Origin of the sequence: Kitasatospora sp. NPDC056138 (assembly GCF_042264695.1) — a bacterium.
Taxonomy (GTDB): Bacteria; Actinomycetota; Actinomycetes; order Streptomycetales; family Streptomycetaceae; genus Kitasatospora.
The window spans coordinates 1-43,446 of sequence record NZ_JBHJVK010000005.1; the positions used below are offsets into that span (position 1 = coordinate 1).

General features: G+C 74.4%; 32 protein-coding genes and 1 riboswitch. Of the genes, 14 read left to right on the plus strand and 18 right to left on the minus strand.

Translation table 11 applies throughout. From position 1 onward, the window contains the following. Nucleotides 1-217: 217 nt before the first annotated feature. Nucleotides 218-754 (plus strand): hypothetical protein, encoded by a 537-nt coding sequence (locus tag ACFC1R_RS05070; protein ID WP_375932884.1) that lies wholly within the window; start codon nucleotides 218-220, stop codon nucleotides 752-754. A 408-nt stretch (nucleotides 755-1,162) separates the two neighbouring features. Continuing rightward, nucleotides 1,163-2,947, plus strand: a complete 1,785-nt coding sequence (locus tag ACFC1R_RS05075; RefSeq protein ID WP_375932887.1) for a glycosyl hydrolase family 18 protein — start codon at nucleotides 1,163-1,165, stop codon at nucleotides 2,945-2,947. Nucleotides 2,948-3,016: 69 nt separating this feature from the next. On the opposite strand, the gene ACFC1R_RS05080 is transcribed toward ACFC1R_RS05075, so the two are convergent. Beyond that, nucleotides 3,017-3,679: an ABC transporter ATP-binding protein gene (locus ACFC1R_RS05080; RefSeq protein WP_375933432.1), complete on the minus strand. Its 663-nt coding sequence runs from the start codon at nucleotides 3,677-3,679 to the stop codon at nucleotides 3,017-3,019. Nucleotides 3,680-3,827: 148 nt separating this feature from the next. On the opposite strand from ACFC1R_RS05080, the gene ACFC1R_RS05085 reads away from it, so the two are divergent. From ACFC1R_RS05085 to ACFC1R_RS05095, 3 genes are read left to right on the plus strand one after another with little or no spacing between them, the layout of a single operon-like run. Beyond that, a complete protein-coding gene (locus ACFC1R_RS05085) occupies nucleotides 3,828-7,088 on the plus strand; it encodes an FtsX-like permease family protein (protein ID WP_375932889.1) in 3,261 nt (1,086 codons plus the stop codon). After that, the gene (locus ACFC1R_RS05090; RefSeq protein WP_375932892.1) at nucleotides 7,085-9,886 is read left to right on the plus strand and encodes a hypothetical protein; all 2,802 of its coding nucleotides are present in this window, start codon (nucleotides 7,085-7,087) and stop codon (nucleotides 9,884-9,886) included. Before ACFC1R_RS05085 ends, ACFC1R_RS05090 begins: the two co-directional genes overlap by 4 nt. Then, entirely contained in the window at nucleotides 9,883-10,854 is a 972-nt protein-coding gene (locus ACFC1R_RS05095) for an ABC transporter ATP-binding protein (protein WP_375932895.1), read from the plus strand. The genes ACFC1R_RS05090 and ACFC1R_RS05095 overlap by 4 nt, the downstream gene beginning before the upstream one ends. A gap of 46 nt (nucleotides 10,855-10,900) precedes the next feature. On the opposite strand, the gene ACFC1R_RS05100 is transcribed toward ACFC1R_RS05095, so the two are convergent. Beyond that, the gene (locus tag ACFC1R_RS05100; protein WP_375932897.1) at nucleotides 10,901-11,461 is read right to left on the minus strand and encodes a MarR family winged helix-turn-helix transcriptional regulator; all 561 of its coding nucleotides are present in this window, start codon (nucleotides 11,459-11,461) and stop codon (nucleotides 10,901-10,903) included. A gap of 152 nt (nucleotides 11,462-11,613) precedes the next feature. Between ACFC1R_RS05100 and ACFC1R_RS05105 the strand changes: the two genes are divergently transcribed. Further along, nucleotides 11,614-12,951 (plus strand): MFS transporter, encoded by a 1,338-nt coding sequence (locus tag ACFC1R_RS05105; protein ID WP_375932900.1) that lies wholly within the window; start codon nucleotides 11,614-11,616, stop codon nucleotides 12,949-12,951. Nucleotides 12,952-13,087: 136 nt separating this feature from the next. Here ACFC1R_RS05105 and ACFC1R_RS05110 read toward each other — a convergent pair whose 3' ends face one another. Next, the gene (locus ACFC1R_RS05110; protein ID WP_375932903.1) at nucleotides 13,088-14,170 is read right to left on the minus strand and encodes a MerR family transcriptional regulator; all 1,083 of its coding nucleotides are present in this window, start codon (nucleotides 14,168-14,170) and stop codon (nucleotides 13,088-13,090) included. A 175-nt stretch (nucleotides 14,171-14,345) separates the two neighbouring features. On the opposite strand from ACFC1R_RS05110, the gene ACFC1R_RS05115 reads away from it, so the two are divergent. From ACFC1R_RS05115 to ACFC1R_RS05125, 3 genes are all read left to right on the plus strand, one after another. Beyond that, the gene (locus ACFC1R_RS05115) at nucleotides 14,346-15,977 is read left to right on the plus strand and encodes a dolichyl-phosphate-mannose--protein mannosyltransferase (RefSeq protein ID WP_375932906.1); all 1,632 of its coding nucleotides are present in this window, start codon (nucleotides 14,346-14,348) and stop codon (nucleotides 15,975-15,977) included. A 3-nt stretch (nucleotides 15,978-15,980) separates the two neighbouring features. Further along, nucleotides 15,981-16,748: an ABC transporter permease gene (locus tag ACFC1R_RS05120; protein ID WP_375932909.1), complete on the plus strand. Its 768-nt coding sequence runs from the start codon at nucleotides 15,981-15,983 to the stop codon at nucleotides 16,746-16,748. Between the two features lie 216 nt (nucleotides 16,749-16,964). Beyond that, on the plus strand, nucleotides 16,965-17,549 hold the full coding sequence (locus ACFC1R_RS05125) for a TMEM165/GDT1 family protein (protein ID WP_375932912.1): 585 nt from the start codon (nucleotides 16,965-16,967) through the stop codon (nucleotides 17,547-17,549). A gap of 72 nt (nucleotides 17,550-17,621) precedes the next feature. On the opposite strand, the gene ACFC1R_RS05130 is transcribed toward ACFC1R_RS05125, so the two are convergent. Then, the gene (locus ACFC1R_RS05130; RefSeq protein WP_375932915.1) at nucleotides 17,622-18,704 is read right to left on the minus strand and encodes a peptidoglycan-binding protein; all 1,083 of its coding nucleotides are present in this window, start codon (nucleotides 18,702-18,704) and stop codon (nucleotides 17,622-17,624) included. Between the two features lie 251 nt (nucleotides 18,705-18,955). Here ACFC1R_RS05130 and ACFC1R_RS05135 point away from each other — a divergent pair, with 251 nt between their 5' ends. Next, nucleotides 18,956-21,025: a DHA2 family efflux MFS transporter permease subunit gene (locus ACFC1R_RS05135; protein ID WP_375932918.1), complete on the plus strand. Its 2,070-nt coding sequence runs from the start codon at nucleotides 18,956-18,958 to the stop codon at nucleotides 21,023-21,025. Between the two features lie 60 nt (nucleotides 21,026-21,085). Here the strand turns inward: ACFC1R_RS05135 and ACFC1R_RS05140 are convergent, their stop codons facing one another. Further along, complete coding sequence (locus ACFC1R_RS05140; RefSeq protein WP_375932921.1) at nucleotides 21,086-22,750, minus strand: carboxylesterase family protein; 1,665 nt, start codon at nucleotides 22,748-22,750, stop codon at nucleotides 21,086-21,088. Nucleotides 22,751-22,959: 209 nt separating this feature from the next. Here ACFC1R_RS05140 and ACFC1R_RS05145 point away from each other — a divergent pair, with 209 nt between their 5' ends. Next, nucleotides 22,960-23,298 carry an antibiotic biosynthesis monooxygenase family protein gene (locus tag ACFC1R_RS05145; RefSeq protein ID WP_375932924.1) on the plus strand — a complete coding sequence of 113 codons (339 nt, stop codon included), beginning with the start codon at nucleotides 22,960-22,962 and terminating at the stop codon, nucleotides 23,296-23,298. A gap of 37 nt (nucleotides 23,299-23,335) precedes the next feature. On the opposite strand, the gene ACFC1R_RS05150 is transcribed toward ACFC1R_RS05145, so the two are convergent. The 6 genes from ACFC1R_RS05150 to ACFC1R_RS05175 all read right to left on the minus strand — a co-directional run bounded on the left by ACFC1R_RS05150 (nucleotide 23,336) and on the right by ACFC1R_RS05175 (nucleotide 30,252). Then, nucleotides 23,336-24,178 (minus strand): ECF transporter S component, encoded by an 843-nt coding sequence (locus tag ACFC1R_RS05150; RefSeq protein ID WP_375932927.1) that lies wholly within the window; start codon nucleotides 24,176-24,178, stop codon nucleotides 23,336-23,338. After that, nucleotides 24,175-25,809 (minus strand): ABC transporter ATP-binding protein, encoded by a 1,635-nt coding sequence (locus tag ACFC1R_RS05155; protein WP_375932930.1) that lies wholly within the window; start codon nucleotides 25,807-25,809, stop codon nucleotides 24,175-24,177. The genes ACFC1R_RS05150 and ACFC1R_RS05155 overlap by 4 nt, the downstream gene beginning before the upstream one ends. Next, a complete protein-coding gene (locus tag ACFC1R_RS05160) occupies nucleotides 25,806-26,909 on the minus strand; it encodes an energy-coupling factor transporter transmembrane component T (RefSeq protein WP_375932933.1) in 1,104 nt (367 codons plus the stop codon). Before ACFC1R_RS05160 ends, ACFC1R_RS05155 begins: the two co-directional genes overlap by 4 nt. A 33-nt stretch (nucleotides 26,910-26,942) precedes the next feature. Further along, nucleotides 26,943-27,599, minus strand: a complete 657-nt coding sequence (locus ACFC1R_RS05165) for an SCO2322 family protein (RefSeq protein ID WP_375932936.1) — start codon at nucleotides 27,597-27,599, stop codon at nucleotides 26,943-26,945. Further along, nucleotides 27,596-29,116 (minus strand): prenyltransferase/squalene oxidase repeat-containing protein, encoded by a 1,521-nt coding sequence (locus tag ACFC1R_RS05170; RefSeq protein WP_375932939.1) that lies wholly within the window; start codon nucleotides 29,114-29,116, stop codon nucleotides 27,596-27,598. The genes ACFC1R_RS05165 and ACFC1R_RS05170 overlap by 4 nt, the downstream gene beginning before the upstream one ends. A gap of 105 nt (nucleotides 29,117-29,221) precedes the next feature. Next, nucleotides 29,222-29,325: riboswitch (cobalamin riboswitch) on the minus strand. Between the two features lie 294 nt (nucleotides 29,326-29,619). After that, nucleotides 29,620-30,252, minus strand: coding sequence for a TetR family transcriptional regulator (locus ACFC1R_RS05175; protein ID WP_375932942.1), 633 nt, complete (start codon nucleotides 30,250-30,252; stop codon nucleotides 29,620-29,622). A gap of 240 nt (nucleotides 30,253-30,492) precedes the next feature. On the opposite strand from ACFC1R_RS05175, the gene ACFC1R_RS05180 reads away from it, so the two are divergent. The 3 genes from ACFC1R_RS05180 (at nucleotide 30,493) to ACFC1R_RS05190 (ending at nucleotide 33,716) form a co-directional block, all read left to right on the plus strand. Continuing rightward, the gene (locus ACFC1R_RS05180) at nucleotides 30,493-31,818 is read left to right on the plus strand and encodes a glycosyltransferase family 4 protein (protein WP_375932945.1); all 1,326 of its coding nucleotides are present in this window, start codon (nucleotides 30,493-30,495) and stop codon (nucleotides 31,816-31,818) included. Between the two features lie 108 nt (nucleotides 31,819-31,926). Then, nucleotides 31,927-32,661 carry a class I SAM-dependent methyltransferase gene (locus ACFC1R_RS05185; protein WP_375932948.1) on the plus strand — a complete coding sequence of 245 codons (735 nt, stop codon included), beginning with the start codon at nucleotides 31,927-31,929 and terminating at the stop codon, nucleotides 32,659-32,661. Continuing rightward, a complete protein-coding gene (locus ACFC1R_RS05190; protein WP_375932951.1) occupies nucleotides 32,658-33,716 on the plus strand; it encodes a prenyltransferase in 1,059 nt (352 codons plus the stop codon). Before ACFC1R_RS05185 ends, ACFC1R_RS05190 begins: the two co-directional genes overlap by 4 nt. Before the next feature lie 145 nt (nucleotides 33,717-33,861). Here the strand turns inward: ACFC1R_RS05190 and ACFC1R_RS05195 are convergent, their stop codons facing one another. From ACFC1R_RS05195 to ACFC1R_RS05225, 7 genes are all read right to left on the minus strand, one after another. Next, nucleotides 33,862-34,974 carry a hypothetical protein gene (locus ACFC1R_RS05195; protein ID WP_375932954.1) on the minus strand — a complete coding sequence of 371 codons (1,113 nt, stop codon included), beginning with the start codon at nucleotides 34,972-34,974 and terminating at the stop codon, nucleotides 33,862-33,864. A gap of 177 nt (nucleotides 34,975-35,151) precedes the next feature. Continuing rightward, the gene (locus ACFC1R_RS05200) at nucleotides 35,152-36,111 is read right to left on the minus strand and encodes an N-acetylmuramoyl-L-alanine amidase (protein WP_375932957.1); all 960 of its coding nucleotides are present in this window, start codon (nucleotides 36,109-36,111) and stop codon (nucleotides 35,152-35,154) included. Nucleotides 36,112-36,118: 7 nt separating this feature from the next. Beyond that, nucleotides 36,119-37,651: a hypothetical protein gene (locus ACFC1R_RS05205; RefSeq protein WP_375932960.1), complete on the minus strand. Its 1,533-nt coding sequence runs from the start codon at nucleotides 37,649-37,651 to the stop codon at nucleotides 36,119-36,121. Between the two features lie 222 nt (nucleotides 37,652-37,873). Beyond that, entirely contained in the window at nucleotides 37,874-38,554 is a 681-nt protein-coding gene (locus ACFC1R_RS05210; RefSeq protein WP_375932963.1) for a class I SAM-dependent methyltransferase, read from the minus strand. Between the two features lie 518 nt (nucleotides 38,555-39,072). After that, nucleotides 39,073-39,228, minus strand: a complete 156-nt coding sequence (locus tag ACFC1R_RS05215; RefSeq protein ID WP_197085124.1) for a hypothetical protein — start codon at nucleotides 39,226-39,228, stop codon at nucleotides 39,073-39,075. A gap of 173 nt (nucleotides 39,229-39,401) precedes the next feature. After that, nucleotides 39,402-41,429 (minus strand): ATP-binding cassette domain-containing protein, encoded by a 2,028-nt coding sequence (locus ACFC1R_RS05220; protein ID WP_375932967.1) that lies wholly within the window; start codon nucleotides 41,427-41,429, stop codon nucleotides 39,402-39,404. A 181-nt stretch (nucleotides 41,430-41,610) separates the two neighbouring features. Further along, nucleotides 41,611-43,362 (minus strand): ATP-binding cassette domain-containing protein, encoded by a 1,752-nt coding sequence (locus ACFC1R_RS05225; protein ID WP_375932970.1) that lies wholly within the window; start codon nucleotides 43,360-43,362, stop codon nucleotides 41,611-41,613. Between the last annotated feature and the right edge of the window lie 84 nt (nucleotides 43,363-43,446).

Sequence of the window (43,446 nt, forward strand, 5' to 3'; positions counted from 1 at the left end):
CACCACCCCCCGGATCATGCGAACTACAGGGGGGAACAGTCATGCCGAGCCGGAGGCCGGGAGCCCCATTGCGGGGCCACGGAAAAGGTAACGGGGGCTGCCGCACCTGCGTGAGCCGGCCGGCGTGTCGAGGGCTCACCCGGACGGCGTCGTCGGTTGGCGGGGGCACAGGGGCGGGCCAAGGGTGGGGGTGAGGGCTGCCGAGCGAGGAGATGTCATGGAGCGTCGTCGTCGAGGGCGCCGGACGGCTGTCGTGGTCGCTGCCGTGCTGTGCGCCGGGGCCGGGGTGGCGGGGTGTTCCTCGTCCAGCAGGCCGGTGGGGTCGCCGGCTTCCTCGGCGGCGGCGGCCGCGCAGTCCGCGCTCGCCTCGGGCGCCTCGCAACTGGCCTCGGCCGCCGGCGGACTGGCGTCGGCCGCCGCCTCGGCGATCGCCTCCGCCCGGGCTGCGGCCTCGTCCGCGCTGGCCGGTGTGAAGGGTGGTCTGGACGCCAGGGAGGACGTGACGATCGGGGAGGTGGTGACGGGTTCCGACGACCGTACGGACGCGCCGCTCACCATCACCAACCACCAGTCCACGCCCGGCCGTTACACCATCGAGGTGGACTTCAAGGACCAGTCGGGCAAGCTGCTCGACGCCGTCGTGGTCAGTGTCCCCGAGCTCGCCCCGGGCGCCACCACCGACGCCGCGGCCCGCAGCCACCGCGAGCTCTCCGGTCCGGTCACCGCCGAAGTGGGCGCGGCCCTGCGCTACTGACGGCCGCCCGGGGCGGACGGTCACCCAGGGGTGGGCCCACCGGAGCCCGACGCCCCGACCTGACGGAGACCGACGCGCTCGGCGGCCCCGGCCCCGCAGCCGTCCCGCCACCGGGCCGGTCCGGCCCGGTGCTGCTCGGCGGGGCGGTGAACCTTAAGGCCGGCTCAAGCGGCAACGTCGGCCCTTGACGGCGGAGTTGGTCTAGTCCATTTTGGTGCACAGGTGCAGGGAGCCCTGGGCCGGCGCCGGTGGTCCAGACCTCCGGCGCCGGTTCCGCGTACCCGCGTGCCGTCCCGCGGGCCCCTGCTCGCCCCCGTCCCGCTGCCATGCCCCTGGCCACGTGGCCCCACCCCGCGTGACCTCCCCCAAGGGGGCGGCAGTTCCCCCACAACGAGGAGTCATGCACCCATGAATCGTGCTCTCCCCATCGGCCAGGAGCCGGTCCGCCGGCGGCGGTCGAAGAGCCTGGCCGCGCTCGCGGTCGGTACCGCCGCGTCCCTGCTGCTCGGTGCGGGTCTCGCGCTGACCTCGGGCGGCACCGCCCAGGCCGCGCCGACCAACTCCACCGGTGCCCCGGCGACCAGCGGGGGCATCAAGGTCGCGTACTTCGACCAGTGGTCGATCTACGCCAACGGGTACTACCCGAAGACGGTCCAGGACACCGGCGTCGCCTCGAAACTGGACTACCTGATCTACGACTTCGCCAACATCGACCCGGCCAACCTCACCTGTTTCGAGGCTACCAAGGCCGCCTCGCAGGACGAGAACAACCCCAACGCCGGTGACGGAGCGGGCGACGCGTACGCCGACTACCAGAAGACGTACGACGCGAGCACCAGCGTGGACGGCATCGCCGACACCTGGAACCAGCCGCTGGTCGGCAACTTCAACCAGCTGAGGAAGCTGAAGGCGAAGAACCCGAACCTCAAGGTCCTGCTCTCCATCGGCGGTTGGACCTACTCCAAGTACTTCTCCGACGTGGCCGCCACCGACGGGTCGCGGAAGAAGTTCGTCTCCTCCTGCATCGACATGTTCATCAAGGGCAACCTGCCCGCGCAGGGCGGCTTCGGCGGTCCCGGGACGGGGGCGGGCATCTTCGACGGCTTCGACGTCGACTGGGAGTACCCGGGCGGCGGCGGGCACACCGGCAACCACGCCTCGCCGGCCGACAAGCAGAACTTCACCGCGCTGATGGCCGAGTTCCGCTCCGAGCTGGACGCCCAGGGCAGCGCCGACAAGAAGACCTACGCGCTCTCCGCGGCGGTCGGCGCCGGCCAGGACAAGATCCAGAACGTCGAGACCGACAAGCTCGGCCGGTACCTCACGTTCCTGGACGTCATGACCTACGACATGCACGGCGCCTGGGACGCGACCGGGCCCACCAACCACCAGGCCCCGATCTACTCCGGCCCCGACGACCCGATGACGCCGGTCAAGCCGGGCAACGGCAAGTACTCGATCGACAACGCGATCAAGGCCTGGACGGTCGGTGACCCGCAGTACGGGATCCCCGGCGGTTTCCCCGCCAACAAGATCAACATGGGTGTCCCGTTCTACTACCGCGGCTGGACCGGTGTGCCCGCGGGCGCCAACCACGGCCTCTTCCAGAGCGCGACCGGGCCGGCCACCGGCTCCTCGATGTCCGGCAACGTCAACGGCATCCGGATGTACAAGGAACTGAACGGCTTCGTCGACAATCCGGCCGACACCTACTGGGACGACGCCGCCAAGACCTCGTACTTCTACGACGGCACCACCTTCTGGAGCGGTGAGAACGCCCGGTCGATCCAGGCCAAGCTGGACTACGCGCACTGCAACGGCCTGGGCGGCTCGTTCGCCTTCTCGCTCTACGACCTGGGCACCCAGACCTCGCTGTTCGACTCGATGGTGAACGCGACCAACGGCTCCGCCGCCAACTGCCCGGCCCCGCCGACCTCTTCGCCGTCCTCGTCGACCAGCAGCTCGCCGACCTCCTCGCCGTCGAGCTCCCCGACCGGCTCGCCGACCTCCTCCCCCTCCTCCTCGCCGTCCTCCTGCGCGGGTGCCCCGAGCTGGAACGCCGCGACGGTCTACGCCGCCCCGACCAAGGTCTCCTGGAAGGGCCACTACTACACCAACAAGTGGTGGACCCAGGGCGAGGACCCGACGCTCAGCGGGCAGTGGGGCGTCTGGACCGACAACGGTCCCTGCTAGCAGGTGATCTGACGCAACGAGCAGTCAGCCGCCCCGGGTGCCGATGCGCCCCGGGGCGGCCGGTCGTGATCAGACGATCCGGCCGTCGGCGAGCTCCACCACGCGGTCCGCGAGTTCCATCAGCGTCGGGTCGTGGGTGGCCACCAGGGCGGTGACGCCCTCGCTGCGGACCACGGCGCGCAGCAGTTCCATGACGGCCCGCCCGGTCTCGGAGTCCAGTTGACCGGTCGGCTCGTCGGCGATGATCAGTGACGGTTCGTTGGCCAGGGCGCGGGCGATGGCGACGCGTTGCTGCTGGCCGCCGGAGAGCTCGCCCGGACGCTGGTCGGCATGGTCCGCCAGTCCGACCAGGGCCAGCAGGGTGCGTGCCCGCTCCTCGCGCTCGCGGACCGGGACGCGCCGCAGGCGCATCGGAACGCCCACGTTCTCGGCGGCGGTGAGGATCGGGATCAGCCCGAACGACTGGAAGACGAAGCCGATCCGGTCCCGCCGCAGGGCCAGCCGGCCCTCCTCGTCCAGCTGCGTCAGGTCGGTGCCGTCGAGGGCTATCTCGCCGCTGGTGGGGCTGTCCAGGCCGCCGACCAGGTTGAGCAGGGTGGTCTTGCCCGATCCCGACCTGCCCTTGAGCGCGACGAGTTCACCCCGTCGGACGTCGAAGGAGACGCCGCGCAGTGCGTACACCTCCCCGGCGCCGGAGTCGAAGCACCTGGTCACGTTCCGAATCGTCACCATCTGTGCGGCTGCGGTGTTCTGCTGGATCGTCATGCCCAAGTGTGCGCGATAGTCACATGATTCGCGCAAGACCCTTCCGTTTCAGGGCTTAATCTGACAATAATCTTCGCTATTCGGTGACATCGGGTCCTATCGGGGGAGACGCGGCATGGTCGGCTTCCTGATGTGCCGACTCCGTGGGCGACTTCCGCTGGCGGCCGCCGCCATGCTCACCGTGCTGATCACCGCTGCGGTTCTCGCCACGCTGACGGCGTTCAACGAGAGCGTCGGCGAGCCCGGACTGCGGCACGCGCTCCAGGGCCCCGCCTTCGCCCGCACGGTCGTGGTGGTCCGCGGACACGGCGACGTCGGCGCGCGGGCCACGGAGGACGCCGCCGTCGCGCGGCTGGGCCGGGGGCTCTTCGCCCCGCTGCCCGACACCGTCCGGAGTGTGGCCGACAGCCGGTCCTTCGCCCTGCCCGGCGCACCCGTGGGCGGTCCCGCGGGGGCCGACCCCGACCTCACTCACCTCTCCTCCCTCGACCGTTCGCAGACCCGCCTGCTCGCCGGACGATGGCCGCAGGCCGCCGCCGGGCCCGCCACACCGATCGAGGCGGCCGTCCCGCGGCCGGCGCTCGACCGACTGGGACTCTCCCCGGCCGGCCTGCCGGCGGTCGTCGACCTCACGGACCGGTACGACGGCACCGCGCGCGCCGTCAGGATCACCGGCGTGTACCAGGCGGCGGACCAGGACGATCCCTACTGGAAGCTCGACGACCTGGCCGGTCGCGGCGTCCGGGTCCAGTCCTTCACCACTTATGGCCCGCTGCTCGTCGACGACGCCGCCTTCACCGTGGCCGGGCTCGCCCAGGACGGCCGCAAGTACCTGGTCACCTCCGACTTCGACACCCTCCGCATGGCCGACTCCCAGGCCCTGGGGGACCGCGCCGGGCGGCTGACCCTCGACGGCCTGCAGGTGGAGACCGAACTCCCGCAGGTGCTCAAGGAGTTGGAATCGGACCGGCTGGTTGCCCGATCCACGCTGCTGATCGGGATGCTGCAGCTGACGGTGCTCGCCGTCGCCGCACTGCTGCTGGTGGTCAATCTGGTGACGAACCGTCAGATTGCGGAGAACGAACTGCTCGCCGCCAGAGGCGCTTCACGGCTGCGGATCGGTGCGTTCACCGCCATCGAGGCAGGTCTGCTCGCGCTGCCGGCCGCACTGCTGGCCCCGCCGCTCACTCCGCTGCTGGTCCGGCTGCTGGCGGGTTGGGGGCCGCTGGCGAAGACCCGGCTGCACACCGGTCTTTCCTGGACCAGCTGGCTGGTGGCGGCCGGCTGCGCGCTCGGCTGCGTCCTGCTGGCGGCCGTGCCCGGGCTGCTCCGCTCGGCGGGGACGGCAACGCTGCGGCGCGCCGGACGGCGCCAGGCGGCGGTCGCCGGAGTGGCCCGCTCCGGCGGGGACCTCGCGCTGCTGGGCCTGGCCGCCGTGGCATACCAGCAACTCGCCCACTACGCCGGGGGAGGCCTGAGCGCGGACCAGGCCGGCCGGCTCGGCATCGATCCGCTGCTCGTGGTGGCCCCCACCCTCGCGCTGGCGGCCGGCACCGTCCTGGTGCTCCGGGTGCTGCCGCTGGTGGCCAGGCTGGGGGAGCGGCTGGCCACCCGGCGGCAGGACCTGGAATCCGCGCTGGTCGGCTGGCAGTTCGCCCGGCGGCCCGGGCACAGCACGGGGCCGGTCCTGCTGATGGTGCTCGCCGTCTCGATGGGCATGCTCGCGCTGGGGCAGCGAGCCACCTGGTCCGGCTCCCAGGGCGACCGGGCGGACTTCACCACCGCCGCGGGTCTGCGGATCTCCGCCTCCGGCACAGCGCCGATGGGCCAGAGCGGCCGGTACGCCTCGCTGCCCGGCGGAGACCGCCTGGTCCCGGTCGCCCGGGAGAGCCTCGTGCTGCCCGGTCTGAGCGACGCCGGGCTGCTGGCGCTGGATTCCGCAGCGGCGGCACAGCACCTGCGGATCCGCCCGGACCTGCTCGGTGGCCGCACCGTCGGCGACCTGTTCAAGACGCTGGTCCAGCCCGCGCCCGACGGCCCCCAGGCGGGAATCCCGCTGCCGGGCCACCCGCGCCGGATCGACCTGGACGTGAGCGTCCGGCTGACCGGTCCGGACGGCGGCGGAGCAGGCAGTCCGCACGGCCCGACGGTCAACCTGTGGCTGCGCGACCGGTTCGGGGTCCCGTACGAGGTCCAGGTCCCCGTACTGCCGGTCGGCGACCGGACCGTCTCCGTCGACCTCGGCCCCGACCTGGGTGCTCCGCTGGGAGCGGCGGCCGCTCCGCTGACCATCGCCGGGATCGTGATCACGTTCGACCGGGCCGAGGAGCCCGGTGTCATCGGCGAGCTGACGGTTCACCGGATCGCCGCCGCCGACAGCGCCGACGGACCGGCCACGGCGGTGACCGTGCCGGCCGGCCTCGGGTGGTCGGTCACGACCAAGACCGTCCGGAAGCAGAGGGAGCCGTCGCCCGGCGGCACCGCCGTCGTGGAGGGGCGGAACCCGTTGGTGTTCCGCTACCCGGCCGCGATCGATCCCCAGGTGAGGACGCTCCTCGCCCCGGCCGACGGGAGCGGACGCACCGCGCCGGTTCCGGAGCTCAACGGGATCGCCACCCGCAGCTTTCTGGCGGCGATCGGCGCCTCGGTCGGCGACCGGATCCTGGTCCCGCTGGGCGGCACCACCGTCGGCGTGCGGCTGGTGGCCGCCGTGGCCGCGCTGCCGACGGTCGAAGGTCCCGCCCTCGCAGTCGACCTGGGGGCGCTGAACCGCGTCCTGGCCGACCGGCAGAGTCTGCCCGTCGTCCCGGACGAGTGGTGGCTGCCCGGTACCGGACCGGGCGACCCGCTGCCGGGAAAGGCCGCGGCGGAGCTCCGGGCCGGGCCCGGAGCCCAGACCCTGCAGCTGCGGGAGGAGGTCGCGGCCGCGCTGCGCGGTGACCCGATAGGAGCGGCTCCGCAGAACGCCCTGGCGGCTCTGGCCGTGGCAGCCGCCGTGGTGGCCGCGATCGGGCTCGCCGCCGCGACCGCGGGCGCCGCGGCCGAACGGGCCGGCGAGTTCGCGGTCCTGCTCGCCCTGGGTGCCTCCCGGCGCCGGCTGGCCCGCGCGGTGGTGGCCGAACAGGGTGTCCTGGTGCTGCTCGCCGTGGCGGTCGGTGTCGGTCTCGGCACGGTGCTGGCGCACCTGGTGCTCCCGCTGATCGTGCTGAGTCCGGCGGCCCGCCGTCCGGTACCCGAGGTGCTGGTGCACCTGCCCCTGGGCCAGGTCGCGCTGCTGGCGCTGGCGATCGCGGCCGGACTGCTGGTGTCGGTGCTCCTCGGCGGACGCCGCAACCGGGACCTGACCGCACGCCTGCGGCATGTGGAGGAGACATGAGCGAGCCGCTGGGCGGTCTGGCCGGAGCACCCTGGGTGCGCACCAGGCTGCGTACGGCACCGACGGCGGCCCTGCTGACGGCCGTCCTGGTGTTCGTCACGGCCTTCCTGGCCGCCGCCCTGCCCCGCGCGCAGGACCGGGGTGCGGACCAGGCGCTGCGCGAACTGATCCGCAGGCACGGCCCGACGGCCGGCTCCCTGACGGTGAAGGTCCGGCCGGACGTCCTTCCGTCGGCCGAGGAACCCGTGGACGACTCCGGGCTGCGCGGGACCGAGCTGGATCTTAAGGCCAAGGCGGTCGCCGGCGCTGTCCCGGCTCCGCTGCGGCTGACGGCCGACGGCCCGATCTACGGCTCGGCGGCGAAGGCCTCGCGCGACCTGATGGACAGCGGACTGGCCCGCCCCGGCGGGCTGCCGCCCAAGCTCGGCCTGTCCTACCTGAACGCCGCCGCCTCGCACGCCCGCCTGGTGGCCGGCCGGTGGCCCACCGCCGCCGTGGCGCATCCGCGCTACGAGGTGGCCCTGTCCGAGGTCACCGCCGCCACCCTCGGCGTCCGGGTGGGCTCGACCCTGAACGCCGGGCCTCCGGTGGGGGGGACCAGTGACGGGGCGAGGGCCGAGGTGGTGGGGCTGTTCAGCCCGGACCAGCCGGAGAGCGCCTTCTGGGCGGGCACCCCGTGCCTGGCCGCCGCCTGCCTGAGCAGCATCGTGAAGGACGGCATGGCCATCCCGTACTGGTCGGCCGGTGGCCTGGTCGGCCGTGGCGCACTCGCCGGGCTGTCCTCCTGGGGCGCCGGTTACCTGGACTTCTACCAGCTCCCGTTCGACCCCGCCGCACTGCACGCCGACCGTCTGCCCGCCATCCGGAGCGCGGTGGCCTCGCTGATGGCGGGACCGGCGAACGTCCGGCTGCCCGACGCACTCGGGTCGCACGACATCCAGGTCGACTCGGTACTGCCGCAGCTGTTCACCGAGGCGGCCCACCGCCAGGCCGCCATCGCACCGCTGACCGCGGGCGGCCCGCTGGGCGCGGCCGGGGTCGCGGGCGCGGTGCTCTGCCTGGCCGCGGCCCTCGCCGCCGAGCGCCGGGCCACCGAGCTGCACCTGCTCCGCGCCCGTGGCGGTTCGCGGACCGGGGTGCTGCGCCGGCTGCTCGGCGAGACGGCGGTGACGGTGCTGCCCGCCGCGCTGGCCGGAACGCTGCTCGCCCTGCTGGTACTGCCGACCGGGCGCTGGGGTGCCTCGGTGCTGGCCGCCCTGGCGATCACCCTGGTCGCGCTGCTGGGCCTGCCGCTGCGGGCCCTGGTGCTGTCGGTCGGTCCCCGGCCGGACGGCGGACGGCGGCGGCTGGTCGTCGAACTGGCGGTGGCGGCCGTCACCGTGGGCGCGCTGGTCGCCGTCCGGCGCCGGGGGGTGGCTCCCGGCGGCGACGGAGTCGACCTGCTGCTGGTCGGCGCCCCGCTGCTGCTCGCACTGACGGCGGCCCTGGTGCTGGCCCGGCTCCATCCGGTGCTGATCGGCTGGGTGGCCCGTCGGGCGGGCCGCCGCCCCGGGCTGGTGGGGTTCCTCGGGCTGGCCCGCGCCGCCCGGGGAGAGGGGCGGCGGAACCGGCCCTCCGTCCTTCCGCTGCTCGCCCTGCTGCTCGCGGCCACCACGGCGGGCTTCGGTGCCACGGTGCTGGACTCGGTCACCGCAGGGCGTGAACGGGCCGCCCTGACCGATGTGGGCGCCGGGGCGAGGGTGGCCGGCCTGGCCGCCGCGGTCCTGCCCGAGGGCTTCGAGGCGGCTGCGGCCCGGTTGCCCGGCGCCGGCACGGCCACCGCAGCCTGGACCGACGACGGGGTGTCGGTGGGCACCTCCGGCAGTGCGCTGATCTCGGGCGTCACCGTGGTCGTGATCGACCCGGTGGCCTACGCCGAGCTGGCCCGCGACCTCGGCCGCGGTGGCTTCGACCCCGCGCTGCTGGCCGACGACGGCCGGGCGGACTCCTCGGTCCCGGCCCTGGTCAGCCGGGACGTGGCCGAGCGCCTCGGCGGCGCGCCGGGCGCGGTCCGGTTCGCGTCCGCAGAGCTCCGGGTCCGGGTGGCGGGAGTGGTCGACGGTACCCCGGTCGTCAACGGCGGTGGCGGAACCAGGACCATGGTCCTCCCGGCCGGCCCGGCGACCCGCCGACTCCCGCGGCTCGGCCGCCCCAACCTGTGGCTGGCCACCGGCCGACTCGAGACGGCCGCGCTGCGCGACCTGCTCCAGCGGCTTTCCCCGGCCCGCCCGGTCGCTGCCGGCGCCGCGTCGAAGCAGTGGTCCGAGGACTCCTACTCGGTCCGGACGAGGGCGGAGGCCGCTCGCGAACTGGCCGTGGACCCGCTCCAGCGGACGGGGGTCGGGCTGTTCTGGGCGTCCGTCGCTGCGGCCGGCGGCTACGCGCTGCTGTCCGTCCTGCTGACCCTGGTCCGGGCCGCGCCGGAGCGGGCCGCGCTGCTGGCCCGGCTTCGCACCATGGGCCTGCGGCCGTGGCAGGGGCTGGCCCTGATCCTGGCCGAGGCGCTGCCGCAGCCGCTGGTGGCCGCAGTCGCGGGTGGCCTGGTGGCCGCCGCCGCGGTGCCGCTGCTCGGCGCGGCGGTGGACCTTTCGGCCATGGTCGGCGCGCCGGTAGCCACCGGGCTGCGGACCGCCTGGCTGCCGGTTCTGCTCCAGGTGCTGGCCCTGGCGACGATCGCGACCGCGACGGTCGTCGCCGAGGCGGCGGTGTCCGGGCGGCGACAGATCACCACCGAGTTGAGAGCGGGGGACGGGCGATGAGCGACACCCAGACGGGACCCGGCTACCAGGAGCTGCAACGGGCGGCGCTGGCCGCCGCCGGGGAGCGTGCGTACGGGGCGGACGCGGCGATCGCCTGCGACCGGCTGGTGCGGATCTTCACCGCGGACCGGGTGGAGGTCCAGGCCCTCCAGGGACTGGACCTGGTGGTGGACCAGGGGGACCTGGTCGCGCTGGTGGGTGCCTCGGGCAGCGGGAAGTCGACGCTGCTGAACATCCTGGCGGGCCTGGACGTGCCGACGGCCGGCGGTGCCCGGGTGGCGGGCCGCGACCTGCTGGGGATGTCGGCCAAGGAGCGGCTGCGCTACCGCCGGGAGGTGGTCGGCTTCGTCTGGCAGCAGACCGCGCGCAACCTGCTGCCCTTCCTGACGGTGGCTCAGAACGTCGCACTGCCGATGCAGTTGCGTGGCCGGGCCGGATCCAAGGGGGCCGCGGCGCGCCGATCGGCCCGGGTTGCGGAGCTGCTGGAGGTGCTGGGCATCGGAGATCTCGCCCACCGCAGGCCGTCCCAGCTCTCGGGTGGTCAGCAGCAGCGAGCCGCCATCGCGGTGGCGATGGTCAACTCCCCGGCGGTGCTGCTGGCGGACGAGCCGACCGGCGAGCTGGACTCGGAGACCGCCGCCGGGATCTTCGAGGCCTTCCGCACGACCAACCGGGAGCTGGGTGCCACGGTGGTGATCGTCACCCACGACCCGATGGTGGCGGGCGAGGTGCGCCGCACCGTGGCGATCCGGGACGGCCGGACCAGCAGCGAGGTCCTGCGGCGGACCGTGATCGACGAGCACGGCGCGGAGACCGTCAGCGAGCGCGAGTACGTGATGCTGGACCGCACCGGCCGGGTGCAGCTGCCCCGCAAGTTCCTGGAGGCGCTCGGCATGGAGCACCGGGTGGCGGTGGACCTCGAACCGGACCACGTCGCCGTCCGGCCGGACGGCCCGACGGGGAGCTGAGCCACCGGTCGGCACCGGGCCCGCGGGGTCCCGGCGCCGACCGCACTCAGTCCAGGTCGTCGGTGCGGCCCAGGGCGTCCGGCTGGGTCTCCTCGATGCGGCGCAGCATCCGGCCGAGCAGCGCGGAGAGTTCGGGGCGCTCGGCCTGGGTGATGTCCTGGAGCAGCTCCTCCTCGAAGACCGCGGCCATCCGCATCGACTCCAGCCACTTGTCGCGGCCTTCCTCGGTCAGCTCGATGATCACGCGGACCCGGTTGGCCTCGTCCCGCTCCCGGGTGACCAGGCCCTCGGCGACCATCCGGTCGATCCGGTGCGTCATCGCGGCGGGGGTCAGGCCGAGCCGCTTGGCCAGGTCGCCGGGGCCCATCCGGTACGGGCTGCCGGAGACCACCAGGGCCTTGAGCACCTCCCACTCGGCGGAGGTGATCCCGAGCACAGTGAGCTGCCGCCCGTAGGCGACGCTCATCCGCCGGGCGACCCGGGAGAGGGTCGAGACGATGGTCTCGACCTGGGGGTCGACCGTGGGGAACTCCCGCAGGTAGACGGCCACTTGGTCGGCGATGTCCAGCTCGTCGCAGGTCGTCGGTGCGGCCTTGGGTGCACTCATGCGGCCCATTCTCCCACGAAGGGATGCAGGCGTTAAGCCTTTGACGGTTCAGGGTTCCGATGTTTAGAGTTTAGCTCTGAAATCTTCCGCATCGAAGAGTATCCGCTCGAAGAGTGTCTGCTCGAAGAGTATCCAGTGAAAGGGTGTGCACGGTGACCGGCACGGTGAAGCAGCAGAGGCAGCAGCGTCATGGGGCGGGCGGCCCGCTGCGCCGCGTCCAGATCGGCAATGCGCTCAGCGCGTTCGGCAGCGGATTCACGATGCCGTACATGTTCGTCTACGTGGACCAGGTCAGGGGCCTGGGCTCGCTCGCCGCCGGGATGGTGTTCACCGTCTTCGCGCTGGCCGCGCTGGCTGTGCTGCCCTTCACCGGCCGCGGGATCGACCGGTACGGTCCTCGCCCGGTGCTGCTCGCCGGTACGGCCCTGGCGGCCTCCGGAGCGTTCGCGTTCGGCCACGCCACCGGCACCCCCGGCCTGCTGCTCTCGTCCTTCCTGTTCGGCGCGGGTGTCACCACCTGCCAGCCGGCGCTGGCCACGATGATCGTGCGCTGCTCGACCCGGGCCACCCGCTCGCGGGCCTTCGCGCTCCAGTTCACCCTGGTCAACCTGGGGATGGGCATCGGCGCCCTGGTCGGCGGACAGATCGTGGACGTGGCCGACCCGGCCAGCCTGACCCGGCTGTTCACCATCGAGGCGCTGACCTTCCTGGGCCTCGCCGTCGTCACCGGCACCGCGCGCATCCCGGCGCCCGCGCCGGTCGCGGTCGAGGAGACCGAGGGCGGTCCGCAGGGGCTGCGCGCGCTGTTCGCCGACAAGGCCATGATGCGGCTCTGCCTGCTCGCCGGGCTGATCTTCTTCACCTGCTACGGCCAGTTCGAGTCAGGGGTCGCGGCCTTCGCCACCGACACCGTCGGCACCGCGCCGTCCACCCTGGGCCTGGCGATCGGCGCCAACGCGCTGACCATCGTGGTGCTGCAGATGTTCGTGGTGAAGCTGACCGAGCGCCGCCGCCGCACCACCGCGATGGCCGCCGCCGGCGTGGTCTGGCTGGGTGCCTGGGCGATGGCGCTGACCGCCGGTCTGGTCCGCTCCGACGAGCTGGCCGCGACCGTGGCGATCGTCGCGGTGTACGCCCTGTTCGGCGCCGGTGAGTCGCTGCTGGCCCCGACCATGGGCCCGATCGTCGCCGACCTCGCCCCGGCCCGGCTGCTCGGCACCTACAACTCCGCGCACGCCCTGGTGAAGCAGATCGCCATCGCCGTCGGCCCGGCCGTCGGCGTGCTGCTGGTCGGCTCCGGCACCTGGCCGCTCTACCTCGCCGTGATGGTGCTCTGCACCCTGCTGATCGTCACCCTGGCCGTGCGCCTGCGGGCCCACCTGACGCCCGCCCAGGACAACGCCGTCCTGCAGCCGGGCATCCCGGTGACCCGGGTTCCGGCCCGCCGCGCCTCGGTGACCTCGACCGGGGAGCTCCCGGCCGTGGCGTGACCTCGGCCCCACCGGCTTCCGGCCGCCGTCCGCAGCACCTCGGGGGAGGAGCTGCCGGACGGCGGCCGGACCCGTCTTTGACGGGGCCGGGTCCGAAAAGGGGCCAGGCCCGAACGGAGTCAGGCTTCGAAGGGGGTCAGGAGAGGGTCGTGGGCATCAGCAGGGAGAAGGTCTCCGCGCGGTCGGGGAAGCGGACGGCGAGCGGGGCGATGGGGCCGCCGAGTTCCAGGACCAGCTGGCCGGCGCCGCCCGCCGCGACGGCTTCCAGCAGGAAGTCCCGGTTCACCCCCACCCGCAGGCCGTCCGCCGGGCCCTCGGGGTCGGCCACGGTGAGCGAGCCGTCGGCGGACACGGCCAGCACCGAGACCTCGCACGCGGCGCCGTCCTGGCTGCGGACCACGCTCCTGGTGGCGGCGCCGGCCAGGGCGCCGCGCAGCTCGGCGGTGTCCAGGCGCAGCCGGTGGGTGGGCTCCAGCCGGATCAGCGGCCGGTAGTCGGGGTAGTCCTGGTCGATCCGCTCGCCCAGTACGGCGCGGTCGTCGACGGTGGCGATCAGCCGGTCGCCCTCGACGACGAGGCGGACCGGCCGGGCGCCGGAGCCGTCCAGCAGCGGGCGGAGCTCGTCCACGAAGGAGGTCGGGGCGATCACGCTCGCCGTCCCCTCGGCCGGTCCTTCGAGCGGTGCCTGGGCGACGGCCAGCCGGTAGCGGTCGGTGGCGACCAGGCGCAGCAGCCCGGCCTCCGCCTCCAGCAGCACGCCGCCGACGGCGGGCTGTTCGGGGTCGGTGCCCACGGCGAAGCGGACCGCGTCCAGTGCGGCGGCCAACTCCCGGGCCTGAACGGTCAGTCGGGCCACGGTGATCGGGTTCATCGGGTTCTCCCTCAGGTCGAGTAGCGTCCGTACCGTGGAGAGCTCGCGACGCGCGTCGGCCAGACCGTCCTCCAGCCGCCGCAGGTGACCGTCCAGCACCTGCCGGGCCGTGCCCGCGGGCTCGCCCAGCACGCGCGAGATGTCCGCCAGCGGCATGCCGACCCGGCGCAGCCGGGCGATCAGCCGGGCGTCCGCCAACTGCTCGGGCGCGTACCAGCGGTAACCGCTCTGCGGATCCACCCACGCGGGCCCGAACACCCCGGCCCCGTCGTAGAACCGCAGTGCGCTCACGCTCAGCCCGCTGTCCCTGGCCATCTCACCGATGCTGTGCATCACGCTGCTCTCCACGCCGACGACTCTGTGGCCTCGACCAGGTCGAGGGTCAAACCCGGGCGCCCACCGTAGTACGAGGTGCAGCGGGGCCTGCCGCGTCGGATGCTGGCTAGGGTTTCGGAGCAAGGGCGACGTAGTGTCAGCCGGGGCCGGCACCCCACAGCTATCGAAGCGATGAATCGGCGAGGTCATGGCACACGCGACAGTCACCGACACCGACCCCCCGGTCCGCACCGCGCTCCCGGCGCGGGCGGCCCGGTACCTGAGCGGGCCGGAGGTGGGGTGGGTCGTCCGGTACTCGGGCTGGCTCGGACCGGTCGCGGTCGCGCTCTTCGCCGGGATCCTGCGGTTCTGGAACCTCGCCTACCCCAACGCCTTCGTCTTCGACGAGACGTACTACCCCAAGGACGCCTGGTCGCTGCTGCACCAGGGCTACGAGGGCGTCTGGCCGGAGAACTCTAACTTCGGGATCCTGTCGGTCCCGCAGAACGTCCCGCTCACCCCGGCCCCCGAGTTCATCGCCCATCCGCCGCTCGGCAAGTGGGTCATCTCGCTCGGCGAGTCGGCCTTCGGCCTGCACCCGTTCGGCTGGCGGGTGGCGGTCGCGCTGCTCGGCACGCTGACCGTGCTGATGCTGGCCCGGATCGGCCGCCGGCTGTTCTCCTCCACCCTGCTCGGCTGCACCGCCGCGCTGCTGATGGCCGTGGACGGCCTGCAGTTCGTGATGAGCCGGGTCGGGCTGCTGGACGGGGTGGTGATGTTCTTCGTCCTCGCCGCCTTCGGCTGTCTGCTGGTCGACCGCGACCACACCCGCGAGATCCTGCGCGCCGCCCGGGCCGAGGGCGGCCGGGCCGGGGACGAGGTCCGGCTCGGGCTGCGCCCCTGGCGGCTGGCGGCCGGACTGCTGCTCGGCGCGGCCTGTGCCACCAAGTGGAACGGCGCCCAGATCCTGGCCGCCTTCGGACTGCTGACGGTCCTGTGGGACCAGTCCGGACGCCGCTGGGCCGGGGCCGCCCGCCCCTGGCGTTCGATGCTCCGGCGGGACGCGCTGCCCGCCTTCCTCTCGACGGTCGGCGTCGCCGTACTCGTGTACGTCTCGGCCTGGAGCGGCTGGTTCGCCACCGACGGCGGCTTCGACCGCCACTGGGCCGAAGGCCGGGCCGGTCTCTCCCCGCCGCGCACCCCCGTGGTGGACATCCCACTGCCGCAGGTCCCGATGGGCTGGGTGCCCGAGTCGCTGCGCAGCTGGTGGCACTACCAGGCGCAGATGTACGACTTCAACACCGGCCTCACCAGCCCGCACATGTACCAGTCCAACCCGTGGAGCTGGCTGGTCCAGGGACGCCCGGTCAGCATGTACTGGCAGCAAGTGCCGCAGGGGCAGCAGGGCTGCACCGCCCAGGGCGGCTGTGCCTCCCAGATCCTGGCGCTCGGCACCCCGCTGCTCTGGTGGACCGCCTGCTTCGCGCTCGCGTACCTGCTCTGGCGCTGGTTCTTCCGCCGGGACTGGCGGGCGGGTGCGGTACTGGCGGGTGTCGCAGGGGTCTACCTGCCCTGGTTCCAGTACCAGCACCGGACGATCTTCTCCTTCTACATGGTGGTGCTGGTCCCCTTCCTCTGCCTGGCGGTGGCCTTCATGCTGGGGGCGATGCTCGGCCCGCCCGGCTGCCCGGCGCCGCGCCGCCGGTACGGGGCGATCGCCGCAGGTGCCGTCGTACTGGCGATCGTCGGCTGCTTCGCGTACTTCTACCCCCTCTACACGGCGGAGGTGATCCCCATGACGCAGTGGCAGGAGCGGATGTGGCTCACCAGCTGGATCTGAGCCGTGGCGGCCGCGAACCAGCTCCTTCCGGTCACGCCCGCCCTCGGGGCCGTCACGGCCGCGCTGCTGCTCGCGGCGGTCGCGGTCGCCGGCTGGGGGCTGCTCGGACACGGCCGGGACGTCCTGCGGGCGGGGCTGCGCGCCGTGCTGCAGCTGGGGGTGGTCGCCTACGTGATCACCTGGGTGGTCGGCTCGCTCTGGACCTCCGCGCTGTTCGTCCTGGTGATGTTCACGGTCGCGGTGCGGACCGCCGGGCGGCGGATGACGACCGGACCCGGCTGGTACTGGGCCGCCGCCCCGATCGGGATCGGGGTGCTGCCGGTGCTGGCGCTGCTGCTGGCCGGCGGACTGCTGCCGCCCGAGGGCCTGTCGGTCATCCCGGTAGCCGGAATCCTGATCGGCGGCGCGCTCACCGCCACCTCACTGGCCGGCCGCCGGGCACTGGACGAGCTGCGGCAGCGGCACGGCGAGGTGGACGCGGCGCTCGCGCTCGGCTTCGAGGACCGGGACGCCCGGCTGGAGATCTGCCGGACGGCGGCGGCGACCTCGCTCGACCCGGCACTCGACCAGACCAGGACGGTGGGCCTGGTCACCCTGCCCGGGGCCTTCGTCGGGATGCTGCTCGGCGGGGCGACGCCGGTACAGGCGGGCGCGGTGCAGCTGTTCGTGCTGATCGCGCTGCTCGCGGTGGAGGCGGTGGCGATCGTCGTGGTGCTGGAGCTGGTCGCGCGGGGACTCGTGGCCCACGGGGTCGGTACGCCGATCGGGTAGGCTGGCGGGTGTTGAAGGGGAGTAGCCCTCCACCGGACCGTCGACATACTGGCCTCGCCTCGTGCGGGCCCGGCGCCCGGGACACCCGCCCGTCGCGGGGTGTCGGCGAGACCTTCGGCCGCAGTGCTGTGACCATGACCAGTGCTGTCGGGCCGAGGCGTCCCCCGATGGGTGGTCATCCGGCCGGGCAGCCAGACCAAGGGAAACCACGTCCCGATGAGCCTGACCATCGCCGCTCTGACCTTCGGCATCATCTTCCTCGCCGAACTGCCCGACAAGACCGCCCTGGCCAGCCTGGTCCTCGGCACCCGCTACCGGGCGGGCTACGTCTTCGCCGGGATCGCCGCCGCCTTCGCCCTCCAGGTGGGCCTCGCCCTGGCGGCGGGCAGCCTGCTCGCTCTGCTGCCGCAGCGCTGGGTGGAGGGCGTCACCGGCCTGCTCTTCCTGATCGGCGCGCTGATGCTGCTCTGGCACAGGGACGAGGAGGAGGACGGTCACGCCGCCAAGGAGCCCTCCTCGGGCAGTTTCTGGAAGGTCGCCGGAGCCAGCTTCGTGGTCGTCGCGATCGCCGAGTTCGGTGACCTGACCCAGATCATGACCGCCAACCTCGCCGCGAAGTACGCCGACCCGATCTCGGTCGGCATCGGCGCCTGGCTGGCGCTGTGCGCGGTCGGCGGGATCGCCATCGTGGGCGGGCAGAAGCTGCTGCAGTACGTCCCGATGAAGGTCATCGTGCGGGTGGCGGCCGGTGTGATGCTGCTGATGGCCGCCTTCAGCGTCTTCAACGCCGTCACCGGCTGAGCCGTTCGCCGCGCGGTCGGCTCCCCGGGCTGCGTGGTGCCCCCGCGCGGTTCCCCGCGCCCGGGGCCCGGCTCAGCAGCCGGTGCCGGCCTCCAGGGCGGCCCGGGTGTTGGGGCCGTACACGCCGTCCGGGTCGCCCTGGACGTCCGCGTACTGCTGGTAGTCGCTGACGGCCGCCTCGGTCTGACCGTCGTACTTGCCGGAAACCCGCAGGTACGGGTCGCCACAGTCCCGAAGCTGGCGCTGCATCGCGGTGACGTCCGGTCCCCTCATGCCCGGGGTCAGGGTGGGCGCCGTGCTCCGGGTCGGGGACGGTGCGGCGGTGCTCGGGGCGGCGGTCGGGGACGGGGGCGGGCTCGGCTTGGCCGTCGTGGGCTTCACCGCGATCACCGGGGCGCGGCTGACCGTGGGGGACGGCCTGGCGCTCGACCTGGTGGGGGACGGCGAGGGGCTGTCCGGCGCCGCGCTGGACGGCGGGGCGCTGACCGCCGCACCGGTGGGCAGGGCCGTCATGGTGCCGATCGGAGCGGGGACCGCCTGGTCGTTGCCGCCCTTCCCCTGGGCGGGCGCCAGCGCGAAGGCGATACCGGCGCCAATCGCGACGATCCCCACTCCGGCCGCCGCCATGGCGGCCTTGCGTCTGAGCGGGGCCTCGTGCTGCTGCACCCGCCGCTCGGCCCGCCCACCGGGCCCGTCGCCCTGCTGGAAGGCGAAGGTCCCGAGCTCGGCCGGCTGCGGCTGCGGCTGGTACGGGGGAACGGGCTGGTGCTGCTGCCGGTACGGCGGCTGGAACTGCTGCTGGTGGGGCCGGTAGGGCTGCTGCGCGGGCGCGGGCGCGGGTGCGGACGGGTACGGCTGCGGCGGTACGGGCGGCAGCAGCGCCGTGGCCTCGGCGTCCTGCGCGGGGACCGGCGGCAGCAGGGCGGTGGGGAACGCGTCCGGGTGCGGTTCCTGGTACTCGGCCGCGGCCGGGACGTACGGGCGGACCAGCGGCGGGCCCTCGGTGTGCGGGAGGACCGCGGTCTCGTCCATGTCCGGGTGCACCGGGTGCACCGGGTGCATCGGGTGGCCCGGCTGGCCGTACGGGACGGCGGCGCACGCGCAGCCGCCGGGAGTCCGGACGGTGCCGCACCTGGCGCAGTGCTCTCCCGGCATGGGCCGGTCCTCCTCGGTTCCGATGGCGAACCCGCCTGATTATGCAGGAGCTAACGGGGAGTTGACAGAGTCGAGTGCCCGATCCCGGGGTAGTTGTCCGGTTCTGTGGCGGTCTGCGGTGCATGAACGATTCGCGGCGACCTGGTGGCGGCCGAGTGCGGACGGTGCCATCAAATGTGATGAATTCGGACAATACTGACATCATGGTGAGGCGGGACGATCATCAGCCCGGACCTCACCGAGGAGCTGACATGGCGAACCCGGCAGCCGCGTCCGACCGTGCCGGAACGGGCGGGGTCGGCCCCGCGCAGGTGGCGGTCCACAACCTCTGGGTACCCATCGGCGCACTGCTGCTGGCGATGCTGCTCGCGGCGCTCGACCAGACCATCGTCTCCACCGCGCTGCCCACCATCGTCAGCGACCTCGGTGGCCTCGAACACCTCTCCTGGGTGGTCACCGCCTACCTGCTCGCCTCCACCGCCGCCACCCCGCTCTGGGGCAAGCTCGGCGACATGTACGGCCGGAAGCGGCTCTTCCAGGCCTCGATCGTGATCTTCCTGATCGGCTCCGCACTCTGCGGACTCGCCCAGGACATGGGCGAGTTGATCGCCTTCCGGGCGCTGCAGGGCCTCGGCGGCGGCGGGTTGATCGTGCTCTCGCAGGCGATCGTCGGCGACCTCGTCCCACCCCGCGACCGGGGCAAGTACCAGGGCCTGTTCGGTGCGGTCTTCGGTGTCACCAGTGTGCTCGGACCCCTGCTCGGCGGGGTCTTCGTCGACAACCTCAGCTGGCGCTGGGTCTTCTACGTCAACCTGCCGGTCGGCGTCGTCGCGCTGGCCGTGATCGCCGCCGTGCTGCCCGGCGCCGGGGCGAAGCGCCGGCACACCATCGACTACCTGGGCACCTTCCTGATCGCCTCGGTCGCCACCTGCCTGGTGCTGATGACCTCGCTCGGCGGCACCACCTGGCCGTGGGGCTCCTGGCAGGTCATCGGCCTGGCCGCGCTCGGCGCGGTCCTGCTGGTGGCCTTCGTGGCCGTCGAGAACCGGGCCGCCGAGCCGGTCATCCCGATGCGGCTGTTCCGCTCCCGGACCTTCGGCCTGGTCGCGGTGATCTCCTTCGTGGTCGGCTTCGCGATGTTCGGCGCACTCACCTACCTGCCGACCTTCCTCCAGGTCGTCATGCAGGTCTCGCCGACGCTGTCCGGCATCCACATGCTGCCGATGGTCCTCGGCATGCTGCTCACCTCGGTCGGCTCGGGCCAGATCGTCTCCCGCACCGGCCACTACCGGATCTTCCCGATCGCCGGGACCGTGGTCACCGCCGTCGGCCTGGTCCTGCTCTCCCGCCTCACCGAGCACAGCAGTACCGCGGAGATGAGCCTCTACTTCCTGGTCTTCGGCCTCGGCCTCGGCCTGGTCATGCAGGTGCTGGTGCTGATCGTGCAGAACTCGGTCGGCTACGAGGACCTCGGGGTGGCCACCGGCGCCGCGACCTTCTTCCGCTCCATCGGCGCCTCCTTCGGCGTCTCCATCTTCGGCACCGTCTTCGCCTCCGGCCTCAACCACCGGATGCGGGACGCCCTGACCGGCCTCACCCTGCCGCCCGGCTTCAGGCCGGAGGACGTCACCGCCGACCCGCGCATCATCGCCACCCTGCCGGCCGCGGCCCGGGCCGCGGTCCACCACGCGTACGCCGAGTCGATCACCCGCGTCTTCCTGTACGCGGTACCGCTCGTGATCGTCGCCTTCGTGCTCTCGCTCTTCATCCGCGAGCACAGGCTCCGCAGCACGGTCACCGCCCCCGACCTTGGCGAGTGCATCGGCGTGAACCCCGTCGAACGCTCCTCGCTGGACGAGATCTCCCGCGCCCTGTCCGTACTCGGTTCCAGGGACGCCCGGCGCGACCTCTTCCGCCGGATCACCGCGGAGGCCGGACTCGATCTCAGGCCCGCCTCCAGCTGGCTGATCCTCGCCATGCACCGCCAGGGCCACGTCGAGCCGGCCGAACTGGCCGAGCGCCGGATCGTTCCGATCGACGTGGTCGAGGCGGCCGCCAGAGAGGTGGAGGGCCGCGGCCTCGCGGTCCGCAACGGACTGCCGCTGCGCCTCACCGAGCGCGGTGAGCAGGTCGCGCTGAAGCTGGTCGCCGCCAGGCGCTCCCAGCTGGCCGCGCTGATGGGCGACTACGACGAGAAGCGCTTCGGGGACCTGGCCGACCTGCTCAACCGCCTCAGCGGCCAACTGTGCAGCGACGACCGCGACCGCCCGGACCGCACCGCTCCCGAGCGCGTCCCGCACAGCGAGGGGCGCTCGTTCTGAGTGCCCCGCTGCCCGCCGCAGGTCGGCAGCGGGCGGCGGGGCAGGTGCGGCCGGCAGGGCTCAGACGGGGGCGGGCACCCAGCCGGCCCGGTCCCAGGCGCGCAGCTGGTCGGCCTTCGGGGTGGTGGCGAGGCGCGCGACCTCGGGGCCGCCGAGGACCAGGGTGCTCGCCGTGGCGGGGGAGAAGGCGGGCAGCGCGGGGGCGTTGGGACTGGCCGGGACGGAGCCGTGGGCGAAGGAGGAGACCAGGTCGATGAAGGTGTCCGAGACCAGGCGCTCCAGCGGGCCGTCGCCGAACTCGGCCGCGTTCTCCGGGATCGCGTTGGTGCCGAAGAGGAAGGGCGAGGTCGCCTCGTGCGGGGTCCCGAAGTAGGGGGCGCGCACCGGATGGGCGAACTCCATCCGGTACTGCGCGCTCGCGTTCTCGCGCGCCCGGCGCTCGGCGAGGCGCACGATCTGGTACCGGAACAGGCCGTCGCCGTAGATCTCGGTGAACAGGGACAGCGGGTCGGCGGCCCGGCCCTCGGCGACGGCGGCCGCGCGGTACGCGGTGATCAGCCGGTCCGGCAGCCCGCTCGGTACCTCGGCCGCGCCCTTGAGCAGGTAGTTCCGCACGGCCTCCGGCAACTCGGCGTCACTGGTGGGAAGTCGCATCGGGACGGGGGAGCCGGGGCCGGTGAAGAACGACCCCTCGGTGGCGGCGTTGACCGCCAGCACCGGCAGCCCCGGGTCCGGGAGCCCGTAGTCGTACCCGCGCATCCAGTGGCCGTCCACCACCGGTCCCCGGTACTCGCGCCCGCTGGCCTGGGCCCTGCTCTCCGGGGCTCCGGCGAACAGGGCGTCCCAGGTGTCGCGGAGCGTGGCCGCCGGGACGTCGCGCAGCCCGGCGACCGAGGTGCCCAGGCGGGCCGCCACCGAGGCGAAGGCGGTCCGGGAGTCCTCCGGGGTCAGCGCGGCCGCCGGGCTCCAGACGTGCGCCGCGCTGATCGGCACGATCCGGCGGATCACCGACCGCAGTTCCGGCAGCAGCGCCAGCTGCCAGGTGCTCGAACCGCCCGCCGAGGTCCCGGCCACCGTGATGTTCTCCGGATCGCCGCCGAACGCACGGGCGTTGCGGTACACCCAGCCGAGCAGCGCGGCCTGGTCCTGCAGGCCCCAGTTGGCGGCGAAGCCCGTACGGTGGTCGGCCAGGTCCTCGTGCAGGCCGAAACCGAAGATGCCGAGCCGGTAGTTGAAGGTGACCACGACGAGGTCGCCGCGCTCGGCGAGCGCGGCGCCGTCGTACGTGGGCATGCTGCCCGAACCCAGCATCCAGCCGCCGCCGTGGATGTAGACCAGCACGGGCCGGCTGCCGTCGGTGGACGGCGTCCAGACGTTGGCGTAGAGCGAGTCCTCGCTGCTGCCCGCGAGGACGGACTGGAGCGAGGGGGCGGCGAAGGCGGTGGCGTCCCGGACGCCGTCCCAGGGCCGGGGCGGGCGCGGTGAGGAGAACCGCAGCGGCCCGACGGGCGGCTGGGCGTAGGGGACACCGCGGAAGACGCCGAGGGCGCCAAGGTTCTCGCCGCGCACCCGGCCGGCGGTGGTGCGGGCCAGCGGAGCACCGGCCGTCGGGGCGGCGGAGCGGGTGGCGGCGCGGGCCGGAGCGGCGGCGGTGGCGGCTGCGGCTGCGCCGGCCGCGGTTCCGGCGAGGAACGTGCGTCGGCGCATGCCCTGGGGTCGTCGCATCACTGGCTCCTCGGCTGGTCCCGTGCCTGGGCGCGGTCGGTTTCGGCCGAGTCTGCGTTCGCCGCCGGGAGCGGTCCATCCGGTGGCCGGAACTCCGTCAGGTGCACGGCGCCCGGTGCCGTTGCGGTGGCGAACCGGAAGCGGAGGCTCCGTAGGCTGGGCGGGGGCGGCGTCCGGCCGTCCGTCGTGCCAGGTGTGAGAGGTGTCGCGTGGGTAGTGTCGTGAAGATCAATGTGCTGACGGTGCCGGAGGAGATGCGGGAGACGCTGGAGAAGCGGTTCGCCTCGCGCGCCGGAGCGGTGGAGAACTCGGACGGCTTCGAGTGGTTCGAGCTGCTGCGCCCGGTCGAGGGGACCGACAGCTACCTGGTCTACACCCGGTGGGCGAGCGAGGAGCACTTCAAGGCGTGGATGGAGGGCCCCATGCAGGCGGCACACCGTCAGGGCCCGCCGGCCGCGGAGGGCGGCGAGGCGCCGCAGCGCCCGGCGGCGTCCGGGTCCACGCTGTGGTCCTTCGAGGTGGTGCAGTCGGCCGGCCCGAAGGAGTAGCAGGTCGCGCGGTTCCCCGGGCCCCGGGGAACCGCGCTCAGCGGCGGAAGTCGACCGGGGCGGCGAAGGCGGCCCGGCGTCCGGCCCGGCGCAGCGCGCGCAGGACCGGGCGGCCCACGGTGAGGCAGAGGACGGCGGTCAGCGCGGCCCTGGGCAGGTCCCAGCCGAGGGACGTGGTGAGGCAGTAGACGAGGAAGCGGGGCAGGTTGGCGCTGAGCGGGTCACCGGGGACGAAGGCGATCGAGCTGCTCAGACCGCCGATGTAGGGCCAGCCCTGGAGGTTCATCACCGTCCCGTACGCGACGGCGGCGAGGCTGCCGTAGCCGGCGAGCAGGACGAGCTCGCGGCGCCCGCGCAGGGTGGCCGCCCCCGGCAGCACGCCGGCGCCGAGGCAGACCCAGCCCATGCTGAGCATCTGGAATGGCAGCCAGGGGCCGACCCCGCCGGTGAGCAGGGCGGACGCGAACATCGAGACCGAGCCGAGGACGAAGCCGAAGCCGGGTCCGAGCACCCGGCCCGCCAGCACCATCAGGAAGAACATCGGCTCCAGCCCCGCCGTGCCCGCCCCGAGCGGCCGCAGTGCGGCACCGGCGGCGGCCAGCACGCCGAGCAGGGCCACCGACTTGGCGTCCAGACCGCTCTCGCCGCCCTCTGCCGAGCGCCCCTCGGAGATCTGCGCGATCACCACGGCCAGCAGCAGCGGCATCAGCAGGGCGAACAGCCAGGGCGCGTCGGCGGAGTGACCGACCAGCGCGGAGGACCGGTCGGCGAGCAGCGGCCAGCCGAAGGCCGCGACGCCGACGGCCGAGATCAGCACGAGCAGGACGATCGATCGCCGGCCCAGCGGGACCGGCCGGGCCAGCGGTGCGTGCGCGGTCACGGGGTCTCCCCGGCGGCCAGCGCGGTGACCACCTGCGGGACGGTCAGCCAGGGAGCGGGAGTCAGGATCTTCGCGACCTGGGGGGCGAACGCGGGGGAGGAGACCACGACGTCGGGCGTCGGGCCGTCCGCGACGACCTCGCCCTCGGCCAGGATGACCGTGCGGTGGGCGAGTTCGGCGGCGAGTTCGACGTCGTGGGTGGCGAGCAGGACGGCGTGCGAGTCCGCTGCGAGGTCGCGCAGGATCTCCACCAGGCGTCCCTTGGCGGCGTAGTCCAGACCCCGGGTGGGCTCGTCCAGCAGGATCACGCCGGGGCGGGCGGTGAGCACCACGGCGAGCGCGAGGCTGAGCCGCTGGCCCTCGGAGAGGTCCCGGGGGTGGGCGCCGTCGTCGATGCCGGGGAGCAGCCGGGAGACCAGGGCGCGACAGGTGCCGGGCTCGGCGTCGGAGTCCCGGTCGGCGGCCGTGCACTCGGCGGCGACCGTCTCCGCGTACAGCAGGTCGCGCGGGTCCTGCGGGACCAGGCCGATCCGGCGGATCAGCTCCTTGGGCCGGGCCTGGTGCGGGGTCAGGTCGCCGACGCGGACCGAGCCGGAGGCGGGGCGGTGCAGGCCGACCAGGGCGCCGAGCAGGGTGGACTTCCCGGCTCCGTTGCGTCCCATCAGCGCGGTGATCTCGCCCGGGTGCAGATCGAGCCGGACGCCGCGCAGCGCGGGGACCGGCCCGCGCCGGACGGCGAGGCGGTCGACGACGGCGACGGCCCGGACGGGCGCGGAGGGGCCGGGCGCGGAGGGGACGGCGGCCGCAGGCGAACGGCCCTCCAGGCGGGCCCGCAGCGGGGCGGCCCTGCGCCGGGCGTCGCGGACCGAGAGCGGCAGCGGCGACCAGCCGACGGCGCGGCCGAGCGCGACCACCGGCGGGTGGACCGGGGAGTGGGCCATCACCTCGGCCGGTTCGCCCAGGACCGGCGGCTCGCCGCGCCCGGGGAGCAGCAGCACCTGGTCGGCGTACTGGACTACCCGCTCCAAGCGGTGCTCGGCCATCAGCACGGTGGTGCCGAGGTCGTGGACGAGCCGCTGGAGCACGGCCAGCACCTCCTCCGCCGCACCCGGGTCGAGTGCGGAGGTCGGCTCGTCCAGGACCAGCACCCTGGGGTGGGTGGTCAGCACCGAACCGATCGCGACCCGCTGCTGCTGGCCGCCGGAGAGCGAGTTGAGCGCCCGGCCCCGGAGTTCGGCCAGGCCCAGCAGGTCCAGGGTCTCCTCGACCCGGCGGCGCATCACGTCCGGGGCCAGGCCCAGCGACTCCATGCCGTAGGCGAGTTCGTCCTCGACGGTGTCGGTGACGAAGTGGGCGAGCGGGTCCTGGCCCACCGTGCCGACCACATCGGTGAGTTCGCGCGGACGGTGGGTGCGGGTGTCGCGCCCGTCCACGGTGACCCGGCCGTGCAGCACGCCGCCGGTGAAGTGCGGGACGAGTCCGCTGACGGTGCCCAGCAGGGTGGACTTCCCGGCGCCCGACGGCCCGACCAGCAGGCAGAGTTCGCCCTCGGGGACGGTGAGGTCGACGCCGCGCAGGGCCGGCTCCCCGGCGCCGTGGTACTGGACCGAGACCTGTTCGAAGGTGATCACGAGGAACTCCGGGGCGGGGTGGGTGCGGTGACGGCGGGCAGCAGGCCGACCAGTACGCAGAGGGCGGGCAGCAGGGGGAGCCTGGGCGCGGTGAGCGGGATCAGCGACGGGGTGAGGGCGCCCGGGTCACGGCCCGCCAGCCACACCATCAGCCCGGCGACCGCCATGCCCGAGCCGGCCACCGACCATTCGCGCAGCGCCCACGGATCGGGCCGGTAGCGGGTCCTGACGGCCCGTCGACTGCCGAGCGCGAGTCCGCCGGCCGCCGAGGCGAGACCGAGCAGCAGCAGCGGCAGGGCCCAGCCGGTGCCGTCCGCGCCGAGCAGCCCGTAGGCGGCCACGCAGACCCCGAGCAGGCCGAGCAGGGTGAGGGCGGCGGTCGTCCTGGCGACCCGCGGCGCGACGGCCGCGGTGCGGCCGAAGCCCCGGGTGTCCATGGCGGCGGCCAGGCTGACGGAACGCTCCAACGCGCTCTCCAGCACCGGCAGTCCGACCCCGAGGACGGCGCGCACGCCCCGGTCGGCTCCACCGCGCAGCCGGCGGGCCGCCCGCAGCCGCTGGACGTCGGCGACCAGGTTGGGCGCGAAGGTCATCGCCACCACCGCGGCCACCCCGGCCTCGTAGAGCGCGCCCGGCAGCGCGCGCAGCAGCCGGGCGGGGCTGGCGAGTGCGTTCGCGGCGCCGACGCAGACCAGCAGGGTGGCCAGCTTCAGGCCGTCGTACAGCGCGAAGAGCAGGGCCTCCGCCGTGACCCGGCCGCCGATCCGCACCCCCTGGGCCCAGTCCGGCAGCGGGAGCCGGGGCAGCGTGAGCAGCACATGGGTGCCGGGGACCGGTGAACCGAGCAGCAGCGCGAAGACCAGCCGGATGCCGAGCACCACCAGCCCGAGCCGCAGGAAGGTCCCGTACGAGCGCGACCAGGGCGCGTCGCCGCGCCGGGTGGCGACCACGTACCCCGCGACCGCGACGATCAGCAGGAGCAGCAGCGGGTTGGTGGTCCGGGAGGCCGCCGCGCCCAGCCCGAGCGCCCAGAGCCACCAGGCGCCGGGGTGCAGCTGGCGCGGGCCGACGGCCGGGCGGGTGGTACGGGGCTTGGGCACGGGGGAGTTCCTCGGGAAGGCTGACGGGCTCGGTCAGGTACGGCGGCGACGGGCCTGCCAGACGGCGCCGCCGGCCAGGGCGGCGATCAGGGCGCCGCCCGCGATCAGGCCGAGGGAGGGGCCGCCGCCGCGGTGCTCCGCGGTACCGGTCCTGGTGCTCCCGCCGTCCGCGACGGTGTCGCCGCAACCCTCGTGCGGGTAACCGGCGATGGCGCAGAGCAGGCCGTTGGTGTCGTAGCGCAGCGGGGGCGCGGCGACCGCGAGCACCTCGGCGGAGCTGGCCGTGGCCGGGACGGCGGCACACGCGGTGCGCGGCGCGGGCGGGGCCTCGGCCGACGGCGCGTCGGCGGCGGTGCCGAAGTCCAGCACCACGGCGACCCGCTTCCTGCCGGGCTGCGCCGGGGTCCCGGCGCAGATCGTGCCGAAGTCCCCGGCGGCGGTGGGGCGGGCGGCGTCCCGGCCGCCGTCCGGGCTGACCGCGAACCGCCAGCCGTCCACGCCGCCGTCCTGCGGGACGTGCACGGTCGGGCCCTGCTGCTGGTACGCCCAGGCGGAGCCGGACCACTTCCAGAACGACCAGTAGCGGTAGCCGGTGGCCTGCGCGGGCGCGGCACCGAGCAGCAGGGTGAGCGGGACGGCCAGTGCGGCGGCGAGCAGGGCCGCCGCCGCACGGCGCGGGACGAGGGTCACTTCTTCGGGTCGCCCTCGGACGTCTCGGCCTCGGGCTTCTCGCCCTCGGACTTCTCGCCCTCGGACTTCTCGGCCCCGGGCTTCTCGGCCCCGGGCTTCTCGGCCTCGGACTTCTCGGCCCCGGGCTTCTCGGCCTCGGGCTTCTCGGCCTCGGACGCCTCGGGCCGCTCGTCGGTGGCCGGGGCGTCGGGCGCGCTCCCGCTGCTCTGCTGGTGGGCGCCGCGACGACGGTTGAGGCTCAGCAGCAGACCACCGCCGATGCCGACCAGCAGGCCGATGCCGACCAGCCAGATCGGGGAGAAGCCGCTGTTGTCGTCGGCCTCGGTGATGCCGGAGCCGGGGGCCTTGGTGCCGTCGGGGTTCTCCGAGGCGGCGGACACGGCGGCGGTCGGCAGCTTCTTCGGGGCCGGGCCGGCGTTGACCAGCAGCTGCACCACGTTGGTGCCGCCGAAGTTGTACGGGTCCAGCTTGGCGGCCTGCGCCACCAGCAGCATCGAGGCGGCGGCGGAGGCGTCGGTGCCCGACTTGCCCTTGGCGGCCCAGTCGTAGCCGTTCCCGGCCAGCCAGTCGGCGGCGCTGGCGGCCTGCTGCGGGTGCCCGGCCTGGATCAGGCTGAGCACGGCCCACGCGGTGGCGGTGTAGTCCGGGGTGGGTGCGGCACCGGGCATGGTCTGCATCAGGTGCTGGCCGTTGGCGGCGAGCTGGGCGTTCAGGTACGCGGCGGCGGCCTCGGCGGAGTCCGCGCGCGGCACGGCCTTCTCGGTCGAACCGGCAGCGCAGGAGAGGGCCTTGGGTGCGCCCTCCGTCCGGTCGGTCGTGGTCACCGGCAGCCGGCCGCCCGCTGCGGCGAGTGCGGTCTGCGCGCTGGCCAGGCCGTTGGCGGCGAGAGTGCCGTCGGCGGCGGGCTGGTAGCCGAAGGCACCGCGCTGGTCGGCCGGGGCGTTGCAGCCGAGCTGGAAGCCGGCCAGGCCGTCGTACGCCGACTTGCCGTCCTTCGCCACGGTGGCGGGGTCGGTGCGGGTGGCGAGCAGTGCGCTGACGGCCAGTCCGGTGGAGTTGGCGTCACCCGGGTTGCCCGGGTTGAAGGACCAGGTGCCGTCCGAGTTCTGGCTGCTCCTGAGCCAGTCGACGCCCTTGCCGACGGCGTCCTGGTGCCCGCCGAGGGCGGAGAGCGCCTGGATCGCCATGGCGGTGGCGTTGCTGTCCTCGGTCTTGGGGTCGCAGGCGGTGGCGGTGGCGGCCCGGTAGGACGGCCAGCCGCCGTCGGCGCACTGCTGCCCGGTGAGCCAGTTCACGGCGGAGTCGGCCGGGACGACCTGTGCGCCCGCCAGTGCGGTGAGCGCCAGCGACTGGCGCCAGACGCCGTCGTACGTCGGGTCGCCCTTGCCGTACACCTCGGCGGGAGCGGCCGCGGGGGCGGGGGGCGGGGTGGTGTCGGCCAGTGCGGGAGCGGCGGCGGTACCGGCCAGCAGCAGGCCGGCCAGCGTGGTGGCGCCCAGGCGGGCGGCGGTCAGCATGACGGAGGGATTGCCTTTCGATGAGCGGTGCAGCGGCCCCTGTGGGCCGCCCGTATACCTCGACGGAGACCGGGCCGGAACCCGGCGTGGCCGCTCGCCCGCCCCGGGCGTTCCGGCTGCCCCGCCGTCGACCGGGCCGAACCGGTGGTTCGGCTGGTGCGGGCAGGGTCACGGTTGCGGGTCAGCGCCGGAGTCGCACCGGCTTTCCCCGGGGGAGGCGGATGAAGTTCTTTTCGCGCCCTCGACTCTATCCGGCCCGCCCGGCAGCCCGGTGCCGCCCGGAGTGGAACACGTATCAGTTCCGTGGGGCGCTCGGACGGGTGAACGGGGACGCGGAGACCGCGCGGAGCCGGGAGGCGCCCGCAGCCGGCCGGACCTCGGGCCACCCGTACCTCCCGGCCGCCCGGCGGGCAGTGCGCGGTGCGCGGTGATCCCGGCGGGAGCGGCGCCGACCGGTTCCCCCGGTTCATCCGCTCCCGGCACCGCCGCCGGACGCGCCGGGTTCAGTCCAGGGTGAGCAGCCGCGCGGCGGTGTGCAGGTCGGCGCGGACCTCGGCCGGCGAGGCCCGGCCGGACAGCCAGGCCAGCAGCGCGGCGTACCAGGTGTGGCCGATCACCCGCAGCGCCGCCTGCTGGGCGGCGGTGGGCTCCTCACCGAGCCGGGCGGCGGCCAGCACGATGGCCGAGGTCAGCGAGCTGACCTCGTCCACCTCCCGGCTCACCGAGCGGTCGGCGAAGGACAGCGCCCGGACCATCGCCTCCGCCAGCCGGGGCTCGCGGCCGAGCGCGTGGAACGCCTGGGTGAGTGTCTCGGCGACCCGGGCGGCCGGGTCCTCGCCGGCCGGCGGCCGGCGTCCGACCTGCTCGTGCAGACGTCCGAGCTGCTCCAGCATCACCGCGACCAGCAGGTGCACCTTGGACGGGAAGTAGCGGTACAGCGTGCCGAGCGCGACGTCCGCGCCCTCGGCGACCTCGCGCATCTGCACCGCCTCGTACCCGCCCCGGGCGGCCAGTGCGGTGGAGGCCCGCAGGATGCGCTGCCGGCGCTCGGCCTGACGCGGGGTGAGCTCGTCGCCCGGCAGGGTGGCGGCGGCGAGGGCGGCAGCGGTGGAGCTGCTGGTGGCGGCGGGGGTCAAGGCGGGCTCCTTATCGCCGCGGGCCCGCGGACCGGGCCTGCGGTCGCGGCACGCGGCCGGGCGGGGGCGCAGCGTGGCGTGAATCACCAACCCTGGATCCTGAGTGCAAGCTACGGGCCGGTATCTTCGAGGTCTCTCATTGTTCACTTGCCCAACGATGAGCTCCACACCACCATGAAACGTGATCTACTTTACCGCTGAGGCAGTCCGTGCCAGGGTGAGTAGGGATAGGGGCCCCGGATGACCGCGCTGCCGACCGCGCTGCCGAGACCGCTGCGGATCGCCCTGCTCTCCTACCGCGGTGACCCGTTCTGCGGCGGCCAGGGCGTCTACGTCCGGCACCTCTCCCGCGAGCTGGCCCGCCTCGGCCACCACGTCGACGTGATCGGCTCGCAGCCGTACCCGGTGCTGGACGAGGTCGAGGGCCCGGGATCGGTCCGCCTGGTGGAGCTGCCCAGCCTCGACCTGTACCGGGCCGACGACCCGTTCCGGACGCCCAAGCTCGCCGAGTACCGGGGCCCGGTGGACGTGCTGGAGGTCGCCGGCATGCGCACCGGCGGCTTCCCCGAGCCGCTCACCTTCTCCCTGCGGGCCCGCCGGTACCTGGCCGCCCACAAGGGCCGCTACGACGTGGTGCACGACAACCAGACCCTCGGCTACGGCCTGCTCGGCATCGCCAGGCACGGCTTCCCGCTGGTCACCACCATCCACCACCCCATCACCGTGGACCGGCAGTTGGAGCTGGACGCGGCGGCCACCAGGCTGCGGCGCCTCTCGCTGCGCCGCTGGTACGGCTTCACCCGGATGCAGCGCCGGGTCACCCAGCGGCTCGAAAACATCATCACCGTCTCCGGCAGCTCCAAGAGCGAGATAGCCGAGCACCTGGGCGCCGCGCCCGGGAACATCTCGGTGGTCCCGATCGGCGCGGACACCCGGCTCTGGTCGCCGGACGCGTCGGTTCCGGTGGTGCCGGGCCGGATCGTCGCGACCTCCAGCGCGGACGTCCCGCTGAAGGGCCTGATCCACCTCGTCGAGGCGCTGGCCAAGCTCAGGACCGAGCGCGAGGCGCACCTCGTGGTGGTCTGCAAGCGTCGCGAGGACGGCCCGGTGGCGGAGGCGGTCCGCCGGTTCGGCCTGGAGGAGCACATCGAGTTCCGCAGCGGGCTGACCGACCAGGAGCTGGTCGACCTCTACCGCTCGGCCGAGGTGGCCTGTGTGCCGTCGCTGTACGAGGGCTTCTCGCTGCCGGCCGCCGAGGCGATGGCCACCGGGACACCGCTGGTGGCGACCACCGGCGGCGCCATCCCCGAGGTCGCCGGACCCGACGGTGTCACCTGCCTGGCGGTGCCGCCCGGCGACGCGGGCGCACTGGCGGCGGCCCTCGGCCGGCTGCTGGACGACCCGCAGCTGCGCGCCGAGCTGGGCGCGGCCGGGCGGGAGCGAGTACTGGCCAACTTCACCTGGCAGCGCGCCGCCGAGTTGACCGCCGACCGCTACCGGGCGGCCATCGCCACCGGAGCCGGCCGGCGGGCCCGCTCCGGCGACGGCTGGCGCTACGTGGCCTGACCCGTCGGAGTCCTGACCCTCCCCGACGGGTCGTCAACTTGCAGTAGGGGAACGGATCCCGGGGTCGGCCCCGGGATCGAGTACAGCAGCAATGAATGGGAGCCCGCAGTGCTGACCGTCGATTTCTCCCGCTTCCCGCTCGCCCCCGGCGACCGGGTGCTCGACCTGGGCTGCGGCGGGGGCCGACACGCGTTCGAGTGCTACCGGCGCGGTGCCAACGTCGTCGCCCTGGACCAGAACGGCGAGGAGATCGCCGAGGTGCGCAAGTGGTTCGCGGCGATGGAGCAGGCCGGTGAGGCTCCGGCGGGCGCCTCGGCGGTCGCGATGGAGGGCAACGCGCTGGCGCTGCCCTTCGACGACGACACCTTCGACCGGATCATCATCTCCGAGGTGATGGAGCACATACCCGACGACAAGGGCGTGCTCGCCGAGATGGTCCGGGTGCTGAAGCCGGGCGGGCTGCTCGCCGTCACCGTGCCGCGCTACCTGCCCGAGAAGATCTGCTGGGCGCTCTCCGACGAGTACCACGAGGTCGAGGGCGGCCACATCCGGATCTACCGGGGGGACGAACTGGTCGAGAAGGTCCGGGAGTCCGGCCTCACCCCCTACGGCACCCACCACGCGCACGCGCTGCACTCGCCGTACTGGTGGATCAAGTGCGCGGTCGGCGTCAACAACGACAAGGCGCTGCCGGTCAAGGCGTACCACCAGCTCCTGGTCTGGGACATCGTCGGCACCCCTGTCATCAGCACGCTCACCAAGGCCGCCGAGAAGGCGCTCAATCCCGTGATCGGCAAGAGCTTCGTCGTGTACGCCTCCAAGCCGCACCGGGCAGCCGAGTGACCGCCGCCGTTCCGGAGGCCCTGCTGCTGGACGGCGTGCTGGACGCCGAGCAGGCCGCCGCGACCGTGCGCTCCATCCTCGCCGACCAGCAGCCGGACGGTGCCATCCCGTGGTTCCGGGGCGGTCACCTCGACCCGTGGGACCACACCGAGGCCGCGATGGCCCTCGACACCGCGGGCGAGCACGCCGCCGCCGAGGCCGCCTACCGCTGGCTGGCCGAGCAGCAGAACCCCGACGGCTCCTGGTACGCCGCCTACACCGAGGGCGAGGTGACCAACACGTCGAAGGAGACCAACTTCTGCGCGTACATCGCCGTCGGTGCCTGGCACCACCACCTCAGCACCGGTGACGACGCCTTCCTGGAATGGCTCTGGCCCGTCGTCCGCCGCGCCCTCGACTTCACCGTCGCACTGCGGCTGCCCGACGGCCCGATCGCCTGGCGCCTCGACGAGGACGGCACCGCGCCGCAGGAGGCGCTGCTCACCGGCTCGTCCAGCATCCTGCACGCGCTGCGCTGCGGACTCGCGGTCGCCGACTACCTCGAAGAGCCGCAGCCCGACTGGGAGTTGGCAGCCGGACGGCTGCGCCACGCGATCGCCGAGCACCCCGAGCGGTTCCTCGACAAGGACCGCTACTCGATGGACTGGTACTACCCCGTCCTCGGTACCGCGCTGCGCGGCACCGCCGCCGCGCAGCGGATCGAGCGCGACTGGGACCGCTTCGTGGTGCCCGGCCTGGGTGTGCGCTGCGTCAGTGACCGGCCCTGGGTGACCGGCGGCGAGAGCGCCGAACTCGCCCTCGCCCTCTGGGCGGTGGGACAGTCCGACCGTGCGGTGGAGATCCTCCGCTGGATCCAGCACCTGCGGCACACCGACGGCTCCTACTGGACCGGCTACGTCTTCGAGGACGACGCCGTCTGGCCCGAGGAGCGCACCACCTGGACCGCGGGCGCACTCCTGCTGGCCGTCGCCGCACTCGGCGGCGACCACGCCACGGTGGCGGTCTTCGGCGGTGAGCAGCTGCCCAGCGGACTGGTCGTCAACGACTGCTGCTGAAGGACGACTGCTGCCGAAGCCGTCAGGCGCGTTCCCGGAGTGTCCGGCCGGCTCGCGGAGAGCACGACGGCTGGAGGAGAGCACGACGGCCTGCGGCCGCCGGAGAGGGTTTCCGGCGGCCGCAGGCCGTTGGTGTTGCGTCGGGTCAGCCGCGCTGGATGTCCGAGACGTCGCTCAGCAGCCCGTGGGTGCCGCTCGGCAGCTGGGCGACCAGAGCGGTGCCGCGCTGCTCGACGGCCAGGTACCAGGTGCCCGGGACGAGCTCGCCGACCGGCGGGCCCGCCGGGCTGTCCTTCGGGGTGACCTGACGGGTGACCGGGACGGCGAACCAGAACGGCGCGAAGTCGGCCGCCGGGGCGGGCGCGGGTACGGCCGCCGGGGCCGGGCTCGGCGCGGGGGCGGCGGCCTGCTCGGTCTGCGGCTGGGCGGCCGCCGGAGCCGGGTAGCCGTAGCTGCCCTGCGGCCGCGCGCCGTACGGCGAGTCGTTCTGCGGGACGCCACCGAGCTCGGCGGTCGCCGGGGCGGGGTAGCCGTAGGGGCTGGGCTGACCGGGCTGGCCGGCGTGAGCCTGCTGAGCCGGCTGCCCCTGCTGGCCGGGGTAGCCGTACTGGTCGGGCTGGCCCGTCTGGCCCGTCTGGCCGTACGGCTCCTGCTGACCGGGCTGACCGGGCTGACCGTACGGCTCCTGCTGGCCGGGCTGGCCGCCGCCGGCCGGCTGGTACCCGGCGTAGCCCTGCGGAGTCGCGGGCTTCTCGGGCATCAGCGGCCCCTGCAGCGCGGGCACCAGCGGGGCGCCCGCAGCCGCGCCGGCCAGCACCACGAGCGCGAGCAGTGCGAGCCAGGCACCGAAGCCACTGCTGGTGCCGGTGGTGACGGTGATGCCGCCCAGGCCCGTGCTGGAGGTGTCGGCGGGGCCGCCCGCGAGCGACCACAGGCCGGACCAGAGCGCGGCGACCGCGAGTGCGATGCCCCACTGGTCCAGTCGCAGGCCGAGCACCTGGCGGGTGGCCGCGGCCTGGCCCTGGAAGCGCTGGAGCAGGATCAGCACGGCGGCGACGATGCCGAGCAGGAAGACCGAGGGGAGCACCGGGAAGAGTGCGGTCGACCAGGCGCTCACCGAGGCCGAGTGGCACTGCTGACCGCCCTTCGGGCCGGAGCAGAGACTCGAGCTGCGGTACGGCAGGAAGGAGGCGATGAGCAGGAGGAAGGCCGCACCTGCGACGGCGGCGTCTCCTCTGGTGAGAGCGCGCAGATTCACTAACGTTCCCCTCGTCGGCGTGTCGTGGACGGCGGTTGGATGGTCGGTCGACCGGCCGGGCGGGATGCCCGAACCGGGCAAAAGCCTAGGGCCAAGCTGTTCACAACGGCACAGCACCCTCCGGAACCGCCCCGAATCCTCGCAGATCGTCGGAGTCGGGCGCGGTCCGAGGAGGATTCAGCCGGCGGGGTCGGTGAGGTAGGCGGTCAGCGCGTCGGCGATGCCCTGGGCGGCGAGTTGGCGCCACTGGGGGTCGCTCATCCGCTGGGCGTCCCCGGCGTTGCGCATGTTGCCGCACTCGATGAACACCTTGGGCACCTTGGAGAGGTTGAGCCCGCCCAGGTCGCTACGGGTGTCGAGGCCCTGTTCGCCGATGTAGTCCGCGTACGGCTCGCCGGTCGCGGCCTTGAAGGTGTCCCGCAGCGTCACGCCGAGGCGGTGCGAGGGCTCGACGATCGCCGAGGTGTCCGCGATGCCCGCGGTCACCTTGGCGGGCAGGATCACGTGGAAGCCGCTGACGGAGGCCGGTGCGCCGTCGCCGTGCACCGAGACGACGGCGTCCGCGTGTGCGGCGTTCCCGATCTCGGCGCGCTCGTCGATGCACGGACCGTACGCGCGGTCGCCGTCCTGGGTGAGCACCACCTTCGCCCCCCGGGCCTGGAGGATCGCCCGGGCCCGGTGCGACACGTCCAGGGTGTAGGCGGCCTCGCTGTAGCCGGCGTCGGTCTCGGTACCGGTGGTGTCGCACTCCTTGCGCGCGTTGCCGATGTCGACCAGCCGGTTGATCTCGGTGGTGTGGTCGGCGTTGGCGGAGTTGTGCCCGGGGTCGAGCACCACCGTCCGGCCCGCCAGCGCGCCGGCGCCGGACGCCGGTGCCGAGGCGGACGGGCTCGTGCCCGTGCTCGGGCTGCCGCTCGGGCCGGCGCCCGGAACCGGGGCCTCGGCGGCGCCGGGTGCGGTGCTCGCCGCGGACGGGTCAGAGGACGGACTGGCGGCTGCGGGGGAGGTGCCACCGGCCAGCGCCTGCCAGCCGAGCCAGCCGGCGAAGCAGAGCGGCACGGCGGCGCAGCCGAGCACGGTCAGTCGGAATCGAGTGGAGCGGCGGGGGGCGGGGCGCTCATCGGTGGTGCCGTTCACGAGTGGTTCAGATCCTGTCCCAGGTGCGCGACGGCAGGTCGTACACGCCTGCCATGGAGTTCCACTTGGCGACGAAGTCCTTCTTCGTCTGCGTGGCCTGCGGGTTGAGGTCGTTGGCCCGCTTGAGGTCGTCGGTGTCGGGCGCGGCGCCGTTGGTGCAGCCGCGGCTGCCCACGGTACGCGCCCAGGCCGCGTACGCACGGTCGATGTCACCGGACTGCTGCCAGGCGCTGCGCAGTGTCTGCGCCGCGTCCGCACCGCCCGGCAGCTGGCCGAGGTCCAGCTTCGCCAGGTCGGCTATCAGCTGGTCGCGCTGGGCGGCCCCGGTCTCGAAGACCTGGACGGCGCCGTCGATCCCGGACTTCGCCGGGCAGCTGTTCACCATCGCCACCGCGTTGCCGATCGGTGCCTTCGCGTTCTCGCCGCGGCTGAGCAGATCGTCCAGCGACTTCGCCTGGGCGGCCGCGTTCGGTCCCGCGCCGTCGCTCGGCGAGGCGCTCGGGGAACCGCTCGGCGGGGCACCGGGCGGCGCGGAGCCGGTGCCGCCCGGCGCGGGCGGGGCGGCGGCCGGGGCCGAGGCGGCCGGAGACTGCTGTGCCTGCTCCTTCGAGCCGCTGCCGGAGTCCGTGAGCAGCCACACCGCGCTGACGCCGACCACGAGCGCCAGCACCACGCCGACCGCCACGAACAGCGGTTTACGGCTGCGCGGCCGCTCTTCCTCGTACGGGGCGAGCTCCTCGTACTCGGTGGGACGGGGGTAGCCGGGGCCGGGCACGGGGCCGGACAGGGGCGGGAAGGCGGACCGGGCCGGTGGGGCCGACAGGGACGGCGGGAATCCCGGCGGCCCGGGCGGGGCGCCGTAGCCGGCGGGCGGAGCCGTGGCGGCCAGGTACGGGCGGGCGCCGAGCGGTGGGCCTTCGTCTCCGACGGCTCCGATCCCGGGTTGCACGTCGGGCTGCACACCGGGCGGGACGCCGGGTTGCAGGCCGGGCGGCGCGCCGAAGGGGGTGGCGGGGGCCGGCGACGGGATCGGCGGGAGCATCGCGGTCGGCGCGTCCTGCGGCGCGGCGGACGGAGTGGCGGGCGGAGTGGCGGGCGGAGTGGCGGGCGGAGTGGCGGGCGGAGCGCCGAAGGGGGTGGCGGGCGGCAGCGGCGGGATCGGCGGGAGCATCGCGGTCGGCGCGTCCTGCGGCGCGGCGAAGCCGTACGGGGCCGGGGACGGTGTGCCCGACGGGGGCTGCGGTGCACCGCCCGGTTGGGGCTGGTGGGGCTGGTGGGGCTGGGCACCGTTCCGGTCCCGGCCGCCGGGCTGGAGCGGTGCGCCCTGCGGGAAGGGTGCGCCCTGCGGCGGCGGGAAGCCGTACGGGGTCGGGAAGGCCGCCCCCGGGGCCTGCGGATGCCCCGGGGCGCCCTGCGGAGGGCCGGACGGGGCCGGGCCACCGGGCCGGTCCTGGGCCGGTTTGCGGCGCACCCAACCGCCGGCCCCGCCGCGTGCGGTGGGATCCCAGACCGCCGGAGCGGTGTCGTCCTGGTCGGTCATGCCTGGCCCTCGCCCCGCAGTCGTGTCGAACTCGCCCACCCGGTCCGGGTGTTCGCCGACACCGTACCTGCCCTGTCGGAACGGCGGTACGGCGGTGCGGCGGCACGGGGCGCTCGCGGGGTGGCGCGGTACTGTTCTGCGCTGCCGCAGAACGGCGGTCTGAGGGAAGACGTTAGAGCATGGGTGATCGTGCCCGCAGGAGGCCCGCGAGCTCCGGTGCGGTCAGATTCCCGCGCCGTCCCCGGTGCGGTTGCCGCCGCGCCGCAGCACCCGCAGCGAACCGGTGACCGACACCTCCTCGAAGCCCTCCGCCAGCGCTCGCAGGTAGACCCGGTACGGGGCCTGGCCGCCGTCGGCCGGGTCGGGGAAGACGTCGTGGATCACCAGCAGGCCGTCCTCCGCGAGGTGCGGCACCCAGCCCTCGTAGTCGCCGGTCGCGTGCTCGTCGGTGTGACCGCCGTCGATGAAGACCAGCGCCAGCCGGCCGCCCCAGACGGCGGCGACCTGCGGGGACCGCCCGACCAGGGCGATCACGTGGTCCTCCAGGCCGGCCTGGTGGAGCGTCCGACGGAAGCGGGGCAGCGTGTCCATCCGCCCGACCTCGGGGTCGACCAGGGTCGGGTCGTGGTACTCCCAGCCCGGCTGCTGCTCCTCCGAGCCCCGGTGGTGGTCCACCGTCAGCGCCACCGTGCCGGCCGTCCGCGCGGCATCGGCCAGCAGGATCGCCGAGCGCCCGCAGTACGTGCCGATCTCCAGCAGCGGCAGTCCGCCGGTCAGCCGCGCCGCCCCGACCGCCGCCGCGTACAGCGCCAGGCCCTCGTCGACCGGCATGAACCCGGTCGCCGCCTCGAACGCCGCCAGCACCTCGGGCGCCGGACGGGTGCTCTCCCGGAGATCGGTCATGCTGCTGCTCCCTGAGGTCGTGGTCCTGATCGCTGGACCCTACTCGACGGTAGTCCGCCCCCGGCAGCCCGGGGCCGGACCGGCGGTCCCGGGACCGGCTCGGCCCGGAGCGGCAGCCCGATGGCCGGGGCGCTGCGGCGGCGCAGCCCGTACCGGCCGAGGGAGGTGTCAAACGCGCGGATCGTCATCCGGATCGTGTCCGCCGGCGCGGTGCCCGCGGCAGTGCCGACCCGGTCGGTGAGTGGGTGCAGCGTGGGAGCGTCGGAACGGCTCGGCACGCCGGGCTCCGTGGGCTTGGTGGGCACCGTGCGCAGGTGCGGGCGCGGGCGGGCGCGGGCGCGGAACGGGTCGTGGTGAGGGGGCAGGCGCCGGCCGGGCCGGCCCTGCTGCTCGGTCATACCCCGGGTGAGGGGCTCCGAGTGTCGGAACGTCGAGTGGTGGGGCCGGAACGAGGGCGACCGAGGGGTCCGGATCGGAGCCCCTCGGTCGATGGCCTTCGTGGTACGCGGGCCGAGCGCTCAGCGGCGGTGGCGGCCGTGCGGGTTGGCGTCGGTGGTGTCGTCGGACGCGGTCAGGCCCCGGTGGCGCCCGTGCGCGGTGTCCTCGGCCGTGGCCTCGTCGGCGCCGGGCGCGGTGCTGTCGTGCTCGGTGGTGTCGGTGAGGGTTTCGGACATCAGGTTCGTCTTCTCCGTGCGAGGGTGCTGGTCTGTGGTGCCGCGTGGCACCGGTCGGATCCGGTCGGGGTGCCCACCACCGGTGGCGCGATGCGCCGGTACCGGTAGCGCGACCCCGAGCCTGTACGGGGCCACCCTATCGGCCGACTCGGACGCCGACGCAGTGAGAAACCCTAAGGTCTCGGCAGGGTCGACGCGGTTCCCGACGCTCGCGGTTCCGGCACCGGGCCACCGGACGCCACGCCGCCGTGGGTGCCGCGCGGGGCCGATCCCAGCCAGTGGCCGACCAGTTCGCGGTAGAGCGGGGACAGCACCTGCAGGTCGCCGTGGCGCGCGACCACCCCCTGGCCGGAGTCCAGCAGGAGCACCCGGTCGGAGCGCAGGGCGGAGCCGATCCGGTGCGCGATCACCACGAGGGTTCCGGGCCGGGCGGCGAACGCCTCCTCCACCCGGGCCTCGGCGGACGCGTCCAGATGACAGGTCGCCTCGTCCAGCACCACCACCGGCGCCGCGGACAGGTACGTCCGCACCAGGGCGATCAGCTGGCGCTCGCCGGCGGACAGCACGGACGGATCGCCCAGCACACCGTCCGCTCCGCCGAGTCCGGCGATCAGCTCGTCCGCACCCAGCAGTGCCACGGCGCGGCCGACTTGGGCCGCACTCGCCTCCGGGCGCAACCAGCAGAGATTCTCCCGGACCGTACCGGCGAACACGTACGCCTCCTGCGGGACCAGCGCCAGCCGGCGCGCGCGCCGGGGGCCGGGCAGCAGGTGCGGCTGCACGCCGTCCACCCGTACCTCGCCGCGCTGCGGCGGGAGCAGGCCGGCCAGCAGCGCCGCGAGGGTCGACTTGCCCGCACCGCTCGGACCGACCACGGCCAGATGCTCACCGGGCGTCAGCGTCAGGTCCACGCCGGCGAGTACGGGCTGCGCCGCCAGGCCGTGTGCGTGGTGCAGCCCGGTGACCCGGACGGCGGGAACGTCCGGACGTCGCACCGGGGGCCGCAGGATGAGGGGCTGGGCGAGGGACGGGCGCGGCCTCGGGTGGAGGGAGACGGTCGGGACTTCGGCGGCGCCGTCGGCGGGGTGGCCGGGCGGGGCTCCGGCAGGCGTTGTGGGCGGTGTCCCAGGGGGACGGGCGAGGTGGGGTCCGGTCGAGTGTTCGGCGCGGCCGGCGGTCGGCGCCTCGCGCGCTGGTCCGGGCGGGGCGGGGATCTCGGCCAGGCGGCCGAGTACCACGGCCAGTTCGAGCACCCAGCCGCCCAGCATCCCCGACAGCGTCCGCACCGCGGGCTCCAGCTGCTGGATCAGGTAGGAGGTCACACCCAGCACCTGTCCGGCCGTCAGCCACTGGTGCCGCACCAGCCAGGGGGCTGCCGCCACCACCGCGAGAACGGGCAGCCGTCCGCCGAGAGCGACGGTCAGTGAGCGCAGTGCGGCCGCCCGCCCCAGTGCCCGGACCGCGGCTCCCTGCGCGGCCACGGTCGCGCCGACCGCCGAAGCCACCCGCTGCCGGGAGCCGCAGGCGGTGACGTCGCGCAGACCGGCGAAGGCGAGCCCGGCCTCGGCGGACACCCGTTCGTCCGCGAGCACCACCGCCCGGCGGCGCTCCACCAGCGGGCCGAGCAGGCGGGCGAAGAGCAGGCCGCCGAGCAGCAGCGGCGGCAGGACCAGCGGGAGCGTCACCGGGGCCAGCAGTGTCAGTCCGAGGACGGCGGCCACCAGCGTGACTCCGACGCCGCGCAGGGTGCGCAGCAGGGTGGCCGTCAACTGGCGTGCGGATTCGACCTGTTCGGTCAGTCGGGCGACCTCGGCCGAACCGCCCTCGGCTGGGCCGCCGCCGGCGTGACTGCCGGTGCGCCGGTCGAGTGCGCCGTGCACCACCCGGGCGACCAGGGCGTCCCGCAGCGGCTCCACCACGGCGGCCACCTGGGGGAACGCCGCCCGCGCCGCATACGCCCGGACCCCGGAGGCCACCCCGAGGGCAGCCAGCCAGCAGAAGCCGACACCCGGGCGGCCCGCCAGGAAACCCTGGTCGACGGCGGCCGAGACCAGGATCCCGGAGAGCAGCGCGGGCAGTGCCTCCACCCCGGACCACGCCAGCACCCGGAGCAGCGGTCCGCGCGAACCGGAGAGCTCGCCGACCAGCAAGTCCCAGCCCGGCCTGGACTGCCGACGCCGATCGCGATGGCGTCCGTTCATCGGTCTCCCGTCTTCAAGCGGTCTGGACACCCGATCGGGCGTGCGTGCGTGCGAATGAGCGGGGATCTGCCGGGGGTGTGGCCGACGGTGTGCCCGGGTTCGGTGGTTCGGTGTCTCAGCACGGATGTTGCGGAGTCGAGAGTGCGGAGTCCCCTCGCGCCGTCGGCTCCCGCGCGGTCGGTCAACCGCCGAGGGCGCTCCCGGCCAGCGCCGCGCGGTAGTCGGGATGGGCGAGCAGATCGGCGTGCGGGGCGAGGGCCCGGAGGCGTCCGCCGTCGAGCCAGGCGACCAGGTCGGCGCGGGCCGCCGCCTCGGCGCGGTGGGCCACCAGCAGCCGGGTGCACCCCCGAGTGGACTCGTTCAGTGCCAGGGTCACCTGGTGCTCGGTCGCCAGGTCGAGGCTGGAGGTGGCGTCGTCGAGCACCACCACGCGCGGGCGCTGCGCCAGCAGCCGGGCCAGGCCGAGCCGTTGCAGCTCGCCGCCGGAGATCCGCAGCTCGCCGAGCGGAGTGTCGTACCAGTGCGGGAGCCGTCCGAGGAACCCGTCCGCCCGAGCCGCTCGGGTCTCCGGCACCCCGGCCCCCTCCAGGGCCTCGCCGATCGTGGCGCCGACCAGGACCGGCCGCTCGAACGCGTACCCGATCGCCCTTCGGAGTTCGGGGTCGCTCAGCTCGGCCACGGGCACGCCGTCGATCAGGACGCGCCCGGAGTCGGGTTCGCGGAGCCGTCCGGCCAGCGCCGTCAGCAGGGACTTGCCCGCGCCGGACCGGCCGACCAGGGCGACCGTACTGCCGCCGGGCACGGTCAGGTCGACCGGTCCGAGCAGGACTCGGGAGCCGTCCCGGACCACGACCGCGCAGAAGCTCACCTCGCCCGGACCGTCCGGCAGCCGGCGGGAGCCGCAGCCGGGCGCGGGCAGGGCGAGGACCTCGTCGACGCGGGACCGGCCGGCCCGGGCGTGGGCGATGCCGACCAGCGCCTCCACCTGTTCGAAGAAGCCGAGTCCCAGTGCGGCCCACCCGGCGGCTGCCGCCAGCGCACCGGGCGGCAGCGCACCGGCGGCCACCTGCCAGCCGGCGGTGCCCAGCACGGCCAGTTCCACCACCGTCACCAGCAGGGTCGCCTGCCACACCGTACGGCGCTGCGCCGACCACAACGCGTGCCCGGCGGCGGAGAGTTCGGGCAGTGGTGCGAGTATCCGGCCGGCCTCGCGCTGCTCCGCCCCGGCGGCGTGGATGCTCCGCAGCCCGGCCAGCGCGCCGGTGAGCCGCCCGGCCAGCTCGGCCTGTACTTCCTGGTAGCGGGTGAAGACCTGTCCGGCCGTACGCAGGAAGAGCCTGATCAGCACGGTGCCGGGCAGGACTCCGGCGAAGAAGGCCAGCGCCAGCCAGGGGGAGAGCAGCCCGAGTCCGAGGACGGCGCCGAGCGAGGTCAGCAGGGCGGTGACGGCGCCCAGCCGGGATGGCAGGGCGCCCCCGGCGTCGGCGGCCGAACCCACCAGCCGGGCGGTCAGATCTCCGCCGGTCAGCCCGGGGGCGCCGGGGCCGAGCGCGAGGACGTGCCGCAGCATCCGGGTGCGCAGGGCGACCGTCGCGTCGGCGGTGCAGGCCGGTCCGGCGGCGGCGGCCACGGCTCCGGCACCCGCGCCGATCAGCAGGACCGCGCCGAGTGGCAGCAGCGCGCCGAGTGGCAGCAGCGCGCCGAGTGGCAGCAGCGCGCCGACCGGGATCGCGGCGCCGCCGGCCGGGTGCCCGGCGAGGACGGCGTCCACGGCGGCGGCCACCGCACCGGGCAGCGCGAGGGTCGCGGCCGCCTCGACGGGGACGGCCACGGCGAGCGCCAGGGTCCAGCCGCGCAGTGGAAGGCCGTGCGGTGGACGGCTGCGCGAGGGAAGGCTGCGCGAGGGAAGGCTGCGCGCTGGTCGGTCGGGCACTGTGCAACCTCCCTGTGGTGAACGGCGGTTGGCCGGTCGATCGGTGCGGGAGGGCCGCGTCGCACCCCCTGGCCGGGGTGCGAC

Excerpts from the sequence above, each read along its gene's own strand:
- ACFC1R_RS05075 (WP_375932887.1), top strand. The coding sequence starts at position 1,163 with ATGAATCGTGCTCTCCCCATCGGCCAGGAGCCGGTCCGCCGGCGGCGG.
- ACFC1R_RS05135 (WP_375932918.1), top strand. The coding sequence starts at position 18,956 with ATGGCGAACCCGGCAGCCGCGTCCGACCGTGCCGGAACGGGCGGGGTC.
- ACFC1R_RS05180 (WP_375932945.1), top strand. The coding sequence starts at position 30,493 with ATGACCGCGCTGCCGACCGCGCTGCCGAGACCGCTGCGGATCGCCCTG.
- ACFC1R_RS05115 (WP_375932906.1), top strand. The coding sequence starts at position 14,346 with ATGGCACACGCGACAGTCACCGACACCGACCCCCCGGTCCGCACCGCG.
- ACFC1R_RS05215 (WP_197085124.1), bottom strand. The coding sequence starts at position 39,228 with ATGTCCGAAACCCTCACCGACACCACCGAGCACGACAGCACCGCGCCC.
- ACFC1R_RS05085 (WP_375932889.1), top strand. The coding sequence starts at position 3,828 with ATGGTCGGCTTCCTGATGTGCCGACTCCGTGGGCGACTTCCGCTGGCG.
- ACFC1R_RS05080 (WP_375933432.1), bottom strand. The coding sequence starts at position 3,679 with ATGGTGACGATTCGGAACGTGACCAGGTGCTTCGACTCCGGCGCCGGG.
- ACFC1R_RS05130 (WP_375932915.1), bottom strand. The coding sequence starts at position 18,704 with ATGCCGGGAGAGCACTGCGCCAGGTGCGGCACCGTCCGGACTCCCGGC.
- ACFC1R_RS05090 (WP_375932892.1), top strand. The coding sequence starts at position 7,085 with ATGAGCGAGCCGCTGGGCGGTCTGGCCGGAGCACCCTGGGTGCGCACC.
- ACFC1R_RS05140 (WP_375932921.1), bottom strand. The coding sequence starts at position 22,750 with ATGCGACGACCCCAGGGCATGCGCCGACGCACGTTCCTCGCCGGAACC.
- ACFC1R_RS05205 (WP_375932960.1), bottom strand. The coding sequence starts at position 37,651 with ATGACCGACCAGGACGACACCGCTCCGGCGGTCTGGGATCCCACCGCA.
- ACFC1R_RS05220 (WP_375932967.1), bottom strand. The coding sequence starts at position 41,429 with ATGAACGGACGCCATCGCGATCGGCGTCGGCAGTCCAGGCCGGGCTGG.
- ACFC1R_RS05095 (WP_375932895.1), top strand. The coding sequence starts at position 9,883 with ATGAGCGACACCCAGACGGGACCCGGCTACCAGGAGCTGCAACGGGCG.
- ACFC1R_RS05070 (WP_375932884.1), top strand. The coding sequence starts at position 218 with ATGGAGCGTCGTCGTCGAGGGCGCCGGACGGCTGTCGTGGTCGCTGCC.
- ACFC1R_RS05125 (WP_375932912.1), top strand. The coding sequence starts at position 16,965 with ATGAGCCTGACCATCGCCGCTCTGACCTTCGGCATCATCTTCCTCGCC.
- ACFC1R_RS05170 (WP_375932939.1), bottom strand. The coding sequence starts at position 29,116 with ATGCTGACCGCCGCCCGCCTGGGCGCCACCACGCTGGCCGGCCTGCTG.
- ACFC1R_RS05210 (WP_375932963.1), bottom strand. The coding sequence starts at position 38,554 with ATGACCGATCTCCGGGAGAGCACCCGTCCGGCGCCCGAGGTGCTGGCG.
- ACFC1R_RS05100 (WP_375932897.1), bottom strand. The coding sequence starts at position 11,461 with ATGAGTGCACCCAAGGCCGCACCGACGACCTGCGACGAGCTGGACATC.